52 protein-coding genes and 1 tRNA gene (2 of these 53 running past the window's edge) are annotated in these 57,671 nt (G+C 61.0%); 30 read left to right on the forward strand and 23 right to left on the reverse strand.

What is annotated here, in order from left to right; all coding sequences use genetic code 11:
* The 12 genes from NWV16_RS25900 to NWV16_RS25955 all read left to right on the forward strand — a co-directional run.
* On the forward strand, window positions 1–217 hold the end of the coding sequence (locus tag NWV16_RS25900) for a bifunctional diguanylate cyclase/phosphodiesterase (protein WP_260521250.1). Its footprint begins 3,530 nt before the window's first position; 217 of the gene's 3,747 nt are visible here — the last part of the coding sequence; its start codon lies off the left edge, out of view; it ends in the stop codon at window positions 215–217.
* A 15-nt stretch (window positions 218–232) separates the two neighbouring features.
* Window positions 233–309, forward strand: a tRNA-Ile gene (locus NWV16_RS25905).
* A 57-nt stretch (window positions 310–366) separates the two neighbouring features.
* The gene (locus NWV16_RS25910; RefSeq protein WP_065259123.1) at window positions 367–828 is read left to right on the forward strand and encodes an Lrp/AsnC family transcriptional regulator; all 462 of its coding nucleotides are present in this window, start codon (window positions 367–369) and stop codon (window positions 826–828) included.
* Window positions 829–974: 146 nt separating this feature from the next.
* Window positions 975–2,657: a flavin monoamine oxidase family protein gene (locus NWV16_RS25915; RefSeq protein WP_260521251.1), complete on the forward strand. Its 1,683-nt coding sequence runs from the start codon at window positions 975–977 to the stop codon at window positions 2,655–2,657.
* An 11-nt stretch (window positions 2,658–2,668) separates the two neighbouring features.
* On the forward strand, window positions 2,669–3,463 hold the full coding sequence (locus tag NWV16_RS25920) for a carbon-nitrogen hydrolase family protein (protein WP_260521252.1): 795 nt from the start codon (window positions 2,669–2,671) through the stop codon (window positions 3,461–3,463).
* 38 nt (window positions 3,464–3,501) lie between these two features.
* Complete coding sequence (pqqF, locus tag NWV16_RS25925; protein WP_260521253.1) at window positions 3,502–5,928, forward strand: pyrroloquinoline quinone biosynthesis protein PqqF; 2,427 nt, start codon at window positions 3,502–3,504, stop codon at window positions 5,926–5,928.
* 159 nt (window positions 5,929–6,087) lie between these two features.
* Window positions 6,088–6,162 (forward strand): pyrroloquinoline quinone precursor peptide PqqA, encoded by a 75-nt coding sequence (pqqA, locus tag NWV16_RS25930; RefSeq protein WP_003444522.1) that lies wholly within the window; start codon window positions 6,088–6,090, stop codon window positions 6,160–6,162.
* 81 nt (window positions 6,163–6,243) lie between these two features.
* Window positions 6,244–7,155 carry a pyrroloquinoline quinone biosynthesis protein PqqB gene (gene pqqB / locus NWV16_RS25935; RefSeq protein WP_260521254.1) on the forward strand — a complete coding sequence of 304 codons (912 nt, stop codon included), beginning with the start codon at window positions 6,244–6,246 and terminating at the stop codon, window positions 7,153–7,155.
* Between the two features lie 153 nt (window positions 7,156–7,308).
* On the forward strand, window positions 7,309–8,061 hold the full coding sequence (gene pqqC / locus NWV16_RS25940; protein WP_085697728.1) for a pyrroloquinoline-quinone synthase PqqC: 753 nt from the start codon (window positions 7,309–7,311) through the stop codon (window positions 8,059–8,061).
* The gene (gene pqqD / locus NWV16_RS25945; protein ID WP_065259118.1) at window positions 8,058–8,333 is read left to right on the forward strand and encodes a pyrroloquinoline quinone biosynthesis peptide chaperone PqqD; all 276 of its coding nucleotides are present in this window, start codon (window positions 8,058–8,060) and stop codon (window positions 8,331–8,333) included. Before pqqC ends, pqqD begins: the two co-directional genes overlap by 4 nt.
* Window positions 8,334–8,364: 31 nt before the next feature.
* Window positions 8,365–9,477 carry a pyrroloquinoline quinone biosynthesis protein PqqE gene (gene pqqE, locus NWV16_RS25950; protein WP_409519400.1) on the forward strand — a complete coding sequence of 371 codons (1,113 nt, stop codon included), beginning with the start codon at window positions 8,365–8,367 and terminating at the stop codon, window positions 9,475–9,477.
* Entirely contained in the window at window positions 9,443–11,251 is a 1,809-nt protein-coding gene (locus NWV16_RS25955; protein WP_260521256.1) for a S9 family peptidase, read from the forward strand. Before pqqE ends, NWV16_RS25955 begins: the two co-directional genes overlap by 35 nt.
* Before the next feature lie 3 nt (window positions 11,252–11,254).
* Here NWV16_RS25955 and NWV16_RS25960 read toward each other — a convergent pair whose 3' ends face one another.
* Entirely contained in the window at window positions 11,255–11,413 is a 159-nt protein-coding gene (locus NWV16_RS25960) for a YqaE/Pmp3 family membrane protein (RefSeq protein WP_065259115.1), read from the reverse strand.
* 206 nt (window positions 11,414–11,619) lie between these two features.
* On the reverse strand, window positions 11,620–12,903 hold the full coding sequence (locus NWV16_RS25965) for an aspartate aminotransferase family protein (protein WP_260521257.1): 1,284 nt from the start codon (window positions 12,901–12,903) through the stop codon (window positions 11,620–11,622).
* A gap of 169 nt (window positions 12,904–13,072) precedes the next feature.
* On the opposite strand from NWV16_RS25965, the gene NWV16_RS25970 reads away from it, so the two are divergent.
* Window positions 13,073–14,002 (forward strand): LysR family transcriptional regulator, encoded by a 930-nt coding sequence (locus tag NWV16_RS25970; RefSeq protein WP_260521258.1) that lies wholly within the window; start codon window positions 13,073–13,075, stop codon window positions 14,000–14,002.
* A 227-nt stretch (window positions 14,003–14,229) separates the two neighbouring features.
* On the opposite strand, the gene NWV16_RS25975 is transcribed toward NWV16_RS25970, so the two are convergent.
* The 10 genes from NWV16_RS25975 to bioB all read right to left on the reverse strand — a co-directional run bounded on the left by NWV16_RS25975 (window position 14,230) and on the right by bioB (window position 27,074).
* Complete coding sequence (locus tag NWV16_RS25975; protein ID WP_260521259.1) at window positions 14,230–16,008, reverse strand: acyl-CoA dehydrogenase C-terminal domain-containing protein; 1,779 nt, start codon at window positions 16,006–16,008, stop codon at window positions 14,230–14,232.
* A gap of 200 nt (window positions 16,009–16,208) precedes the next feature.
* Entirely contained in the window at window positions 16,209–17,498 is a 1,290-nt protein-coding gene (locus NWV16_RS25980) for a GGDEF domain-containing protein (protein ID WP_260521260.1), read from the reverse strand.
* Window positions 17,499–17,706: 208 nt separating this feature from the next.
* On the reverse strand, window positions 17,707–19,821 hold the full coding sequence (locus tag NWV16_RS25985; RefSeq protein WP_260521261.1) for a cytochrome-c peroxidase: 2,115 nt from the start codon (window positions 19,819–19,821) through the stop codon (window positions 17,707–17,709).
* Window positions 19,822–20,082: 261 nt separating this feature from the next.
* Window positions 20,083–21,888: a phenylacyl-CoA dehydrogenase gene (locus NWV16_RS25990; protein ID WP_260521262.1), complete on the reverse strand. Its 1,806-nt coding sequence runs from the start codon at window positions 21,886–21,888 to the stop codon at window positions 20,083–20,085.
* Window positions 21,889–22,163: 275 nt separating this feature from the next.
* Window positions 22,164–22,460, reverse strand: a complete 297-nt coding sequence (locus tag NWV16_RS25995; protein WP_065259109.1) for a pyrroloquinoline quinone biosynthesis protein PqqE — start codon at window positions 22,458–22,460, stop codon at window positions 22,164–22,166.
* A gap of 106 nt (window positions 22,461–22,566) precedes the next feature.
* Window positions 22,567–23,247 (reverse strand): dethiobiotin synthase, encoded by a 681-nt coding sequence (gene bioD, locus NWV16_RS26000; RefSeq protein WP_260521263.1) that lies wholly within the window; start codon window positions 23,245–23,247, stop codon window positions 22,567–22,569.
* Window positions 23,244–24,056 (reverse strand): malonyl-ACP O-methyltransferase BioC, encoded by an 813-nt coding sequence (gene bioC, locus NWV16_RS26005; RefSeq protein WP_260521264.1) that lies wholly within the window; start codon window positions 24,054–24,056, stop codon window positions 23,244–23,246. Before bioC ends, bioD begins: the two co-directional genes overlap by 4 nt.
* A complete protein-coding gene (locus tag NWV16_RS26010; RefSeq protein WP_260521265.1) occupies window positions 24,049–24,780 on the reverse strand; it encodes an alpha/beta fold hydrolase in 732 nt (243 codons plus the stop codon). Before NWV16_RS26010 ends, bioC begins: the two co-directional genes overlap by 8 nt.
* A complete protein-coding gene (gene bioF, locus NWV16_RS26015) occupies window positions 24,773–25,951 on the reverse strand; it encodes an 8-amino-7-oxononanoate synthase (RefSeq protein WP_260521266.1) in 1,179 nt (392 codons plus the stop codon). Before bioF ends, NWV16_RS26010 begins: the two co-directional genes overlap by 8 nt.
* A gap of 67 nt (window positions 25,952–26,018) precedes the next feature.
* On the reverse strand, window positions 26,019–27,074 hold the full coding sequence (gene bioB / locus NWV16_RS26020) for a biotin synthase BioB (RefSeq protein WP_260521267.1): 1,056 nt from the start codon (window positions 27,072–27,074) through the stop codon (window positions 26,019–26,021).
* 91 nt (window positions 27,075–27,165) lie between these two features.
* On the opposite strand from bioB, the gene NWV16_RS26025 reads away from it, so the two are divergent.
* The 5 genes from NWV16_RS26025 (at window position 27,166) to rarD (ending at window position 32,748) form a co-directional block, all read left to right on the forward strand.
* Window positions 27,166–27,906, forward strand: a complete 741-nt coding sequence (locus tag NWV16_RS26025; RefSeq protein ID WP_260521268.1) for a ComF family protein — start codon at window positions 27,166–27,168, stop codon at window positions 27,904–27,906.
* Between the two features lie 58 nt (window positions 27,907–27,964).
* Entirely contained in the window at window positions 27,965–28,729 is a 765-nt protein-coding gene (locus NWV16_RS26030; protein WP_260521269.1) for a TOBE domain-containing protein, read from the forward strand.
* 72 nt (window positions 28,730–28,801) lie between these two features.
* The gene (locus NWV16_RS26035) at window positions 28,802–30,703 is read left to right on the forward strand and encodes a PhoX family phosphatase (RefSeq protein WP_260521270.1); all 1,902 of its coding nucleotides are present in this window, start codon (window positions 28,802–28,804) and stop codon (window positions 30,701–30,703) included.
* Between the two features lie 116 nt (window positions 30,704–30,819).
* Window positions 30,820–31,794 carry a serine/threonine protein kinase gene (locus tag NWV16_RS26040; protein WP_260521271.1) on the forward strand — a complete coding sequence of 325 codons (975 nt, stop codon included), beginning with the start codon at window positions 30,820–30,822 and terminating at the stop codon, window positions 31,792–31,794.
* A 66-nt stretch (window positions 31,795–31,860) separates the two neighbouring features.
* On the forward strand, window positions 31,861–32,748 hold the full coding sequence (gene rarD, locus NWV16_RS26045) for an EamA family transporter RarD (RefSeq protein WP_260521272.1): 888 nt from the start codon (window positions 31,861–31,863) through the stop codon (window positions 32,746–32,748).
* A gap of 225 nt (window positions 32,749–32,973) precedes the next feature.
* Here rarD and NWV16_RS26050 read toward each other — a convergent pair whose 3' ends face one another.
* Window positions 32,974–33,492, reverse strand: a complete 519-nt coding sequence (locus NWV16_RS26050; RefSeq protein ID WP_260521273.1) for a glycine cleavage system protein R — start codon at window positions 33,490–33,492, stop codon at window positions 32,974–32,976.
* A 454-nt stretch (window positions 33,493–33,946) separates the two neighbouring features.
* Between NWV16_RS26050 and NWV16_RS26055 the strand changes: the two genes are divergently transcribed.
* A complete protein-coding gene (locus tag NWV16_RS26055; protein ID WP_260521274.1) occupies window positions 33,947–36,124 on the forward strand; it encodes a malate synthase G in 2,178 nt (725 codons plus the stop codon).
* 63 nt (window positions 36,125–36,187) lie between these two features.
* Here NWV16_RS26055 and NWV16_RS26060 read toward each other — a convergent pair whose 3' ends face one another.
* Window positions 36,188–36,652 carry a response regulator gene (locus tag NWV16_RS26060; protein WP_119427617.1) on the reverse strand — a complete coding sequence of 155 codons (465 nt, stop codon included), beginning with the start codon at window positions 36,650–36,652 and terminating at the stop codon, window positions 36,188–36,190.
* A gap of 259 nt (window positions 36,653–36,911) precedes the next feature.
* Between NWV16_RS26060 and NWV16_RS26065 the strand changes: the two genes are divergently transcribed.
* From NWV16_RS26065 to NWV16_RS26100, 8 genes are all read left to right on the forward strand, one after another.
* The gene (locus tag NWV16_RS26065) at window positions 36,912–38,846 is read left to right on the forward strand and encodes a putative nucleotidyltransferase substrate binding domain-containing protein (protein ID WP_312846914.1); all 1,935 of its coding nucleotides are present in this window, start codon (window positions 36,912–36,914) and stop codon (window positions 38,844–38,846) included.
* Window positions 38,843–39,550 carry a PolC-type DNA polymerase III gene (locus tag NWV16_RS26070; RefSeq protein ID WP_260521276.1) on the forward strand — a complete coding sequence of 236 codons (708 nt, stop codon included), beginning with the start codon at window positions 38,843–38,845 and terminating at the stop codon, window positions 39,548–39,550. The genes NWV16_RS26065 and NWV16_RS26070 overlap by 4 nt, the downstream gene beginning before the upstream one ends.
* Before the next feature lie 113 nt (window positions 39,551–39,663).
* Window positions 39,664–40,182 carry an RNA polymerase sigma factor gene (locus NWV16_RS26075; protein WP_260521277.1) on the forward strand — a complete coding sequence of 173 codons (519 nt, stop codon included), beginning with the start codon at window positions 39,664–39,666 and terminating at the stop codon, window positions 40,180–40,182.
* Window positions 40,179–41,150: a FecR domain-containing protein gene (locus NWV16_RS26080; RefSeq protein ID WP_260521278.1), complete on the forward strand. Its 972-nt coding sequence runs from the start codon at window positions 40,179–40,181 to the stop codon at window positions 41,148–41,150. The genes NWV16_RS26075 and NWV16_RS26080 overlap by 4 nt, the downstream gene beginning before the upstream one ends.
* A 154-nt stretch (window positions 41,151–41,304) precedes the next feature.
* On the forward strand, window positions 41,305–43,731 hold the full coding sequence (locus NWV16_RS26085; RefSeq protein ID WP_260521279.1) for a TonB-dependent siderophore receptor: 2,427 nt from the start codon (window positions 41,305–41,307) through the stop codon (window positions 43,729–43,731).
* 74 nt (window positions 43,732–43,805) lie between these two features.
* Window positions 43,806–44,936 (forward strand): PepSY domain-containing protein, encoded by a 1,131-nt coding sequence (locus tag NWV16_RS26090; RefSeq protein WP_260521280.1) that lies wholly within the window; start codon window positions 43,806–43,808, stop codon window positions 44,934–44,936.
* Entirely contained in the window at window positions 44,933–45,112 is a 180-nt protein-coding gene (locus NWV16_RS26095) for a hypothetical protein (protein WP_065259090.1), read from the forward strand. The genes NWV16_RS26090 and NWV16_RS26095 overlap by 4 nt, the downstream gene beginning before the upstream one ends.
* Window positions 45,113–45,274: 162 nt before the next feature.
* Window positions 45,275–45,904 carry a glutathione S-transferase gene (locus NWV16_RS26100; protein ID WP_260521281.1) on the forward strand — a complete coding sequence of 210 codons (630 nt, stop codon included), beginning with the start codon at window positions 45,275–45,277 and terminating at the stop codon, window positions 45,902–45,904.
* Between the two features lie 87 nt (window positions 45,905–45,991).
* Here NWV16_RS26100 and creD read toward each other — a convergent pair whose 3' ends face one another.
* The gene (gene creD / locus NWV16_RS26105; protein ID WP_260521282.1) at window positions 45,992–47,362 is read right to left on the reverse strand and encodes a cell envelope integrity protein CreD; all 1,371 of its coding nucleotides are present in this window, start codon (window positions 47,360–47,362) and stop codon (window positions 45,992–45,994) included.
* A gap of 165 nt (window positions 47,363–47,527) precedes the next feature.
* On the opposite strand from creD, the gene NWV16_RS26110 reads away from it, so the two are divergent.
* A complete protein-coding gene (locus NWV16_RS26110) occupies window positions 47,528–48,538 on the forward strand; it encodes an acyltransferase family protein (protein WP_260521283.1) in 1,011 nt (336 codons plus the stop codon).
* Between the two features lie 4 nt (window positions 48,539–48,542).
* On the opposite strand, the gene creC is transcribed toward NWV16_RS26110, so the two are convergent.
* From creC to NWV16_RS26125, 3 genes are all read right to left on the reverse strand, one after another.
* On the reverse strand, window positions 48,543–49,961 hold the full coding sequence (gene creC / locus NWV16_RS26115) for a two-component system sensor histidine kinase CreC (RefSeq protein ID WP_260521284.1): 1,419 nt from the start codon (window positions 49,959–49,961) through the stop codon (window positions 48,543–48,545).
* The gene (creB, locus tag NWV16_RS26120) at window positions 49,961–50,641 is read right to left on the reverse strand and encodes a two-component system response regulator CreB (RefSeq protein ID WP_260521285.1); all 681 of its coding nucleotides are present in this window, start codon (window positions 50,639–50,641) and stop codon (window positions 49,961–49,963) included. Before creB ends, creC begins: the two co-directional genes overlap by 1 nt.
* Before the next feature lie 68 nt (window positions 50,642–50,709).
* Complete coding sequence (locus NWV16_RS26125) at window positions 50,710–51,213, reverse strand: ATP-dependent zinc protease (protein ID WP_260521286.1); 504 nt, start codon at window positions 51,211–51,213, stop codon at window positions 50,710–50,712.
* Between the two features lie 172 nt (window positions 51,214–51,385).
* Between NWV16_RS26125 and NWV16_RS26130 the strand changes: the two genes are divergently transcribed.
* Complete coding sequence (locus NWV16_RS26130) at window positions 51,386–52,273, forward strand: acyltransferase (RefSeq protein ID WP_260521287.1); 888 nt, start codon at window positions 51,386–51,388, stop codon at window positions 52,271–52,273.
* Here NWV16_RS26130 and NWV16_RS26135 read toward each other — a convergent pair whose 3' ends face one another.
* A complete protein-coding gene (locus NWV16_RS26135; protein WP_065261891.1) occupies window positions 52,274–52,825 on the reverse strand; it encodes a DUF2780 domain-containing protein in 552 nt (183 codons plus the stop codon). It lies immediately after the preceding gene.
* Window positions 52,826–53,143: 318 nt separating this feature from the next.
* Between NWV16_RS26135 and NWV16_RS26140 the strand changes: the two genes are divergently transcribed.
* The gene (locus tag NWV16_RS26140) at window positions 53,144–53,530 is read left to right on the forward strand and encodes a hypothetical protein (protein ID WP_260521288.1); all 387 of its coding nucleotides are present in this window, start codon (window positions 53,144–53,146) and stop codon (window positions 53,528–53,530) included.
* A 78-nt stretch (window positions 53,531–53,608) separates the two neighbouring features.
* Here the strand turns inward: NWV16_RS26140 and fdhA are convergent, their stop codons facing one another.
* From fdhA to NWV16_RS26160, 4 genes are all read right to left on the reverse strand, one after another.
* Window positions 53,609–54,808: a formaldehyde dehydrogenase, glutathione-independent gene (fdhA, locus tag NWV16_RS26145; RefSeq protein WP_065261892.1), complete on the reverse strand. Its 1,200-nt coding sequence runs from the start codon at window positions 54,806–54,808 to the stop codon at window positions 53,609–53,611.
* Between the two features lie 200 nt (window positions 54,809–55,008).
* A complete protein-coding gene (gene purU, locus NWV16_RS26150) occupies window positions 55,009–55,866 on the reverse strand; it encodes a formyltetrahydrofolate deformylase (RefSeq protein WP_007959808.1) in 858 nt (285 codons plus the stop codon).
* A 54-nt stretch (window positions 55,867–55,920) separates the two neighbouring features.
* On the reverse strand, window positions 55,921–56,553 hold the full coding sequence (locus NWV16_RS26155) for a sarcosine oxidase subunit gamma (RefSeq protein ID WP_260521289.1): 633 nt from the start codon (window positions 56,551–56,553) through the stop codon (window positions 55,921–55,923).
* 130 nt (window positions 56,554–56,683) lie between these two features.
* Window positions 56,684–57,671 carry the 3' portion of a sarcosine oxidase subunit alpha gene (locus NWV16_RS26160; protein ID WP_260521290.1) on the reverse strand. 2,030 nt of this gene lie beyond the right edge of the window, so 988 of the gene's 3,018 nt are visible here — the last part of the coding sequence; the start codon falls outside the window, past its right edge; its stop codon occupies window positions 56,684–56,686.

Here is a 57,671-nt window from a genome sequence, read left to right on the forward strand (position 1 = left end):
CGCCATCATCGCCCTGGGCCGCAGCATGCAATTCACCGTGATCGCCGAAGGCGTGGAAACCCAGGCCCAGCAGCAATTCCTCGCCGCCGAAGGCTGTGAACAGATCCAGGGCTACATCGTCAGTCTGCCGTTGCCGCCAGAGGAATTCGCCGCAACGTTTCTTCGCATAGCCGTATCCGATTTTTCGGATAGCACAGCCGAGAAACCGTCGCTATAATCCGCGACCTACTGAGGGCCTATAGCTCAGTTGGTTAGAGCAGAGGACTCATAATCCTTTGGTCCACGGTTCGAGTCCGTGTGGGCCCACCAAACATGAAAAAAGCCGCACCTGTGTGCGGCTTTTTCGTATCTGCGTGGAGAAGTCTCTTGCCCGACATCCGCCCACCCGTGCTCGATGAAATCGACCGCCAGTTGATCGCCGCCCTGCAAATCAACGCTCGCGAGAGCGTGGCAATGCTGGCCAGGCAATTGGGGATCGCCCGCACGACCGTGACTTCGCGACTGGCGCGGCTGGAAAAGGCCAAAGTCATCACCGGCTATGGCGTACGTCTGGGCCAGCGCGTGGTGGATGGCGGGTTGCAGGCGTATGTCGGAATCAAGGTACAACCGCGCTCGGGCAAAGAAGTATTGCGACGGTTGAGCGCGATGGCTCAGGTTCAGCAATTGTGTGCCGTGAGTGGCGAATTTGATTACGTGGCGTGGCTGCGAACCGACTCGCCGGAACAGTTGGATCAATTGCTGGATCAGATCGGCAGCGTAGACGGTGTGGACAAGACCACGACCTCGATCATCCTCAGCAGCAAAATCGATCGCGGGCATCCAGTCTGACCAACTGATTCGTCAAATTGAAGCGCTAACGTTCAAAACGACGACATTTTGCGTCTTATTAACGTGTTCTACGCTCCCTAGAATGGCTGGCATCTTTTCCTATACTCGGACGCGCCTCCAGCGTCGGGTCGCCAGCAAGGTCAGCCATGAACAAGAACAATCGCCATCCTGCAGACGGTAAGAAACCGATCACCATTTTCGGCCCGGACTTTCCGTTCGCCTTCGACGACTGGATCGAACATCCAGCCGGCCTGGGCAGTATCCCCGAGCACAACCACGGTGCCGAAGTCGCTATCGTCGGTGCCGGCATCGCCGGTCTGGTGGCGGCTTACGAGTTGATGAAACTCGGTTTGAAGCCGGTCGTTTATGAGGCTTCGAAGCTCGGAGGCCGCTTGCGCTCGCAGGCCTTCAACGGCACCGACGGCATCGTCGCCGAGCTTGGCGGCATGCGTTTCCCGGTGTCTTCCACCGCGTTTTATCACTATGTCGACAAACTCGGTCTGGAAACCAGGCCCTTCCCCAACCCGCTGACCCCGGCTTCCGGCAGCACCGTGATCGACCTCGAAGGCAAAACCCATTACGCACGGAGCCTGAAGGATCTTCCCGCACTGTTCCAGGAAGTGGCTGACGCCTGGGCCGACGCACTCGAGGCGGGCTCGCAGTTCGCCGATATCCAACAAGCCATCCGCGACCGCGATGTGCCACGACTCAAGGAACTGTGGAACACCCTGGTGCCGCTATGGGACGACCGCACCTTCTACGACTTCGTCGCCACGTCGAAAGCCTTCGCCAAACTGTCGTTCCATCATCGCGAAGTGTTCGGTCAGGTCGGTTTCGGGACCGGCGGTTGGGACTCGGACTTCCCCAACTCGATGCTGGAAATCTTCCGCGTGGTGATGACCAACTGCGACGATCACCAGCACCTGGTGGTCGGCGGTGTGGAGCAAGTGCCGCAGGGCATCTGGCGTCATGCGCCGGAACGCTGCGTTCACTGGCCGCAAGGCACCAGTCTGAAATCCTTGCACCACGGTGCTCCGCGCTCCGGGGTGAAGAAAATCGCCCACGCGCCTGGCGGACGTTTCGCAGTCACCGACAACAATGGTGACACCCGCGAATACGCCGCCGTACTGACCACCTGCCAGAGCTGGCTGCTGACCACCCAGATCGAATGCGACGAAACCCTGTTCTCGCAGAAGATGTGGATGGCGCTGGATCGCACGCGCTACATGCAATCGTCGAAGACTTTCGTGATGGTCGACCGTCCGTTCTGGAAGGACAAGGATCCGGAAACCGGTCGCGATCTGATGAGCATGACCCTCACCGATCGCCTGACCCGCGGCACCTACCTGTTCGACAACGGCGACGACAAGCCGGGCGTGATCTGCCTGTCGTATTCGTGGATGAGCGATGCTCTGAAAATGCTCCCGCACCCGGTGGAAAAACGCGTGAAACTGGCGCTGGATGCGTTGAAGAAGATCTACCCGAAAGTCGACATCGCCGCGCGAATCATCGGCGATCCGATTACCGTATCCTGGGAAGCGGATCCGCATTTCCTCGGTGCATTCAAAGGTGCCCTGCCCGGCCATTACCGCTACAACCAGCGCATGTACGCACACTTCATGCAGGACGACATGCCGCCGGAGCAGCGCGGGATTTTCATCGCCGGCGACGACGTGTCGTGGACGCCGGCCTGGGTCGAAGGCGCGGTACAGACCTCGCTCAACGCGGTATGGGGAATCATGAAGCACTTCGGCGGGTCCACTCATAAAGAGAACCCCGGCCCGGGTGATGTGTTCAACGACATCGGCCCGATCGTCCTGCCTGAATAAGAGGAATCACGATGCGCGTAGCCCTTTACCAATGCCCACCGCTGCCACTGGAACCGCCCGCCAACCTCCAGCGCCTGCATCAACTGGCGATGGAGGCCAAAGGTGCCGACCTGCTGGTGGTACCGGAGATGTTTCTGACCGGCTACAACATCGGCAAGGAAGCGGTCGCGACATTGGCCGAGGTCTACAACGGTGAGTGGGCTCAGCAAGTCGGACGGATCGCCAAGGCGGCCGGGCTGGCGATCCTTTACGGCTACCCCGAGCGCACCGCCGAAGGGCAGATCTACAACGCCGTGCAGTTGATCGATTCGAACGGCGAACGCCTGTGCAACTATCGCAAGACGCACCTGTTCGGCGATCTCGACCGGTCGATGTTCAGCCCCGGCGATGGCGAGTTTCCCATCGTCGAGCTCAACGGCTGGAAGCTCGGCTTCCTGATTTGCTACGACCTGGAGTTCCCGGAAAACGCGCGGCGCCTGGCCCTTGAGGGTGCCGAATTGATTCTGGTGCCGACGGCGAACATGATTCCTTTCGATTTCATTGCCGACGTCTCGGTGCGATCCCGCGCCTTCGAAAACCAGTGCTACGTGGCTTACGCCAACTATTGCGGCCAGGAGGGCGACATCCATTATTGCGGGCAAAGCAGCATAGCCGCGCCGGATGGCAGTCGTATCGCTCAGGCCGGACTGGACGAAGCCTTGATCGTCGGTGAGCTGGATCGCCAGTTAATGGTCGATTCGCGCAATGCCAACCGTTACTTCCACGACCGCCGTCCCGAACTTTACGACGCGCTCAACAAGCGCTAATCCGCTAGCATGGGCACCTCACCGTTCTGGAAGTGCCCATGCCTGCGCCGACTCACCCCCGCCCCCATACTGAAACCCTGACCAATGGCCTGCGCGTGAACCTGCGTCACGTGCCCGGCCTGAAGCGCAGTGCCGCCGCACTGCGGGTGACTGCCGGCAGCCATGACGTGCCATTGGCGTGGCCGGGGCTGGCGCATTTCCTCGAGCATTTGCTGTTTCTCGGCACCGCGCGTTTTCCTGCACAGCAAGGGCTGATGGCCTACGTACAAGGTCACGGCGGCCAGGTGAATGCCAGCACTCGCGAGCGCACCACCGATTTCTTCTTTGAGTTGCCGCCAGCGTCCTTCAGCGGTGGGCTGGAGCGCCTGTCAGACATGCTCGCCCATCCGCGTATGAATCCGGACGATCAGTTGCGGGAACGGGAAGTATTGCAGGCGGAGTTTATTGCGTGGTCGCAGGATGCGGCGGCTCAGCAGAAAGAGGCGCTGTTCGAAGGATTGTCGGCAGCACATCCTTTGCGTGGCTTTCATGCCGGAAACCGCGACAGCCTGCCGGTAGAACGAGCGGAGTTCCAGCAGTCGTTGAAAGACTTCCATCACCGGTTTTACCGCACGGGACAGATGATCCTGAGCCTGGCCGGACCGCAGAGCATCGAAGAGCTGAGAGCCCTGGCCGAGCAGTTCGCCGCCACGTTGGCACCTGGGGATAAAACCGAACAGGCAGCCCCCGTTCGTTTGATGGACACTCCACACGCAACTTATCAACAGGTCGGCGAGCGGCGCGGCAATCTGCTGTTTGCATTGGAAGACTTGCCGGCGTCGTCCGCCGAAGCGCTGGCGTTCCTCTGCCACTGGCTGAACAGTGCCAAGCCCGGCGGATTGCTCGCTCATTTGCGGCAGCAAGGGCTTGCAGACAACTTGCACGCCTGCGTGCAGTACCAGTTCGCCGGGCAAGCATTGCTGCATCTTCAATTCACTGCAGTTGCCGGTTCTTTCGACCTCATTCGCGAGCAATCCCTGGACTGGTTGAGTTTCTTCGCCGCGCAGCGGGACTGGTCGACATTGCGTGAGGAATATTCGGCACTGCATCTACGCCGACAGCAAGTCAGCGGCGCACTGCAACTGGCGCAGCTCGACAGCGAGCAACTCGAAAGCGGCCTGTGCGATTCAGCCGTAGCCGCGCTCAAAGGGATTCTCGGCCAGATCGGCACTGTGGATAACTTCAGTCCCCATTGGCATCTGCCGACCGCCAATCCCTTCCTGCGCACAGCCGAACCGCTTGCCAACGCCGGCCTGATCCGTGGCCAGACCAGCGCTCACCGTGGCCTGCGCACGTTTGCTCAGGATCGCTCGCGTAGCCGCCGTGAGCGCTCGCCGATGCAATTCAGTCAGGCGCTGCCGGACAACAGGGACGAAGGCGCGGTGTACGTGCGCTGGCAGACTGAAGCAGCGGCCACCGCCGAGCTGCAGTCGAAATTGCAACACAGACTGCAGGAAGTGTCTGACGACGCCCGTCAAGCCGGGGTCGAGTTGTCGTTCTGCGCGACGGGTAATCAGTGGCTGCTGAGAGTGACCGGTCTGCAGGACACGCTGCCAGCTGTGCTGGAACATGCGCTTAAATCTCTGACACAAGTAGGCGCCAATTCAGCAAAGGAAGAGCCGCAGGCACCATTGATACCGATTCGTCAGCTACTCAAGGCACTGCCCGAACACTGCCTGCCAGCGATGAGCGAATCCGATGACGTCGCCAACCTGTGGACAACTTCCCGTTGGGACGGTCTGGCGCTGGGCCTCAACTCACAGACCCAAACCGCCATGGGCCTGGCCCTGAGTCGCATCCCCGGCACACCGGACAACCCATTACCCGCACCGTCGGCAATCAGCGCCGGTTACCTGTGGCACCGGATCGAAAGTGCGTCCAACGAACACGCCTTGCTACTGTTTTGCCCCACCGCCAGCCAGGAAGTCGCTGAAGAAGCCGCGTGCCGCCTTCTCGCACACCTGTGCCAAACGCCGTTCTACCAACGCCTGCGAGTCGAGCTGCAATTGGGTTATGCGGTTTTCAGCGGGTTGCGCCAGATCCATGGCCAAAGCGGAATGCTGTTCGGTGTGCAATCGCCAACGACCAGCGCAGCGCAATTGCTCGAGCACATTCAGCAGTTCCTCGATGACCTGCCAGCCCTGATCGAACAACTCGATGACGCCAGCCTCACCCAGCAACGCCAGACGCTTGCCGATCAGTTCGATGAAACCGCCCTGACTGGCAAAGAGGCGGCCGAGCTTCTGTGGCAGGCCCGTCTCTCCGGCCACTCGTCGGATTATCTGCTGCAATTGCGCAGCGCCATCACTCAACTGGATCGCCCGGCATTGCAAGCCGCCGCACAACGCCTGATCCGCGCCGAAGGCGGCTGGTACGGTCTGTCCAATGACCCAGCGCCAGGCGCACCATGGCGAGCGGCAAAATGATCATTACCAAGGCTGCAAGGAGCTTTCTCAAAGATTCACGGGCAATACCTTTGAAATTTTGAGTAACATAGCCACCTAACTATTTGGAACATCTCGGCGCTGCCGTGGACTATACCTATGGATAGCGCTATCTCACCCACCCGAAAAAGGAGTCACCCGATGGCCTGGACCAAACCTGCCTACACCGACCTGCGCATCGGCTTCGAAGTCACCATGTACTTCGCCAGCCGCTGAGTTCTGTCTCGTCAGAATTGCAGTGCAACGCCTCGGCTCGCCGGGGCGTTTTATTTTCAGCGTTGAAATGATGGAGCGTTCATGTTCGTCCAGATTCTGGGTTCGGCCGCCGGTGGCGGTTTTCCGCAGTGGAACTGCAACTGCGTCAATTGCGCCGGTTTTCGCGACGGCAGCCTGAATGCCAAGGCCCGTACCCAATCGTCCATCGCCCTTTCCGATGACGGCGTGAACTGGGTGCTGTGCAACGCCTCGCCGGACATCCGCGCGCAGCTCCAGAGCTTCGCCCCGATGCAGCCGGGTCGGGCCCTGCGTGATACCGGCATCAGTGCAATCATCCTGATGGACAGCCAGATCGACCACACCACCGGCCTGCTCAGTCTGCGCGAAGGCTGCCCGCATCAGGTCTGGTGCACGGACATGGTTCATGAGGACCTGAGCACCGGCTTCCCGCTGTTCACCATGCTCAAGCACTGGAACGGCGGGCTGGACTGGAACCGCATCGAACTCGACCAAAGCTTCACCGTCGCCGCCTGCCCGAACCTGCGTTTCACCCCGCTGCCGTTGCGCAGTGCCGCTCCGCCCTACTCGCCGCACCGCTTCGATCCGCATCCGGGCGACAACATCGGTCTGATCGTCGAAGACCTCGGCACCGGCGGCAAACTGTTCTATGCCCCGGGCCTGGGCAAGGTCGACGCACCGCTGCTGGATATCATGGCCGGCAGCGACTGCGTACTGGTGGACGGTACGCTGTGGGACGACGATGAAATGCAGCGCCGTGGCGTCGGCACCCGCACCGGCCGCGAAATGGGCCACCTCGCGCAAAATGGCCCCGGCGGCATGCTCGAAGTGCTGGAACAGCTTCCCGAGCAGCGCAAGGTGCTTATCCACATCAACAACACCAACCCGATTCTCGACGAAGACTCGCCGGAGCGCGCAGAACTGGTTCGGCGCAATGTAGAAGTGGCGTATGACGGCATGAGCATCGTGCTGTAGCTGAGGGCCTCATCGCTGGCAAGTCGAACAGCTCCCACAGGTATTGTGTACGCCACAGAACCTTGTGGGAGCTGCGGTTCGACGATTCGACTTGCCAGCGAAGGCGTCCTGACAGACACCAAAGAATCCAATGGTTGTTCCCGGAGAACAGACATGACTGACACTCCAATGTCCCCCGCCGAATTCGAAGCGGCCCTGCGTGCCAAGGGCGCCTATTACCACATTCATCACCCGTATCACGTGGCGATGTATGAAGGCCGGGCGACCCGCGAGCAGATCCAGGGCTGGGTTGCCAACCGCTTCTACTATCAGGTGAACATTCCCCTGAAAGATGCCGCGATCCTGGCCAACTGCCCGGATCGCGAGATCCGCCGCGAGTGGATCCAGCGCCTGCTCGACCACGACGGCGCCCCCGGCGAAGACGGCGGCATCGAGGCCTGGCTGCGTCTAGGCCAGGCCGTCGGCCTCGATCCGGATCAATTGCGCTCCCAGGAACTGGTACTGCCCGGCGTGCGTTTCGCCGTGGACGCCTACGTCAACTTCGCCCGCCGCGCCAGTTGGCAGGAAGCCGCCAGCAGCTCGCTGACCGAACTGTTCGCGCCACAGATCCACCAGTCGCGCCTCGACAGCTGGCCGCAGCATTACCCCTGGATCGACCCGGCCGGTTACGAGTACTTCCGAACCCGTCTCGGTCAGGCGCGGCGTGATGTCGAGCACGGTCTGGCGATCACGCTCGAACACTACAAGACCCGCGAAGGCCAGGAGCGCATGCTGGAAATTCTCCAGTTCAAACTGGACATCCTTTGGAGCATGCTCGATGCCATGAGCATGGCTTACGAACTGAACCGCCCGCCGTATCACAGCGTCACCGATCAACGGGTCTGGCATAAAGGAATCGCCTTATGAGTTTCGACCGCAGCAAGACCCCGAGCTGGCGCCCCGGCTACCGCTTCCAGTACGAACCGGCCCAGAAAGGCCACGTGCTGCTGTACCCGGAAGGCATGATCAAGCTCAACGAAAGTGCCGCGCTGATTGGCGGCCTGATCGACGGTGAACGGGATGTCGCGGCGATCATCGCCGAACTCGACAGACAGTTCCCCGGCGTGCCCGAGCTCGGTGACGACATCGAGCAATTCATGGAGGTTGCCCGTGCGCAGCACTGGATCGAACTTGCCTGAGTCATCGGCGCAAGTCCCGGCCAAACCGGAAATCGGCCTGCCGCTGTGGCTGCTCGCCGAGCTGACCTACCGTTGCCCGCTGCAATGCCCGTATTGTTCCAATCCACTGGATTTCGCCGAGCAGGGCAAAGAGCTGAGCACCGAACAGTGGATCAAGGTATTCCGCGAAGCCCGGGAGATGGGTGCGGCACAACTGGGCTTTTCCGGGGGTGAACCGCTGGTGCGTCAGGACCTCGCCGAACTGATCCGCGAAGCGCGTCAGCTGGGCTTTTACACCAACCTGATCACCTCCGGCATCGGCCTGACCGAGCAGAAGATCAGCGACTTCAAGAAGGCCGGTCTCGACCACATCCAGATCAGTTTCCAGGCCAGCGACGAGCAAGTGAACAACCTGCTCGCCGGCTCGAAAAAAGCCTTCGCGCAGAAACTGGAAATGGCTCGCGCCGTGAAGGCCCACGGCTATCCGATGGTGCTGAACTTCGTCACCCATCGGCACAACATCGACAGGATCGACCGCATCATCGAACTGTGCATCGCTCTGGAAGCGGACTTCGTCGAACTCGCCACCTGCCAGTTCTACGGCTGGGCGCAGCTCAATCGTGTCGGTCTGTTACCGACCAAAGAGCAACTGGTCCGCGCCGAACGCATCACCAACGAATACCGCGCCAAACTGGAAGCCGAAGGGCATCCGTGCAAGCTGATTTTCGTCACCCCGGACTATTACGAAGAGCGACCGAAAGCTTGCATGAATGGCTGGGGCAGTCTGTTTCTGACGGTCACGCCAGACGGCACCGCCCTGCCCTGTCACGGCGCCCGACAACTGCCGGTACAATTTCCCAATGTGCGCGACCACAGCATGCAGCACATCTGGTACGACTCGTTCGGCTTCAACCGCTTTCGTGGTTATGACTGGATGCCCGAGCCGTGCCGTTCCTGTGACGAGAAAGAACAGGACTTCGGCGGCTGCCGCTGTCAGGCGTTCATGCTCACCGGCGATGCCAGCAATGCCGACCCGGTGTGCAGCAAATCCGAACATCACGGCGTGATCCTCAAGGCCCGCGAAGAAGCCGAGCACGCCTCCCAGACCATCGAACAACTGGCCTTTCGCAATGAACGAAACTCGCGCCTCATCGCCAAAGGCTGAACCTTTCAGCGCCACTGCCGCCGTTACCGCCGGTGTGGATTTCGCCGAATTGCAGCTCGGCGCCACTGGTTTGTTCTGGAATGAATACCGCCCCGCCGATGCCGCGTGCCGGATCTGGCACTGGCGCGACGGCGTGGCGAAATGTCTGACGCCTGCGGGTTTCAGCGTGCGCAGCCGGGTGTACGAATATGGCGGCGGGGCGTTTTGTCTGACGCCCGATGGAGTGGTTTTCGTCAACGAGGCGGACCAGCAGTTGTACCGACAGACGCTGGACGGCGAACCCGTGGCATTGACGTCCGGGGAATGCCGATATGGTGATCTGCATTTTGCCAACGGGCAGGTGCTGGCTGTTGAAGAGAACGGTGATCGACATCGGCTGGTGGCTATCGATCTGGCGAGTGGCGAACGCCATAGGCTGGTTGAAGGCGCGGATTTTTACGCGTCGCCCATTATCAGCCCGGACGGCCAACGCCTTGCATGGATAGAGTGGAGCCGCCCGCATCAGCCGTGGACCTCCACCCGACTGATGCTCGCCGAACGCTCGGACAACGATTTTTTCGCCCCGCGTTGCGTGGCTGGTGAAGCACTTGAAGAGTCGATCCAACAACCGCGTTTCGATGCCAACGGCCGACTGGGCTGTCTGACCGATCGTGGTGGTTATTGGCAACCGTGGGTCGAGTCGACAGAAGGCTTGCAGCCGTTAGCCAGCGCCGAAGCCGATCATGCGCCAGCTCCATGGCAACTCGGCGGCTGCACCTGGCTGCCCGTCGACGAAGGCTTTTTGGCGAGTTGGAGCGAAGGCGGTTTTGGTCGTCTGGCGCTCAACGGTGAAGACTTCACTGGCGACTTCAGCCGCTTCCGTCATCTGGCTGTCGATGATCAGTTCATTTACTGCATCGCCGCCTCACCGATCAGCCCTTCAGCCGTGATCGCCATTGATCGCAAGTCGCGTGAAGTGAAATTGCTGGCCGGCGGCATTGCACCGCTGCCCGCCGACCGCATCAGCCGCCCGCAAACCCTTTGCTATCCGAGCGGTTCAGGTGAAGCGCACGGCTTCTTCTACCCGGCCACGAGTGGCGATGAGAAACCACCGCTGGTGGTGTTCATCCACGGCGGCCCGACATCGGCCTGTTACCCGATGCTCGACCCGCGTATCCAGTACTGGACGCAGCGCGGCTTCGCTGTTGCGGATCTCAACTACCGGGGCAGCAGCGGTTATGGCCGGGAATATCGACAAGCGCTGCATCTGAGCTGGGGCGCGGTGGATGTCGAGGATGCCTGTGCGGTCGTCGCTTACCTGAATGATCGCGGCATGATCGACGGCGAGCGTGCATTCATCCGAGGCGGCAGTGCCGGTGGCTACACGACGCTGTGCGCCCTGGCGTTCCATCAGGTGTTTCGCGCCGGCGCCAGCCTGTATGGCGTCAGCGATCCGGTGGCTCTGGGCCGGGCGACACACAAGTTCGAAGGCGACTACCTGGACTGGCTGATCGGCGATCCGGAGAAAGATGCCGGCCGTTACGCCGCGCGCACGCCGTTATCGCATGCCGACAACATTCGCGTACCGGTGATTTTCTTTCAGGGTGAACTGGACGCTGTTGTGGTGCCGCAACAGACCCGCGACATGGTTGCGGCCCTGGAGCACAACGGCATTGAGGTCGAAGCGCATTACTACGCCGACGAACGCCACGGCTTTCGCCGGGCCGCGAACCAGGCCCACGCGCTGGAGCAGGAGTGGCGTTTCTATCGGCGAGTGATGGGCCTGGCGGATTGAAACTCAGCGCTTGGCGATGATGTACACCGCATGCACGATCCCCGGGATATAGCCGCACAGCGTCAGCAGGATATTGAGCCAGAACGCACCGCCGAATCCGACCTGAAGAAACACGCCCAGCGGCGGCAAGATAATGGCGATGATGATGCGGATGAAGTCCATGGGGCAGCTCCTGATTGGGGGCTGGCTCGACTGAGCCATACAAGCTAATCGACCTGTGCCGTTTGTCAGGGTTCAGTGCAACCCGCGATATCGCCATTTGTTTGCCATTACCGGCGCACAAAAAAACGCCCCACGCCAAAAGAATCAGACGTGGGGCGTGCGTTATACCGCGAGACGGTTCTTGGATTCGGGTGGGAAACTTCAGCTCAAACGGCAATCCCTTTGCGGCATTGCAATTGCGCAGTGCGTACCCGGGAGAATGCGCGGGCCAGGCGCAGGAGCATTTCGTCGATGTTGGCCTTGCTGACGGTGAGCGCCGGGGTGAAGCGCAGGCAGTTGGCTTGTGGGGCGTTGAGCAGCAAGCCTTCGTGGAGCGCGGCTTTGACCACGGCCTCTGCGGAGTCTTCCGACAGGGTCAGTCCCCAGAACAGCCCTTGCCCGCGCAACTCGCCATGTTCATAACGATGGGCCAGACGGGCGAGCCCTTCGCGAAGATGCTGGCCGTTGTCCCGGATCTGTTCGAGGAAGGCGCCGTCCTGCACGCTGTCGAGCACCACCAGGCCGGCGGCTGTCATCAGTGCGTTGCCGTGATGAGTACCGCCCAGCTCGCCGGAGTCGAAACAGCAAGCCTTGCCTCGCGCCAGCAATGCAGCCAATGGAACGCCACCACCAAGGCCCTTGCCGAGCACGACGATATCGGCGCGCACGCCGTAGGACTGTTCGGCGAGCAATGTGCCACAGCGGCCAATGCCGGTCTGTACTTCGTCGAGGATCAGCAGAATTCCCAGTTCACGGCACAGGCGTTCGACACCCTTGAGGTAATGTTCGGTCGCCGGAATGACACCGGCATCGCTCTGGATCGGTTCGAGCATGATCGCCACGGTCTGCGCATCGACGGCAGCATGCAGCGCCGGCAGATCATTGAACGGCACCAGATCGAAGCCCGGCAACAGCGGCGCGAAGCGGTTGTGCAGGTTGCAGCTGTCCGACGCCGAGATCGTCGCCAGACTACGCCCGTGACAGCCTTGTCTGGCGACAATGATCCGCGAGGCGCCGCCGCGATGCAGTTGACCCCATTTACGCGCCAGTTTGATCGCGGCTTCACAAGCTTCGCTGCCACTGTTGAGCAGATACGCCTGATCGCTGGAAGTGCTGGCACACAAACGCTCGGCGAGGCTGAGCATGCCGCGGTTGTGCAGATTGAAGCCGGGATTGATCAGGGCCTGCGCCTGGCTGGCGATGGCTTTGACCAGCGCCGAAGGGCTGTGGCCCAGGCTGTTGGCGCCGCCGGCCTGGGAAAAGTCCAGGTAGGCACGGTCATTGCTGTCCCAAAGCCAGGAACCCTGGCCGCGAACGAAAACCTGCTGTGGGCGCTCGACGCTGGGCATCAGGCGCCCGGCATTGAGGCCATCGGCGGCATCCGATACATGGGTTTCAAAAGTCAGGTCATCGAGGCTCGGCGCCTGGCGCCGCAAGCTGAACAGATTCATTGAAAAAAACCTCGATTGAGGTTTTTTGAACTGCCTATGTAAACACTTTCGAAGCAAACGCTGGTCATTGCGCTTTCCGGCCCTGCAAGCCTTGTGAATGCGGTTAGACTAGGCGTCTTCAAGGCGCCGAGCCATTTCGATTTCCCAGCATTTTCGATAAGTATCACTTATGGATTTCAAACAACTGCGTTATTTCGTCGCGGTCTACGAAGAAGGCCATGTGGGGCGTGCCGCCGAACGCTTGTCGATCTCTCAACCGGCGTTGTCCCAGCAGATCCGCCATCTGGAACAGAACCTCGACGTCACCCTGTTCGAGCGCAGCAGCAAACGCCTGCTGCCGACCCTCGCCGCCCATACGCTGTACAACCACGCGCTGCCACTGCTTGATGGCATGCAACGTGCGCGCGAGGCGCTGGGCAACTTCAAGGGACAGGCGCTGCGTACGCTGGCGATCGGTGTGCTGCAAACCGTGCACACCAGCCTGGTGCCGCAAATGCTGGAACGGGTGCGCAAGGCCCAGCCGCATTTGGTGGTGCAGATTTATGAACTGACGGGACTGGAGATCGAGCGACGCCTGCTCAATGGTTCGCTGGACATCGGCATCAGCTATCTGCCGCCACGCCAGCCGGGTCTGCACGGCGTGATGCTGTACGAAGATGAATTGACGCTGGTCATTCCGGCGGATCATTCGCTGCGGGAATTCAAGAAGGTCTCGATGAGTCAGGCTGCCGAATTGCCCATGCTGCTTTTGGGAGAAGAATTCCAGATCCGTCAGATCTGGCAGGCGCAACTGGCCAGCCTCGGGCGACGCCCGCAGGTGCAGGCGGAGCTGAACAATATGGTGGGGATTCTCGACAGCCTGCCCCACACACGGCTGGCGACGGTGCTGCCCGGGCGCTCACAAAAGGAATACGACGATCAGGATTTGCTGTGGAAACCGATCAGCGAACCACGAGTACCGCTGAAGGTGGGTCTGGTGTGCCGTGATGTGCAACGCCAACAGGCGTCATTGGCGTTGCTCAGGACCTTGCTGGAAGAAGTGATGCAGCGCGAGGACAAACCTCTCAAAGGCTCGCCGGCTCTGGATTCCTTGGGCTGAAAATTTTCTGCGGGCATAAGAAAACCCCGCCGAAGCGGGGCTTTGCAGACTGTTTCCCTGACATCCATTTCACTCCGCCACCCTGGCAGAATCCTTACGTGTCCGTGTTATTGCTTTGCGCTTCCTGCGCTACGTCCATGGAAAGTAGATTAGCTCTGGATCCAATCTGCGCCTATGGGAGAACAGCAGCACGTCATGTAAGAGATCGCTTACATGGCGTCACGTCCTCAAAACTGTGAGGCATCCAGCAGGTACAGCGACTCGCTGCCCGCCTTCACCGATGCGCTCAACGAGTGAATACGCGGCAGCAGACGGGCAAAGTAAAACCGCGCGGTGCCGAGTTTGCTCGCATAAAAATCGTCCTGCGCTTCCTTGCCCAACGATGCCTTGGCCATCAGCGCCCACATGTACGCGTAGGCGGTATAACCGAAGGCCTGCAGGTATTCGACCGACGCTGCGCCGATTTCGTTCGGGTTGGTTTTCGCCCGGTCCAGCAGCCACGAAGTCAGTTCGTCGAGGGTATCGACGGCATCGCTCAGCGGCTTGATGAATTCACCGAGGTCGGCACTGGCGGTTGCGGTGAAATGACGGATTTCGTCGGCGAACAGTTTGTAGAACGCACCACCGCTGCCAACGATCTTGCGACCGACCAGATCCAGCGCCTGAATGCCGTTGGTGCCTTCGTAGATCTGGGTGATGCGCACATCACGCACCAGTTGCTCCTGACCCCACTCGCGAATATAGCCGTGACCACCGAATATTTGCTGGCCGTGGACAGTGGTTTCCAGACCCAGGTCGGTCAGAAACGCCTTGGCCACTGGCGTCAGCAGCGCCACCAGATCTTCGGCGCGTTTGCGGGTGACTGCGTCCTCGCTGAACTTGGCGGTATCCAGTTGCATCGCCACGTAGGTGGAGAACGCACGGCCGCCTTCGTTCGAGGCTTTCATGGTCAGCAGCATGCGACGCACGTCCGGATGGACGATGATCGGGTCGGCCACTTTGTCCTTGTTCTGCGCGCCGGTCGGCGCACGGCTCTGCAAGCGATCGCGGGCGTATTCAATGGCGTTCTGATAAGAGCGCTCACCGGACGCCAGGCCCTGTATGCCGACGCCCAGACGCTCGTAATTCATCATGGTGAACATCGCGGCCAGGCCTTTGTTCGGCTCGCCGACGAGATAACCCACGGCGTCGTCGAAGTTCATCACGCACGTAGCCGAGGCCTGGATGCCCATCTTGTGTTCGATCGAACCGCAATTGGCCGGGTTGCGCGCACCCAGGCTGCCATCGGCATTGACCAGGAACTTCGGCACCAGAAACAGTGAAATGCCTTTCGGCCCCGCCGGTGCGTCCGGCAGCTTGGCCAGCACCAGGTGGATGATGTTTTCGGTCAGATCGTGTTCACCGCCAGTGATGAAGATTTTCGTGCCGCTGATCTTGTAGGAACCGTCGGCCTGAGGCTCGGCCTTGGTGCGGATGATGCCCAGATCGGTGCCCGCATGCGGCTCGGTCAGGCACATGGAACCGGCCCAGATGCCGGCGTACATGTTCGGCAGATAAGCGGCTTTCAGCTCTTCGCTGGCGTGGGCGTTGATCGACAAACACGCGCCGGCGGTCAGCATCGGGTACAGACCAAAGGACAGGCTGGCGGAGTTGACCATCTCTTCGACCTGAGCCGACACAGCCTTGGGCATGCCCATGCCGCCGTAGGCCGGATCACCGCCGACGCCGACCCAGCCGCCTTCGGCATAAGTCCGATAGGCCTGTGGGAAACCGGCCGGTGTGGTAACCGCACCGTCGGCCCAGCGGCAGCCTTCTTCGTCGGCCGCGCGGCTCAGGGGCGCGATGCTTTTGCTGGTGACCTTGCCGGCCTCTTCAAGAATGGCTTCGACGGTTTCGGCATCGACAGTCTCGGCCAGTGCCGGCAGTTCGGCCCAGAGCTTGGCGACTTCGAACACTTCATTGAGGACGAAGCGCATATCGCGCAGCGGCGCTTTATAGTCAGCCATGGCAAACCTCGCAAAGATCAAAACAGGTGATTCGTGGAAGGAAGTTTTCGTTGAGTCGGAGTGTAACCCAACAACTTTTGCGACACATAGGGTCAAGCCATGACTTGTTTGTTATTTTTGGTCACCGAACTGGCCAATAAGAAGCCCGCAATCAGCGGGCTCTTTTGTTTAACAATGCCGGACGTTGAACGCGCCTTCGCTCAACTCGCTGCGCTGTCCATACGTACCGCGCCACGGCGGTTCTGACCGAAGGCCATCACACAGTTCCGTCCCGCGCCCTTGGCAGCGTAGAGCGCCTGGTCGGCGGACTTGAGCACGTCTTCCGGCGTGCGCTGCTCCACTCTTTCGGCGACACCGATACTGACCGTGACCGATACGCTGGACGCACCGGAGCCGCCACGACGCTGGCGCCCCTGTTGATCGTCCTGCGGACGGCTTTCCTGATTGCGCAGCTGGATGTTGTAGGACGCAATCGATTCCCGGATGACCTCCAGGTGCGGCATGCACTCCTCGAGTGTCTTGCCCGCGAACACCAGGGCAAACTCTTCACCGCCGTAGCGATATGCCCGGCCGCCGCCACTGACTTTCGACAGTTTACTGGCAACCAGCCGCAATACCTGGTCACCCACGTCGTGACCATGGGTGTCGTTGAATTTCTTGAAGTGATCGACATCGCTCATCGCCAGCACATAGTTGCGCCCCAGACGCTGCATGCGCTCGTTGAGTGCGCGACGCCCCGGAAGTCCGGTGAGCTCGTCGCGAAAAGCCATTTGATAGGCTTCATGCGCCACCGCAGCGGCAATCATCAGCATCACCTGGCTGCACATGATGTTCAGCGTGAACGGCAGAATGAAGGTTTTCGGCAGCATCCAGAACACCCCGAGCAACCCCACCAGTTGCGCCGCATGCAGCGGACGCGGATGGCGCCAATATTGCCAGGCCAGTAGCAGGAACGCCGAAAGAAATACCGGGTAGCACATCTGGATCAGACTCATCCAGGCCCCGTGCAAAGCCGGCCAGCGGATCTCCGAAAGCCACATCAACAGGGCCTGGGGATAACTTTGCTCGAGTCCCAGCGCCACGCTGCCGAAAGCCAGCAGCACGGCGAAACGCGCCACCATGTCCTGGAACAGATGCGTGCGCTCCTGCCACGCAGCGAACAGACCGAACAGCAACGGCAGCAGCAGGCAGACCAGATGGAACACCACGGCGGCGTCTTCACGCACCTTGCCGTTGTCGCGGTAATAGTCGGTCTGGGTGTCGAGCAGAAAGTAGGCGATGTACACCGTGACCATCAGAAACAGTTCACGCTGGCGTCGATAGACCGCGCAATACGAACCGCCCAGCAACAGCACCAGGGTCGGCAGCACGTTGAACAGTGAGGTGAAGAACACATTGAGGTCTTTGACGTACGCGGCCGCCAGCCCCGCAAGCAACAACAGCAGTGAAGGTAAAAAGTGACTGAAACGTACAGCGGAAGAACGCGGCAAGGGTAAAGCTCCGACCGTCTTGGCAAAGAGATGGCATTGTGCCTGCAATATGGCCAGTTAAGCACACACAATGTGATCCAGATCACAGGCTGTCTCTTTAACGGCCGAAATCGTCGGTTGCTGAGGGATTCAGTAAGGTTTTTTGCGGAATGGCCGCTAGACGGCCACCATGGCCATCATTCTTGATGGCCATGGTCTGTTTTTCTGTTCAGAGATCGTTGTAGAACGGCTGTAATGGCCCTTCGGACGCCGGCCTGCCTTCAGCACCGTAAGGCTTGAGATTGAGCGATGCGTCCATCGCCTGACGGGTGGTGACTTTCGGACTGGCCGGGCGCTGGGTCACGGCATTTTCATCGCCGATATGGCCTTGCGGGATCACCAGCGACGGATGATCGAACGGTGCTCGCTCCCAGGCCACGCGCGGATCGGTCAAGCCGACTTCCATGAATTTCACCAGCGCGTCGATTTCATCGGGCGTCAGGTTCAGTGCCGTCATGTCCGGGTCGAGGTTGGAAGTGTTGTGCTGGTTCACCGCCGGATGCTCGAAGCCGCTGGTGTTGTTGGCGTCTTCCCCGCGCCGATCCCCGCCACGGTTGTAGAACTCCATTACCTGTTTGAGCGTCGAGCGGCTGCCGTTGTGGAAGTATGGCCCGGTCAGCGCGATGTTGCGCAGAGTAGGCGTCTTGAACGCGCCGTCGACCGAATCGCGGAAACCGACATTCGGCTTGAGCGTGGCATCGCATGGAATGGCCGCGCTCAACGGCGCCTCGAACGTGCAGACATCGACGTCCAGCGGATCGACCGATTTTCCGCCCTGCAACACCGTGTTGTACTGCCGAGTGAACGACCACGGGTTGCCCCACGCATCCGCGCCGCCGAGGGCCAGGTCTTCCGAGGTCGGACGCACGCCGGTGTTGTAGAAGCCGTTGTCGTAGAGGGTGGTCAGGTTGTCGGCCATCACCATCCGTTCGATGCGTTCGCGCGGATGCATCAGCAGGCGGCTGGCGGCGTTGGTCAGCTCCGGACCGCCGTGGCAATTGACGCATTTACCCTTGCCGAGAAACAGATTCATGCCCTCGATCTGTTGCGCGTTCATCGCGGTGTGATCGCCTTGCAGGTAGGCGTCGATCGGCGCCTGATCGGACACCAGCGTCGCCTCATACATCTGGATCGCCAGGCCGAAGAACAGCGGGAAGTTGGCCTCCATCTGCGTGTACGGCGCACCGCCCACCAGAACGTTTTGCGTGGCGTTCCACAGCCGGGGCTGGAAGGCGTTCTTGATCAGCTCGCGATAGGTCGGCCGTCGTGCGCCCGATACTGGAGCCAGTACCGAATCGGTGGATGAGATCCGTTGCTGCTTGAGCATCAACGTGTCGAGCATCCTGCGGCCGATGTCGGCAAAGGTGCGACCGCCGCAGGACATTTCCACCGGGCTACCGGGCGGGCCGACCGCTTGCGAGGCGGCTGACGCATCGTTGAGCGCCAGCCGCACTTTGGTCGCGATTGTGCTGCGCTCGCTGGTCACGTAGATCCCGGCATCCGGATCGCGATTGCCGAACGGCGAGAAGCCGTTGAACACGTTGTTGGCCCGACCGTCCCAGAAGTTGCGCACGTTGAACGCGGCATTGATCACCGACGGCGCATTGCGCCCGGTGCTGCGGCGAACGTTGATGCCACCGACCTGGAAAATACCGTCCGGCTGCTGAGTACATTTGTCGAAACGCGCCTGATTGGGTTTGACGAAGTTGGCATCGAACACGCCTTGCGAGCCGACCACATCGTCCGTCGAGTACACGATGGGCGAGTTACGCTCCAGCGGATTGCTCAGCACGTGAGTCGGGAAGTCGGTTTTCTTCAGCGTGTAGTTCGGGCCACCCTTGCCGCCGGACAACGTTGCGTAGGACGCCACGTCACCCGGAATATCCGAGGCCACAAACGGCTTGTTGAAGATCGACGCGACGTTGGCGTTGGTGTGTGCCTGGCCGGGGTTGAGCTGGTTGGTGATGCGGTGATCGACGCCGGCGTGGTAGTGGCAGGAGGCGCAGGCGGTGGCGCCATCGCTGCCGATCTCCATGTCCCAGAACAGCGCCTTGCCCAGCAAGATCGCGGCCTGGCGATTGAGCACGTAGTCGGTCATCAGGTCGACCTTGCGCCCGCCCTCGGTCCCGGACGGATCGGGGGGCACCATCCCGCGCAACGATTGCAGCGAGGGAACCTCCGGCACGGGAGGATCGACTTCGGCGGGGTCGGCGGCCCATGCGCTGTGGACTGCCAGCGCGACGGGTAACCAGAAGGTCAAACGAGCAAGTCGACTGATGTTCATAGGCTTCACCCTGACTGTTGTTGTTAAGTACCGGGCGTCTTGCTTCTTTGAGCAGGCAGTTCTGAAAAGCACCGGTAAATCGGGCGGTGCAATTAATTGGCCACTCTTCTGGAAACATTTTGAATCAATAAGCGCAAGGGTTCGGCCGAGCAGCGCCCTTATCCATGCTGGGGAATGAGCCCCGGAATTGGGGAAATCCGGGTATAAAAAAAACCGCTGCCCCCGAAGGAGCAGCGGTTTTTTGAAGGACTGCGTTAAGGCTTAGTAGCCCAGTGCGAAGTCTTCTTCTTTCATGTCCATCAGGTTGTTGGCGCCCGACAGCATGGTGGCCACGTGCGTACGGGTACGCGGCAGGATGCGCTGGAAGTAGAAGCGCGCGGTTTGCAGCTTGGCGGTGTAGAACGCCTCGTCGGTGGTACCTGCGGCCAATTTTTCGGCAGCCAGACGTGCCATGTCGGCCCAGAAGTAAGCCAGGCAGGCGTAACCGGAGTACATCAGGTAGTCCACGGAGGCCGCGCCGACTTCTTCACGATCTTTCATGGCGGCCATACCGACCTTCATAGTCAGTTCGCCCCACTCTTTGTTCAGTGCAGCCAACGGTGCGACGAATTCCTTGACGGCTTCGTTGCCTTCGTTGTTCTGGCAGAACTTGTGGACGATCTTGGTGAAGCCTTTGAGAGCCTCGCCCTGGGTCATCAACACTTTCCGGCCCAGCAGGTCGAGTGCCTGAATGCCGGTGGTGCCTTCGTACAGCATCGAGATGCGGCTGTCGCGAACGTTCTGCTCCATGCCCCACTCGGCGATGAAGCCGTGGCCGCCGTAGATCTGCACGCCATGGTTGGCGGACTCGAAACCGACCTCGGTCATGAACGCCTTGGCAATCGGCGTCATGAAGGCCAGCAGTGCGTCGGCTTTCTTCTTCTCTTCCTCGTCCACACCGTATTTGACGATGTCCACCTGTTTGGCAGTGAAGTACACCATCGCACGGTTGCCTTCGGCGAATGCCTTCATGGTCAACAGCATGCGGCGTACGTCAGGGTGCACGATGATCGGGTCAGCGGCCTTGTCCGGCGCTTTCGGGCCGGTCAGGGAACGCATTTGCAGACGGTCGCGGGCGTATTTCAGACCGCCCTGGAAGCCGATTTCGGCGTGGGCCAGACCTTGCAGCGCGGTACCCAGACGTGCGGTGTTCATAAAGGTGAACATGCAGTTCAGGCCTTTGTTCGCCGGGCCGATCAGGAAACCGGTCGCGCCATCGAAGTTCATCACGCAGGTGGCGTTGCCGTGGATGCCCATCTTGTGTTCGATGGAGCCGCAGCTCACTGCGTTGCGAGTACCGATGGTGCCGTCGGCGTTCGGCAGGAACTTCGGAACGATGAACAGGGAAATGCCTTTGGTGCCGGCCGGTGCATCCGGCAGACGGGCCAGTACGATGTGGACAATGTTGTCGGCCATGTCGTGTTCACCGGCCGAGATGAAGATCTTGGTGCCGGAGACTTTGTAGGAGCCGTCGGCCTGAGGTTCGGCCTTGGTGCGCAGCATGCCCAGGTCGGTGCCGCAGTGAGGTTCGGTCAGGCACATGGTGCCGGTCCATTCGCCGGACACCAGCTTGGTCAGATAGGCTTCTTGCTGCTCTGGAGTGCCGTGCTCGGAAATGGTGTTCATCGCGCCGTGCGACAGGCCCGGGTACATGCCCCACGACCAGTTGGCTTCACCGACCATTTCGCTGACAGCCAGGCCCAGCGACTCAGGCAGACCCTGACCGCCGTGCTCGACGTCGTGAGCCAGGCTTGGCCAGCCGCCTTCCACGAATTGCTTGTAAGCCTCTTTGAAGCCGGTCGGGGTTTTCACGCCGGACTCGCTCCAGGTGCAACCTTCAAGATCGCCCACGCGGTTCAGCGGCGCCAGCACCTGCTCACAGAACTTGGCGCCCTCTTCGAGAATGGCGTCAACCATGTCCGGCGTTGCGTCTGCGCAGGCTGGAAGGCTCTGATAGTGCGCTTCATAGCCGAGCAGTTCGTCACGTACGAAGCGAATATCACGCAAGGGGGCCTTGTAGTCAGGCATAGCGATAAACCTCTGCTGATGTAACCGGGAATGAACGACCGCATTGATTTGTTGTGACGGTCAAACAGTTGTTTGAAACATACGTTTACGCCGAAATCTTGTCAAGCGCCGTTCTTTTGCCGTTCGTCATCACATTTTCCGAATGCCGGGTACAGCAGTGCGACATGCGCCCGACAAAGCCATGTGCAATGAAAAAAGATTAGTTGAGGGAGAAGGACTTACAACGAAAAACGCCGCGAACAGTCGCGGCGTCCGGCAACGCGAATATCGGATAATCAGGCAAACGTATCGATGATCGTACCGAGCATTTCATCGGACGCCTTGGCGACTTTCGCGCCCAGCTCCACTTGAAATTTGCCCTGGGCCATCTCGGCCATGGCGCTGTTCGGGTCCATTTGCTGACTGCGATCGATACTGCGCAGGCGGTCAACCTGGGCTTCGGAGGACTGGCTGGTGACCGAGCGCTCGATGGTGCTGTTGGCGATCTGGCTGGCCGCCTGATCGACGCGGTTCTGCCCGGTCTGAATGGTGCTCAGACCTGCATAAAAAGCTGTGTTTCCAGAGATTTCCATGGGAGCGCTCATCCTTGGGAAGGATCAATGGGTGTCATTGAACCAGAGACGTCAGAAAAACACCCGTCAAAAACACTAATGGCACAGTGCCTTGTCATAGCCAGAATCAGTCAAGCAGATCCAGTTGCAAATGCTCGGCGACAGACTCGGCGCTGACCGCCTTGAGCTTGGGCACACGCCCCAGACACGGCGCCGGAATGCGCTCGGCCAGCGTCGCGAGGTTTTCCTCCAGCCGCGAAGTCTTCGGATCAATGATGTTCGCCACCCAACCGGCCAGTTGCAGCCCGTCACGGGCAATCGCTTCAGCGGTCAGCAATGCATGGCTGATACATCCAAGACGCACACCCACCACCAGAATCACCGGCAGCTTCAGCGCAATGGCCAAGTCCGACAGATTATCCTGATCCGCCAACGGCACCCGCCAGCCACCCGCGCCTTCAATCAACGTGAAGTCGGCGTTCATGGCCAGGATCTCGCGCATCGGCGCCAGCAACGATTGCACGGTCAGCGCCACGCCTGCCTCGCGGGCCGCCAGATGCGGCGCGATGGCCGGTTCGAACGCCACAGGATTGACCTGTTGATAAGTCAACGGAACGGAACACTCGGCCTGCAATGCCAAGGCATCGGAATTGCGCAAACCCTTGGGCGTCACGATGCAACCGGATGCCACCGGTTTACCCGCTGCCGTACTCAATCCCATCGACCTGGCGGCATGCAGCAGCCCGGCGGCTACGGTGGTCTTGCCGACATCGGTGTCGGTTCCGGTAATGAAATAGGCTGCGCTCATAAGGGTTTCTCCAACACGGCGTAGACCACCTGATAAGTCGCCGGCAAACCGCGAGGCTGACGAAACTGTTCGTACGCTTCGACCAGCCCCAGAATCCGCGCCCGCCCGGTCAGACCGCCCGGACGACCAGGATTCAGGTTATGCGCACCCAGCGCCTTGAGCTCATGGGTCAGACTGCGCACATCCGGGTAATGCAGCACATGCGGCCGGTTCTCCAGGCTGACCGTGCACAAACCACTGGCCGTGCACAATTGTTCGTAGCGGGCGAACTCGCGGAAGCGGTTGACATGCACCAGGCCATCGACCTGCCGCCAACTGTCGCGCAGTTCGTACAGCGTTCCTGCACAAAGACTAGCAAACGCGAAAATCCCCCCCGGCCTGAGCACCCGGAAAGCCTCGCCGAGCACCGATTCGAAGTCCGCACACCACTGCACCGCCAGACTGGAGAAAATCAGATCGCAGGTCGACTCCTGCAACGGCAAGCGTTCGGCATCACCCGCGATAAAATGCATGGCACCGCCCAAAGGCCGGGCGTGTTCGAGCATGCCCTCGGCGATATCCAGCGCCAATCCTTCACTATCGGCAAAACGTTCGGCCAATGAACGGGTGAAATAGCCGGTGCCACAGCCCAGATCCAGCCAGCGTCGTGGCAGAAAACCCGTCGGCAGACGGTTCAACAACTGCGTACCGACATCGCGCTGCAACTCGGCCACACTGTCGTAACTGGCCGCGGCGCGGGAAAAGGAAGCCGCTACCTGGCGCTTGTCAGGCAAGCCGCCGGGCAGGGCCGCAAAAGACAAATCAGTCATCACCGCACTCATGTAAAAATGCCTGGATCGCCCCCGCGACACCGTGGGGATCCTCCAGAAGAAACCCGTGGCTGGCCCGTTCGATCAGACCGACTTCGACATCCGCCAGCAACGCGAACACTTGCCCCGCTGCCTCTGCCGGCACCAACCCGTCGAGCCCTGCGAACAGATGAAATTGCGGGCCACGAAATGCCTGCAAGGCGTCACGGGTATCGAGTTGTGCCAGCAGTTCCAGGCCTGCCATCAGCGCTGCCGGAGAAGTACTCGGCGCACCGCCCAGCAACAGTCGCGACAACCCGCGAGAGTCCTGTCCACCCTGAGCGCACAGGAGCGAAAAACGCTTGAGGGTCTGACGCGGATCAGCACTACAGCCCGCCAGAAACGCATCAAATGTTTCCCCCGGCATCGCGCTCGGCCACTGTTCATGAGCAACGAAAGAAGGATTGCTCGCCAGCGTCAGCAAGCCGCAGCAATGTTCACCACGCCGCGCCGCCAGTTCAGAAGCCAGCATTCCGCCCAGCGACCAGCCACCCAGCCAGACGTCCTGGGGAATACGCTCATCCAGTTCGTCGAGCCAGTGCGCAGGATCGCTGGACTCCAGTTCCGGCAACGGTTCGACTTCCACCGTCAGGTGTTCGTCGAGCCCTCGCAGCGCCGCCGCCAACGGTTCCAGGGGGGAAACACCAAGCCCCCAGCCGGGGAGAAGAAACAGTCGATCACGCATGGCTTGGCTCCGACTTCAGCTGGGCAAAGCAATCGGCCAGTCCTTCCAACAATAGTTGCACCTGCGCTTCGCTGTGGGCGGCGGTCAGGGTGACCCGCAGCCGCGCACTGCCGACAGGCACGGTCGGCGGACGGATCGCAGAGACCATCAGCCCCCGCTCACGCAGCATTTGCGACAGAAGCACGGCCCGACCGGCATCACCGATCAGGATCGGCTGGATCGGCGTGAAGCTGTCCATCAGCTCCAGACCGATCTGTTCGGCACCGTGACGGAACTGGCGGATCAGCGTTTGCAGATGCTCGCGGCGCCAGTGTTCGCTGCGCAGCAGCTCCAGACTTTTCAGCGTCGCGCAGGCCAGCGCCGGCGGCTGGCTGGTGGTGTAAATGTAGGGGCGGGCAAACTGGATCAGGCTTTCGATCAACTCTTCACTGCCGGCCACGAACGCGCCCGCCGTGCCGAACGCTTTGCCGAGCGTGCCGACCAGCACCGGCACGTCCTCCTGGCTCAGACCGAAATGCTCGACGATCCCGCCACCGTTCGCGCCCAGAGGGCCGAAACCATGGGCGTCATCGACCATCAGCCACGCACCCTTGGCCTTGGTTTCCCGGACCAGCGCCGGCAGATCGGCCAGATCGCCGTCCATGCTGAACACGCCGTCGGTGACCACCAGCGTATTGCCGGTGGCCTTCTCCAGACGCTTGGCCAGGCTGCCGGCGTCGTTGTGCAGATAGCGATTGAAGCGTGCGCCGGACAACAATCCGGCATCCAGCAGCGACGCATGATTGAGCCGGTCTTCCAGTACCGTATCGCCCTGCCCGACCAGCGCCGTGACCGCGCCGAGGTTGGCCATGTAACCGGTAGTGAACAACAGCGCACGCGGGCGGCCGGTGAGGTCGGCCAGGGCCTCTTCGAGTTCGTGATGCGGGCCGCTGTGACCGATCACCAGATGCGACGCTCCGCCACCAACGCCCCAGCGTTCGGCACCGGCACGCCAGGCTTCGATCACTTGCGGATGATTGGCCAGGCCAAGGTAATCGTTGTTACAGAACGCCAGCAGCGGCTGGCCGTCGACCACCACTTGCGGCCCTTGCGGGCTTTCAAGCAGCGGTCGCCGGCGATAGAGATTTTCGGCACGACGGGCAGCAAGGCGTGCGGCGAGATCGAAAGACATGCAAGCCTCACGGTGGCCAATGAATCAGCAGGCGCCGCCCGAAGCAGCACCTGAGAAGAACGGGCGATCAGACCGCCGCGTTGTAAAACTGCTCGCTGCTCTTCTGTTCCACCAGCGCCTGCTCGATGGCGGCCTGATGCACTTCGTCGGCATGCTCTTCACGGGCTTCCGGCTGAATGCCCAGACGTGCGAACAACTGCATGTCCTTGTCGGCCTGCGGGTTGGCGGTGGTCAGCAGTTTGTCGCCGTAGAAAATCGAGTTGGCGCCGGCGAAGAACGCCAGGGCCTGCATCTGCTCGTTCATCGCTTCGCGGCCGGCGGACAGGCGCACGTGGGATTGCGGCATCAGGATCCGCGCCACGGCGAGCATGCGGATGAAGTCGAACGGATCGACGTCGTCAGCGTTTTCCAGCGGTGTGCCGGCGACTTTCACCAGCATGTTGATCGGCACCGACTCCGGATGCTCCGGCAGGTTGGCCAGCTGGATCAGGAGGTTCGCGCGGTCATCGAGAGACTCGCCCATGCCGAGGATGCCGCCGGAGCAGATTTTCATGCCGGCATCGCGCACGTAGGCCAGGGTCTGCAGACGCTCGCTGTAGGTGCGGGTGGTGATGATGCTGCCGTAGAACTCCGGCGAAGTGTCGAGGTTGTGGTTGTAGTAGTCGAGGCCGGCCCTGGCCAAAGCTTCGGTTTGTTCCTGATCGAGACGACCGAGGGTCATGCAGGTTTCAAGGCCCATGGCCTTCACGCCTTCGACCATTTTCAACACGTAAGGCATGTCCTTGGCCGAAGGGTGCTTCCACGCAGCGCCCATGCAGAACCGGGTCGAGCCAATGGCCTTGGCGCGGGCAGCCTCTTCAAGGACTTTCTGCACTTCCATCAGCTTTTCTTTTTCCAGGCCGGTGTTGTAGTGACCCGACTGTGGACAATATTTGCAATCTTCCGGGCAGGCGCCGGTCTTGATCGACAACAGGGTGGAAACCTGGACGCGGTTGGCATCGAAATGCGCGCGGTGCACCGTCTGCGCCTGGAACAGCAAGTCGTTGAACGGCTGAACGAAGAGTGCTTTGACTTCGGCCAAAGTCCAGTCGTGACGCAGGGAGGCAGTGGTGCTGGCGCTCATGGGTGGTTCCTTGGTTATGCTTGGCTTGCGCCTGGGGAAACGGAATACCCACAGGCACGACACGGATGTTCGGCATATTTAAGGAAGAGTCATGCACTGTCAACCACATCAAGAAATGCAGGTTTACATCTGGTTAAATAACAACCAATCCTGTTTGCTTTGCGATGAGCCGGCGGAAACTGATACCCCCCTCTGCACCGCATGCGAAACCGACTTGCCCTGGCTGGGAGATCAATGCATGACTTGCGCATTGCCGTTGCCCGCAGCAGGCCTGACCTGCGGCGACTGCCTGAGGAATCCGCCCGCCTTCGAACAGGTCGTGGTGCCCTGGTCTTACGGGTTTCCGGTGGACAGCCTGATCACCCGCTTCAAACACAACGCCAAATGGCCCTTTGGCAACCTGATGGGCGAGGTTCTCGCCCAGTTTCTGCAACATCGCTTCGACGAAGACCTCCCGCGCCCGGATGCCTTGGTGCCGGTGCCATTGGCGGACAAGCGTCTGCGGCAACGCGGCTTCAATCAGGCGGCCATGCTTGCGCGGTGGCTCGGCAAGCGACTGGATGTGCCCTGTGAAGAACATATCCTGCGACGTATCCAGGACACCGACGCCCAGCAGGCACTGGATGCCAAGGCGCGCAAGCGCAATCTGCGCAACGCCTTCAATCTGCTGCCGCAGGCCAACGTGCGCGGCCGGCATCTGGCATTGGTCGATGATGTACTGACCACTGGTGCCACGGCTCAGGCACTGGCGCGGCTGCTGGTGGACGCAGGCGCCACGCGGGTCGACGTGTATTGCCTGGCCCGCACACCGAAACCGGGCGACGCGGCTTGACTCGCACGCGCCAAGCGGCCAACTTCCTCCTCCATCAGCCCAGCACAAAGCACCCGACATGTCCCTGCCCAGCCTGTTGTCCCAGCACATCGTCCGCCGCCCGCAACGCATCGCGTTGCTGCAACACATCGCCGAACAGGGCTCGATAACCCGCGCCGCCAAAAGCGCGGGCCTGAGTTACAAGGCGGCATGGGACGCCATCGATGAGTTGAACAATCTGGCGCAAAAGCCCTTGGTGGAGCGGGTTGTCGGCGGCAAGGGGGGCGGTGGCGCCCGACTGTCCAGCGAAGGCGAGCGGGTGCTGCGTCTTTACCAGAAGTTGCAGGCCTTGCAGGCGCAGGTGCTGGAAGCTGCCGAAGACGCCAGCGATCTGGATCTGCTCGGGCGTTTGATGCTCAGGACCAGCGCTCGCAATCAGTTGCACGGCAAAGTCCTCGGCATCGAATCTCAGGGCCGCAATGACCTGATCCGTCTCGAACTGGCAGAAGGCCTGTGCATCGACGCGCAGATCACCCACGACAGCACCGTGCATCTGGAACTGCAAACCGGCACCGAAGTGGTGGCATTGATCAAGGCTGGCTGGCTCGAACTGTTGAGCAACGGGCAATCTGCAACATCTGGTCACAATCTTCTCGAAGGCACTCTCGAAGCGATTCTCGATGCCGAGGACGGCCCCAGCGAAGTGCGCATCGCCCTGCCCAATGGCCAGACACTCTGCGCCCTGGCTGAGCCGCTGCACTTGCGCACCCGCCAACTGAGCGTCGAACAACCGGTGCGGGTGCAATTTGCGCCGTCCAATGTACTGATCGGCACACCGCTCTAACCGCAAGCCCTGCAACAAAAGCTTCATCGCCTCTCATTAAGGTGGCTGCCAAAACCAAGCAGGGAGCCTGAAGTGAGCCTATTAGAAGAAAACCAATCCACTGACCTGGAAAAAATGGTCGGCATGAGCCGTCGCGGTTTCATCGGTGCCGGCGCACTGTGCGGTGCGGCGATGTTTCTCGGTGGCAGCCTGTTGAGCCGTAGCGCGCTGGCCACCGGGATCAGCGCCGGCAACAGCCGCCTGCTCGGCTTTGACAGCATTCCGGCTGCCACCACCGACGTCATCAGCCTGCCCAAGGGCTACAAGTCGTCGGTGCTGATCAGTTGGGGCCAGCCCCTGCACAAGAATGGTCCGGCCTTCGACCCGAGCGGCAACGGCACCGCGGCTGCACAGGAAGTACAGTTCGGCGACAACAACGACGGCATGAGCCTGTTCGCCTTCCCGGACGACAAGAATCGCGCCCTGATGGCGATCAACAACGAATACACCAACTACCGCTACCTCTACCCCCATGGCGGTCTGCCGCAGTCGGCGGAAGACGTGCGCAAGGCCCTGGCCTGCGAGGGCGTGTCGGTGATCGAAGTGGCGCGCAGGAACGGCCAGTGGCAGTTCGTCCAGGGCTCACGTTACAACCGGCGCATTCACGGCAACTCGCCGCTGCGCATCAGCGGTCCGGCGGCCGGCCATGAACGGATGAAAACCAGTGCCGACAAGCATGGCAGGAAAGTCCTCGGCACCTTCCAGAACTGCGCCAACGGCAAGACACCGTGGGGCACTTACCTGACCTGTGAAGAAAACTTCACCGACTGCTTCGGCAGCAGCAACGCCCAGCAACAGTTCGACCCGGCGCAGAAACGCTACGGCGTGACAGCCGCCAGCCGCGAGATCAACTGGCATCCGTTCGATCCGCGCTTCGACATGGCGAAGAACCCGAACGAGCTGAACCGTCACGGCTGGGTCGTGGAAATCGACCCGTTCGATCCGCAGTCGACCCCGGTCAAACGTACCGCCCTCGGTCGCTTCAAACACGAAAACGCCGCCCTGGCCGAGACCGACGATGGTCGCGCCGTGGTGTACATGGGCGACGACGAACGCGGCGAGTTCATCTACAAATTCGTCAGCCGCGACCGCATCAATCACCGCAACGCCAAAGCCAACCGCGACATCCTCGATCACGGCACCCTGTACGTGGCGAAGTTCGACGCGGGCGACGGCAACCCCGACCATCCGAAAGGCCAGGGCCAGTGGATCGAACTGACCCACGGCAAGAACGGCATCGACGCCAGCAGCGGTTTTGCCGATCAGGCTGAAGTGCTGATCCACGCACGCCTGGCAGCCAGCGTAGTCGGCGCCACACGCATGGACCGTCCGGAGTGGATCGTGGTCAGCCCGAAAGACGGCCAGGTCTATTGCACCCTGACCAACAACGCCAAACGCGGCGAAGACGGGCAACCGGTGGGCGGTCCGAACCCCCGCGAGAAGAACGTCTACGGGCAGATCCTGCGCTGGCGTACCGACCGCGATGATCACGGCTCCAGAACCTTTGCCTGGGATCTGTTCGTGGTCGCCGGCAACCCGAGCGTGCACGCCGGAACGCCAAAGGGCGGCTCGTCGAACATCACCCCGCAAAACATGTTCAACAGCCCGGACGGCCTCGGTTTCGACAAGGCGGGCCGACTGTGGATTCTCACCGACGGTGATTCGAGCAACGCCGGGGACTTTGCCGGGATGGGCAACAACCAGATGCTCTGCGCCGACCCCGGGACCGGAGAGATTCGCCGGTTCATGGTCGGGCCGATCGGTTGTGAAGTCACCGGGATCGCCTTCTCGCCAGACCAGAAAACCCTGTTTGTCGGGATTCAGCATCCGGGTGAAAACGGCGGTTCGACCTTCCCCGAGCACTTGCCGAACGGCAAGCCGCGCTCTTCGGTGATGGCGATTACCCGCGAGGACGGCGGGATCATCGGCGCCTGATGCCGCTACGCTCTGATCGTTCCCGTGCACTGCACGGGAACGATCCCCCTCAAGACAGCCCGTCTGCGCTAACATGCCTGGCCGGACGCGGCAGCCTGCCGCGCGCAGGAGTCAGCATGGCCCACCCGTTTGAAACCCTCACCCCAGACCTCGTGCTCGATGCCGTCGAAAGCATCGGTTTTCTCAGCGACGCGCGCATCCTGCCGCTCAACAGTTACGAAAACCGCGTCTATCAGATCGGCATCGAAGACGCCGAACCGCTGATCGCCAAGTTCTATCGCCCGCAGCGCTGGAGCAACGAAGCCATTCTCGAAGAACACCGGTTCACCTTCGAACTGGCCAACGTCGAGATTCCGGTGGTGGCGCCACTTGTCCACAACGGCCAGACCCTGCACGAACACGCCGGTTTTCGTTTCACCCTGTTTCCCCGACGTGGTGGCCGGGCGCCGGAGCCCGGCAATCTCGATCAGTTGTATCGTCTCGGCCAGTTGCTCGGGCGCATGCATGCGGTCGGCGAAACCAGGCCTTTCGAACATCGCGAAGCGCTGACCGTGAAGAACTTCGGCCATGACTCGCTGCGCACTTTGCTGGAAGGCGACTTCATCCCCAAAAGCCTGTTGCCGGCCTATGAGTCCGTCGCCCGCGATTTGCTCAAGCGGGTGGAAGACATCTACGCCGCCACGCCGCACCGGAACATCCGCATGCACGGCGACTGCCACCCCGGCAACATGATGTGCCGCGACGAGATGTTCCACATCGTTGACCTCGACGACTGTCGCATGGGCCCGGCGGTGCAGGACATCTGGATGATGCTCGCCGGCGACCGTCAGGAATGTCTCGTACAGCTGTCGGAATTGATGGACGGTTACAACGAATTCCATGATTTCGATCCGCGCGAACTGGCGCTGATCGAACCGCTGCGCGCGCTGCGCCTGATGCATTACAGCGCCTGGCTGGCCCGACGCTGGGACGATCCGGCGTTCCCCCACAGTTTTCCGTGGTTCGGCAGCGAGCGTTATTGGGGCGATCAGGTGCTGGCGTTGCGTGAACAGCTGGCGGCGTTGAATGAAGAGCCGTTGAAGCTTTTCTGACACGACACGTCTATACAACTGCCCGTACAATCACCGCTTTGTCAGTTGCCTGAGCAAGGACTCTGCATGCAAGCCGCCAACCCGCGTCGCGGGTACATTCTGGGCCTGAGTGCCTACATCATCTGGGGCCTTTTCCCGCTTTACTTCAAAGCCATCGCTGAAGTGCCGGCGGTGGAGATCATCATTCACCGCGTGCTGTGGTCTGCGCTGTTCGGCGGGCTGTTGCTGCTGGTCTGGAAACATCCGGGCTGGTGGCAGCAACTGCGCGACAATCCGAAACGCCTGGCGATTCTTGCACTCAGCGGCACGTTGATCGCGGCCAACTGGCTGACTTACGTGTGGTCGGTGAACAATGGCCGGATGCTTGAAGCGAGTCTGGGTTACTACATCAACCCGTTGGTTAACGTGCTGCTGGGCATGCTGATCCTCGGCGAGCGTCTGCGGCGGATGCAGTGGATCGCCGTCGGCCTGGCTGCCGTGGGCGTGGCGCAGCAGGTGTGGCAGGTCGGCAGTCTGCCGTGGGTGTCGCTGGTGCTGGCGCTGACTTTCGGTTTCTACGGACTGATCCGCAAACAGGCGCCGGTCAAGGCGTTGCCGGGGCTGGTGGTGGAAACCTGGATGCTGGTGCCGATTGCCCTCGCGTGGCTGCTGCTGAATCCGACCGCTACCAGCGCCCAGGCCACCTTCTGGACCACCTCCGAAGCCTGGTGGCTGGTGGCGGCCGGACCGGTGACGCTCATTCCGCTGGTCTGCTTCAACGCGGCCGCACGACACCTGCCTTACACCACCCTCGGTTTCCTCCAGTATCTGGCGCCGACCCTGGTGCTGCTGCAAGCCGTGTTGCTGTTCGGCGAGCACTTGTCGTCCAGCACGCTGATTGCGTTCATGTTTATCTGGGCCGGTCTGGCGGTGTACAGCGTCGATGCGTGGATAAGTCTGCGCCGGCGCAGTTGATCAAAAAACAAACACCCCTCCAAAGGCCACGGTTCTCGTGGCCTGCACCGTTCCTTCCCAAGGTTATCCACAGCGTGATCCCCGCCGTTTGTGCGCAAGTCACTGAATGCTGGCGGTTTTTTGATCAATCTTGGCAAAACCACGGCGGACGTGGCCTGGAAGGCAGTCTCTACAGGTTATCCACAAGCGGATGCACGTTATCACTGGATAACCTGCCACGACATTTCATTCCTCTGCACGCAAACTCAATTCCACCATCAAGTCATCAGCCAGGGTCTCCAGACGTGATTTCAACACGTCCAGCGACAAGGTGAGCGGCAAGGCCAGAATCGCCTCGGCATGAAACAACGGCTCGCTGCTCATCGGCGCCGGACGTACTTCGGTCACCAGTCGTTCGAGGTTCACGCCCTGTTCGCTCAGTAATCGGGTGATGTCACGCACGATGCCCGGACGATCATTCCCCACCAGCTCCATGGTGATCGGCTTCCAGGTGCACGCCTGTTCGATTCCGCTTTCGGCCACCAGCACACGAATGCCCTGTGCCGACAGCGCCTGTAAGGCATCGACTAATTCATCGTAAGCCTCCGCTGGCACCCCGACTCGCAGAATCCCGGCGAACTGCCCGGCCATCCGTGACATGCGGCTTTCCAGCCAGTTGCCGCCGTGCTCGGCAATGCATTGGGCGATGCGCTCGACCTGTCCGGGCTTGTCCGGCGCGAAGACGGTGAGTACGAGGTGATCCATGGCGCAGCCCTCTTCTCATGACGCTTGTAGTGGAAAACCAAGTATAGGCAAGGGTTCGAGCGGCGCCTCAGACGCTCGAAATCACAAATCGTGTACAACTTTTTATATTTAACTGGAACAATCCATTGGTTTTTTGAGAACATCCCGTTCCGCGCCGTGACCGCAATGCGTCATGGGGTCGCAGAACGACGTAATTAGTCTGATTTTCACAACCGCAAGTCATCATGTAGTATGCCGCAGCGCGCACTACATAACGTTGGATCGATGTCTGCCCAAGGCACGTTCGCAACCCTGAAAGCCCTGTCAGCAAGGCCCCCAAGCCGTTGATTGGTCCCAGCCCAGCCGCCAGCGATGGCATGTACTGGTCGAGGGGTTTGTGGTTTAAATGGCCAGAGGCTTCATTGTTAAATTGAAGAGCTGAAAAGCGAAATAGCTGAGCAGAGTGAGGCAAGCAATGACTGAACACGTTCAAGTCGGTGGCCTGCAGGTCGCCAAAGTCCTGTTCGACTTCGTAAACAACGAAGCCATTCCCGGTACCGGCCTCACCGCCGACAAATTCTGGGAAGGTGCCGACAAGGTCATTCACGACCTGGCGCCGAAGAACAAAGCCCTACTCGCCAAACGCGACGACTTCCAGGCCCGTATTGACGGCTGGCACCAGAGCCGTGCCGGTCAGCCGCACGACGCCGTGGCCTACAAAGCCTTCCTGCAAGAGATCGGTTATCTGCTGCCAGAAGCGGCTGATTTCCAGGCAACGACGCAAAACGTCGATGACGAAATCGCCCGTACCGCCGGCCCGCAACTCGTGGTTCCGGTGATGAACGCCCGCTTCGCCCTCAACGCCTCGAACGCCCGCTGGGGCTCGCTGTACGACGCCCTGTACGGCACCGACGCCATCAGCGAAGCCGGCGGCGCGGAAAAAGGCAAAGGCTACAACAAGGTGCGCGGCGACAAAGTCATCGCCTTCGCCCGTGCCTTCCTCGACGAAGCAGCGCCACTGGCGGCCGGCTCCCACGTCGACTCCACCGGTTACAAGATCGCTGACGGCAAACTGGTCGTCACCCTCAAGGGCGGCAGCAACAGCGGCCTGCGCAACGACGCACAACTGATCGGCTTCCAGGGCGACGCATCGGCACCGATCGCGATCCTGCTGAAGAACAACGGTCTGCATTTCGAAATCCAGATCGACGCCAGCACCCCGGTCGGCCAGACCGACGCCGCCGGCGTCAAAGACATCCTGATGGAAGCGGCACTGACCACCATCATGGACTGCGAAGACTCCGTCGCCGCCGTCGATGCCGACGACAAGGTGGTGATCTACCGCAACTGGCTGGGCCTGATGAAGGGCGACCTGGCGGAATCCGTGACCAAGGGCGGTCAGACCTTCACCCGCACCATGAACCCGGATCGCACCTACACCAGAGTCGACGGCAGCGAACTGACGCTGCACGGCCGCTCGCTGCTGTTCGTGCGCAACGTCGGTCACCTGATGACCATCGACGCGATCCTCGACAAACACGGCAATGAAGTACCGGAAGGCATCCTCGACGGTCTGGTGACTTGCCTGGCGGCGATGCACAACCTGAATGGCAACACCTCGCGCAAGAACACCCGCACCGGTTCGGTCTACATCGTCAAACCGAAGATGCACGGCCCGGAAGAAGCGGCGTTCACCAACGAGCTGTTCGGTCGTATCGAAGACGTGCTGGGCCTCAAGCGCAACACCTTGAAAGTCGGGATCATGGACGAGGAACGCCGCACCACGGTCAACCTCAAGGCTTGCATCCAGGCGGCCAGCGAGCGCGTGGTGTTCATCAATACCGGTTTCCTCGACCGCACCGGCGACGAAATCCACACATCCATGGAAGCCGGCCCGATGGTGCGCAAGGCTGACATGAAGGCCGAGAAATGGATCGGTGCCTACGAAAACTGGAACGTCGATATCGGTCTGAGCACCGGCCTGCAGGGTCGTGCGCAAATCGGTAAAGGCATGTGGGCGATGCCCGACCTGATGGCAGCGATGCTCGAACAGAAAATCGCTCACCCGCTGGCCGGCGCCAACACGGCCTGGGTTCCGTCGCCGACCGCCGCCGCGCTGCACGCGCTGCACTACCACAAGGTCGACGTGTTCGCCCGTCAGGCCGAACTGGCCAAACGTGCCCGTGCTTCGGTCGATGACATCCTGACCATCCCGCTGGCGGTCAACCCGGACTGGACGCCGGAGCAAATCAGGAACGAACTGGACAACAACGCCCAAGGCATTCTCGGTTACGTGGTGCGCTGGATCGATCAGGGCGTGGGTTGCTCGAAAGTGCCGGACATCAACGACGTCGGCCTGATGGAAGACCGTGCAACGCTGCGCATTTCCAGTCAGCACATCGCCAACTGGCTGCGCCACGGCATCGTGACCGAAGCGCAAGTGATGGAAAGCCTCAAGCGCATGGCGCCGGTGGTGGACCGTCAGAACGCCAACGATCCGCTGTACCGTCCGCTGGCGCCGGACTTCGACAGCAACATCGCCTTCCAGGCGGCGGTCGAACTGGTAATCGAAGGCACCAAACAGCCGAACGGTTACACCGAGCCGGTCCTGCACCGTCGTCGGCGCGAGTTCAAGGCCGCCAACGGCCTGTAACCTGCGCGGACGCCGGACATGAAAAAGCCCTGATCTTCAATCAGGGCTTTTTCGTTCGGGCCGCTATACCCAGGGCTCGATCCCCAATTCATGTTTGACCAGCCCAAGCAACTTCGCCGTATCAATCGGCTTGAGCAGAAAATCCACCACGCTGAGGTGCATTGCCGCGATGGCATCCTTCACCGATGCATCGCCGGAGACAATGATGATCGGCAGTGCGGCGCGTTCAGATTCCCGCACCCGCCGGATCAATTCCAGCCCTCCCACATTTCCCATGCGCAGGTCAGTGATCACCAGCCCGATCCGTCGCCGGTTATCCGTATCGGGCATCAACATCCTCAGCGCTTCTTCGCCGCTGGCGGCCGTTACGCAGTCAATGCCGTCCAGACCGAGAATATCCGCCAGCAGTTCTCGAGCGTCCTTGTCGTCATCGACGATCAAAACCCGCTGAGGAGGCAATTCGGGCTCGAACATCAGCTCCCGCAGCGCCTCCTGTTCGGCGTCGCTCAAAATATCGTGGTCGGACATGGCGTTCTCTACATTCTCGAAATCGATCCTCTGGCACAGTGGTCAGACATCGCCGGGCAGAGCTTCAATGTGCACTTCGTCGGAAACTTTTCCAATAGGTGAACCGAAGAAATTCCGAGTATTTCTGTAGGGTATGTCCGAAACCGCCCGACGGTCGTGAAAACCTAGACTTACGTCCAATGGGCACCCCGCGCCGGGGAGCCGACCATGGCTGCAACGATCCGATAACAACAATTCGAAAAAGACTGCGGTAATGGTTATGAGTAAAGCGGACGCCTTCACCCAGGCAGGGAAAACCGCGGTGTTGCAGAACATTCAGGGCACATTGCAATTCCTTCAGCGCTTCCCCCCTTTCAATCAGATGGAACACGCCCACCTCGCCTATCTGGTGGAACAATGCCAACTGCGCTTTTACGGTCAGGGCGAAAGCATCATCAAGCCCGCCGACGGGCCGGTCGAACACTTCTATATCGTCAAGCAGGGCCGGGTGGTCGGCGAGCGTCCGCACACGGCCAAGGGCGGCACCGAAACCACGTTTGAAATCACCACCGGCGAGTGTTTTCCCCTCGCCGCGCTGCTCGGCGAGCGGGCGACTCGCACCGAACACCTCGCCGGCGAAGACACCTTCTGCCTGCAACTGAACAAACCGGCGTTCATCAAGCTGTTCGCCCTCTCCAATACTTTCCGCGATTTCGCCCTGCGCGGGGTGAGCAGCCTGCTCGACCAGGTCAACCAGCAGGTCCAGCAAAAAGCCGTGGAAACCCTCGGCACCCAGTATTCGCTCAATACCCGTCTCGGCGAATTGGCCATGCGTCATCCAGTCACCTGCAGCCCGACCACTGCGCTACGCGAAGCGGTGAAGCTGATGCACGAGCAACAGGTCGGCAGCATCGTCGCGGTGGATGAGCACAAGGCGCCGCTGGGGATTTTCACCCTGCGCGACCTGCGTCATGTGGTGGCTGAAGGCATTGGTGATTTCAGCGACCCCATCGAACGCCACATGACACCCTCGCCGTTCTATCTGTCGCCGGATCACAGCGCCTTCGACGCGGCGATTGCGATGACCGAGCGACACATCGCCCACGTCTGCCTGGTCAAGGATCAGCGATTGTGCGGCGTGGTTTCCGAACGGGATCTGTTTTCGCTGCAGCGGGTCGATCTGGTGCACCTGGCGCGCACCATCCGCAGCGCCCAGCGAGTTGAACAACTGGTGAATCTGCGTGGCGAGATCGGCCAACTGGTGGAGCGCATGCTGGCTCACGGTGCGTCCTCGACCCAGATCACTCACATCATCACCCTGCTCAACGATCACACCGTATGCCGGGTGATCGAGCTGACCCTCGCCGATAAAGGTGACCCCGGTGTGCCGTTCAGTTGGCTGTGCTTCGGCAGCGAAGGCCGGCGCGAGCAGACCCTGCACACCGATCAGGACAACGGCATTCTGTTCGAAGCCCGGGATGCCGCGCATGCGGCGGAGATTCGCGGCAAGTTGCTGCCCATTGCGCAACAGATCAATAACAGTCTGGCGCAATGCGGCTTCACCCTGTGCAAGGGCAACGTCATGGCCGGCAATCCGCAATTGTGTCTGTCCCGCGCCGAATGGGCCCGGCGCTTTGCCGCGTTCATCCGCGAAGCGACGCCGGAGAACCTGCTGGGCTCCAGCATCTATTTCGATCTGCGGGTGGTCTGGGGCGACGAGCAGGGCTGCGCGCAGCTGCGTCGGGGCATTCTGGATCAGGTCGGCGACAATCGACTGTTCCAGCGAATGATGGCCGAGAACGCCCTGCGCAACCGTCCGCCAGTGGGGCGATTCCGTGAGTTTGTGCTGACGAAAAAGAACGGCGAGAAAGCCACGCTGGACCTGAAGATCCAAGGGCTGACGCCATTTGTCGATGGCGCACGCCTGCTGGCGCTGGCCAACGGCATCGACGCCAACAATACCCTCGAACGCTTTCGCCAACTGGTGAACAAAGACGTCATCGACCGGCTGGATGGCGCGGCATACGAAGAGGCCTACCACTTCATCCAGCAGACCCGCCTGCAACAGCATCAGTTACAGACGCGGGAAAACCTGCCGTACTCCAACCGGGTCGATCCCGACAGCCTCAATCATCTGGACCGGCGCATCTTGCGCGAATCCCTGCGCCAGGCCCAACGCCTGCAAAGCAGCCTGACCTTGCGGTATCAGCTATGAACCTGTTCTCGTGGCTGCGTCCGGCCAGCCCGGTCCTGGCGGACGATCTGCAACGACGGCTGGAGAAACTGCCGGTGATCCGCGACCTGAGCGAGTGCAGTCTGCGCGAGCAACGCTGGGTGGTGCTGGACCTGGAAACCACCGGGCTCAATCTGAACAAGGATCGGGTGCTGTCGATTGGCGCGGTGGTGATCGAGGACGGCGCCATCGACTTCGGCCAGCAGTTCGAACGGACCCTGCAATGTCGTGAACTCAAGGTCAGCCCCAGCGTTTTGATCCACGGTCTGGGGCCGAATGCGATTGCCGCCGGCAGCGAACCGGCCGAGGCGCTGGTCGACCTGCTGGAATTCATGGGGAACAGTCCGGTACTGGCATTTCATGCACCCTTCGATCAACACATGTTGGGCCGGGCCATGAAAGAACACCTGGGGCACAAGCTGCAGCAGGTATTTCTCGATGTGGCCGACATCGCGCCGCTGGTTTGTCCGCAGGCGCACATCCGCGAAGCCGGTCTGGACGATTGGATCAACTGGTTCAGGCTCGATGTGTTCGAGCGTCACCATGCCAGCGCCGACGCACTGGCAACCGCGGAACTGGCGTTGATTCTGTTCAGCCGCGCGCGTCAGCAACAGATTCACAGCCCGCTGAATCTGCAGCAACGCCTGAGTCAGTGGAAGCGCCGTCAGCAGACACATTCGTTCTGAGGTCCAGGGTTGTCGCCCCGAGAACCCGACCGGTGGCCAATTGCTAACCATTCCCACCTCTGCCACAATCGCGAACAATTCTCGTTGGTTAACATTTCCCAGTCGGTGCCTTCGTGTCGTCAGCCCAAAGCCCTCACAGTGAGCTCGTCGGTGCGTTGTATCGCGACCATCGCAGCTGGCTGCTGGCCTGGCTGCGGCGCAACGTGGCCTGCCCGCAACGTGCAGAAGACCTGAGCCAGGACACCTTCGTCCGTCTGCTCGGCCGTGATGAACTGTTGACGCCCCGCGAACCCCGGGCGTTTCTGGTGGCGATCGCCAAAGGCCTGTTGTTCGACTACTTCCGTCGTGCCGCGCTGGAGCAGGCCTATCTCGCCGAACTGATGTTGATTCCCGAAGGCGAACAGCCGTCGGTGGAAGAGCAGCAACTGATTCTTGAAGACCTCAAAGCCATCGATCGCCTGCTCGGCCAATTGTCGACCAAGGCCCGCGCCGCATTCCTCTATAACCGTCTGGACGGTCTGACCCATGCCGAGATCGCCGACAGACTCGGCGTGTCGGTGCCGCGTGTACGCCAGTATCTGGCTCAGGGCATCCGCCAGTGCTACATCGCCCTGTACGGTGAGCCGACGTGAACCCGGCCAGTTCCAGACCCGTCCCGGCCCATGTGCTGGATGCCGCGATCGCGTGGCAGTTGACCCTCGATTCCAGCAGCCCGCTGGAGCGCGAAGAGTTCGCCAAGTGGCACGCCGCCCACGAAGAGCACGCCCGGGCCTGGCGCCAGTTGGGCATGCTCGATCAGCGTTTCAGTGTGGCCAACGGCCCTGCCCGCGCTGCGTTGCTGCAATCGCGCGAAGGTATCCGGCGGCGTGTGCGCAAACTGGGCAGCGGTCTGGCCAGCGTTGTCGCGGTGATCGGTCTGTCGCTGTTTGCCGCAGAACACTACCTGCCACTGGATTACTGGCTCGCCGACCAGCGCACCGCCACCGGCGAACAACGCACCGTGCGGCTGGCGGACGGTACCGTGATCAATCTCAACACCCACAGCGCCATGGACGTGCGCTTTGATGACAAACAGCGGCTGGTGGTGTTGCAGGACGGCGAAATCCTCATCGAAACCGGCCATGGCGATGCGCGACCGTTTATCGTCGAAACCCGCGAAGGCCGCATGCGTGCGCTGGGCACGCGGTTTCTGGTCAAGCGCGAAGAACAGGGCACGCGCCTGAGCGTGTTGCAGTCGGCCGTCGCTGCACATGCGCAAACCGACCCGCAGGAGCAGATCCTGCGCGAAGGCCAGCAAGTGTTGATTCGCGACAACGGGCTGGACGCGGTTGCGACGCTCGGCCCCGGCGCCGATGCCTGGACTCGCGGCATGCTGGTGGTGGACAACGCGCGCCTGGCCGATCTGGTGCACGAACTCGGCCGCTATCGTCGCGGCCATCTGGGCGTCGCGCCGGACGTCGCCGATTTGCGCATCACCGGCAGTTTCCCGCTGCACGATACCGACAAGGCCCTGAACGCCCTGTTACCGACCCTGCCGGTGCAGATCGAACAGCACACCCCCTGGTGGGTCACCGTGGCCAAGGCTGAGCCGAAGCCCTGATAAAAATCCCGTTCCCCCCTGAAAACGGACTTTCAGCTGACTTCAGCCACCATGCCGTCCGTTAATCGAAATTATTTTCATCCAGCCCTATCACTTTTCGAATCTCGTCCGGCACACAGGCAATTGAGAAATATTTCCATTCAGGAGCCGCCGTATGTCCCGTTCGCTAGACACCTTGTTGCGCCCCAGTTTGCTGGCGGTCGCCATTGCCCTCTGCACACCGCTGTCCAGCAGCCCGTCGATCGCGGCTGAACAGGCATCGAGCGTTCGCGCCTACAACCTGCCGGCCGCACCACTGGCGACCACCCTCAATCAGATCGCCAGCCAGGGCGGCCTTGCGCTGTCGCTGAGCCCGGCACTGGCCGCAGGCAAGACCTCGGCCCCGGTCAATGGCCAATATGATGCGGCGGGGGCCCTGCGCGCAGCTCTCCTGGGCACCGGTCTGCAACTGCAACAGAGCAGCGCCGGAACCTACACGCTGGTTGCCGTGCCGGATGGCGTGATGGCGTTGCCGGAAACGTCCGTGATCAGTGTGGAAAACATGGAAAGCGCCTGGGGCCCGGTCGAGGGCTACACCGCCACCCGCACCGCCGCCGGCACCAAGACCGATACCGCACTGGTCGAAGCACCGCGCTCGATCTCCGTCGCCACTCGCCAGCAGATGGACGACCGCAGCGTCCACAGCCTCGATGACGCCGTGCGCTACATGCCGGGTATCACCGCCAGCAGCTATGGCAGCGACACCCGTTCCGACTGGCTGCGGGTGCGTGGTTTCGAACCGACCCAGTTCCTCGACGGCCTGCCACTGCCCAAAGGCGTGTACGCCAACCCGAAACAGGAAACCTGGAACCTCGACCGCCTCGCCCTTCTGCGCGGCCCGGCCTCGTCGGTTTACGGCCAGACCCCGCCGGGCGGTCTGCTGGACATGGTCAGCCGCCGTCCGAGCGATGTGCAGAGCAGCGAGATCCAGTTGCAGTACGGCAGCGACAATCACCGTCAGATCAACTTCGCCAGCACGGGCAAGATCGACGACGCCGGGCAATTTCTCTACGGCCTCAGCGGTGTGGTGCGCGACAGCGGCACGCAGATCGACCATGTCGATAACAAGCGCTACAACATCGCGCCGAGCCTGACCTGGAACATCGACGACGACACCAGATTCACCCTGCTGACCCAGTTCACCCGCGACGATACCGGCATCACCAGCCAGTTCCTGCCGGTGCAGGGCACCAAGATCGACATGCCGTTCGGCAAGGTGTCCCATCACAAGAACCTTGGCGATCCGGACTGGGAATACTACGACCGCACTTACTACGCATTGGGTTATGCCTTCGAACATCGCCTGAACGATGTGTGGCAGTTCAAGCAGAACCTGCGCTACACCAAGTCGGACCTGTCGTTCCAGAGCCTGACTCCGGGTTCGTATCCGTACACCCAGGTGGACGACGCCGGCAATGTCGGTCGTACCAGCACCAGTGTCGAAGAGGACATCAGCCAGTTCGCCGTGGACAACAACTTCCAGGCCGACTTCGCCACCGGTGACATTCGCCACACCCTGTTGCTGGGTCTGGATCACCAGCGCAGCAACACCAACTACACCTCGATCTTCGGTGACGGCCTGACCACCAACGTGCTCAAGCCGATCTATGGTCAGCCGATCGTGCGTCCGGCGCGCTCCACCGCGTTCTACGACTACGACCAGAAGACTTACCAGACCGGTCTTTACGTGCAGGACCAGATGGCCCTCGACCAGTGGCGCCTGACCCTCGGTGGCCGTGAAGACTGGGTGCACACCGGCACGAAGTTCATCAACAAGGGCGATGCGACCAACACCGACCGCGACAAGGCCTTCAGCGGCAACGCCGCACTGAGCTACGTGTTCGACTCGGGCTTCGTGCCGTACCTTTCCTACGCCGAGTCCTTCCAGCCCACCAGTGGCGCCGACGCCTCCTCCACGGAATCGCTCAAGCCGACCGAAGGCAAACAGTGGGAACTGGGGATCAAGTACCAGCCACCGGGCAGCAAAACCCTGCTCAGCGCTGCGGTGTATGACCTGACCCAGAAAAACGTCTCGGTGAGTTCCTTCGTCAATGGTGTATCGATCACCAGCCAGACCGGCGAAGTGAAGGTCAAGGGTCTGGAACTGGAAGCCACCTCCGACGTCACCGACAACCTGAAAGTCATCGCCGCCTACACCCTGGCCAAGTCCGAAGTGCAGAACGGCGTCGACAAGGGCAACCGCCTGCAACTGATGCCGAACCAGCAGGCCTCGCTGTGGACCGACTACACCTGGCACAGCGGCGTGCTCGATGGTTTCGGTATTGGCGGGGGCGTGCGCTACACCGGCAACACCTACGGCGACAAGGCCAACACCTGGCTGGGCAAGGCGGACGCCTACACCGTGTTCGATGCCAGCGTGCATTACGATCTCGGTCGTCTGGACAACAGCCTCAAAGGCGCATCGGTGGCAGTCAACGCCACCAACCTGTTCGACAAGGACTACATTTCCACCTGCGACAGCTTCTACTGCTATTACGGCGACCAGCGCAGCGTCGTCGCCAGTGCCACCTACAAGTGGTAAACGCGTGAGCTGAAACAGGCCCTGCAACCAGGCCGTCCCTCGTGGACGGCTTTGGTGCTTTTGAAGGTCATGAAATGAAAAGTAAAACAATCCGTCGCTGGTCGTTCATCCACACCTGGACCAGCCTGATCTGCACCGTGTTTTTGCTGCTGCTGGCCCTGACCGGACTGCCGCTGATCTTTCATCATGAGATCGAGCATCTGCTCGGTGACGCCCCCGAAGTGCGGGAGATGCCGGCCGACACGCCGCACCTCGACCTGGCGCAACTGGTGCAGGCCGCCGAGGCCCATCGCCCCGGCGAAGTCGTGCAGTACTTCGGTTTCGAAGACGACGAGCCCAACGCCGTGCTGACAATCATGGCGAAGACCCCCGGCACCGAGCCGAATTCCTCGCACACCTTCATGCTCGACGCCCGCACCGGCGAAGTCCTGGAAACGCCCGCGGCGAACGGTGGACTGATGCTGTTCATTCTGCGTCTGCACGTCGACCTGTTCGCAGGCCTGCCGGGCAAGTTGCTGCTGGCGTTCATGGGTGTGCTGTTCGTGGTGGCGATCGTCTCCGGGACGGTGTTGTACTTGCCGTTCATGCGTCGCCTGGATTTCGGCACCGTGCGCCAGGACAAATCCACCCGACTGCGCTGGCTCGACCTGCACAATCTGATCGGCGTGGTGACCCTGACCTGGGCGCTGGTGGTCGGCGTCACCGGGGTCATCAGCGCCTGTGCCGACCTGATCATCGCGGCCTGGCGCAACGACTCGCTCAACGCCATGATCGCGCCCTACCGCGATGCCCCGCCGCTGATTCACCTCGCCCCTGCCACCCGCCTGCTGGACATCGCCGGCGAAGTCGCACCGGGGATGAAACCGGACTTCATCGCTTTCCCCGGCACGCGGTTTTCCAGCGAGCACCATTACTCGGTGTTCATGAAGGGCGGCACCCACCTGACTTCGCATCTGCTGACGCCGGTGCTGATCGACGCCAGCACCCTGCAGGTCACGGCGGTGGCCGAACGACCGTGGTACATGGACGCCATGGGCATGTCGCAACCGCTGCACTTTGGCGACTACGGCGGCATGCCGATGAAGATCCTCTGGGCCACCCTCGATGTGCTGACCATCATCGTTCTCGGCAGCGGCGTGTACTTGTGGCTGGTACGGCGCAAGGCGGCAAAACCGGTGGCGGAAACGGCGGAGGCTTCGGCATGAAACCGCGTCAGTCGAACTTCTGGAAAGTCTTCAGCACACCGCTGGTGATCGCGTTGCTCAGCGCGGCGGGGCTGTTCGCCGCACTGCTGGGCGACGGAATCTGGGACGGCTTGAGCTGGATCGGTCTGGGTGTGCCGGCCGCCCTAGCCCTGCGCGGCCTGCTGTGGCGAAGCTGAAAAACCCGTGGGAGCGAGCCTGCTCGCGATAGCGTCTGTTCATTCACAATCCAGGCGACTGACAGTCCGCTATCGCGAGCAAGCTCGCTCCCACAAAAGGCTTGAGCCAAGGCGCTGACAGGCTATGCTGCCCGTTCATTGCCCTTGACCGAGACCCTGCCGATGTCCGCTCCCAGCATGACCCTGTTCCACAACACCCTGTCCCCGTTCGTGCGCAAAGTCATGGTGCTGCTGCACGAGACCGGCCAGCAGGATCGCGTCGCCCTGCAGGAATGCGTCCTGACACCGGTCAGCCCCGATGCTGCGCTGAACGACGACAACCCGCTGGGCAAGATCCCGGCCCTGCGTCTGGCCGACGGCAATGTCATTCATGACAGCCGGGTGATCCTCGACTACCTCGACCACCAGCACGTCGGCAATCCACTGATCCCTCGCGACGGCTCGGCCCGCTGGCGGCGCCTGACCCTGGCCTCGATGGCCGACGGGATCATGGACGCCTCCGTCCTGGTGCGTTACGAGCAAGTGCTGCGCGCCCCGGAGAAGCATTGGGACGAATGGCTCGAAGCCCAGCGCAACAAGATTCGCCGCACCCTGGCGCTGCTGGAGCGCGACGCCATTGCCGAGTTGACCAGCCATTTCGACATCGCCGCGATCAGCGTGGCCTGTGCGTTGGGCTATCTGGATCTGCGCTTTGCGGATTTCGGCTGGCGTGAGGCCAACCCGCAACTGGCCCACTGGTACTTCGAGGTGAGCCAGCGGCCGTCGATGATTGCGACGATGCCAAAGGTCTGAAGCCCGGCGCGGGAGGCAATGACGCACATATCAGCGTCATCAATACCTCGGCCTCCCGCTGTTCCTCACGCAACCCTACGAACCGGCTCATTGCACCGCTCCGAGATCGAACTCCAGCGGTCTGGCCGGTTTCTGCCCGACGCCGTACCAGTCCAGGTTACGGGTCAGCACCATGAACACGCCCAGCAGGCCGAACAGCAAAAGCGAGCCCATCAGCAGCGCATAGTCCTCGGCGCTCAGCAAGCCATACAGCAGGCCATACAGCGCCGCCAGCCCTGCCGAAAAACTCAGGCCGTGGCGCACGCTGCGCAGCACGTGGCAGACATAAAAACCGATCAGCAACACACAACCACTGGCCGACAGCAGATACGCCAGGGCAAACCCCAGGTGTTCCGACAACGACAGCAGCAACAGATAGAAGAACGCCAGCGCCACCCCCACCAGCGCGTACTGCACCGGGTGCACCGCCAGGCTTTTCAATATCTCGAACAAAAAGAAACCGGCGAACGTCAGGACGATGAACAACAGCGCATATTTGATCGCCCGGTCACTCTTCAGGTACTGATCCACCGGATCGATGAAACTCACCCCGAAGCTGCGGCTGTTGAACGCCTCGCAGTCGTCTCCCGAAGCGCAACGATTCATGGCCTCTTGCAGGTTGGTAGAGAAGAACGAGGTCTGCCAGTCGGCACTGAAGCCTTGATCGCTGACTTCACGCCTGGCCGGCAGGAAGTTGCCGATGAAGCTTGGGTGCGGCCAGTTGGCTGCCAGGTTCACGCGGCTGGTCTTGCCCACCGGCAGCACCTGCAACGAGCCGGTGCCCTGCAAGCGCAGGTCGAAACCGAAGGCCAGTTCCGTGGTCTTGCTGGTGTCCAGCGCCGGCAGCGTCACTCGCACACCCTCGCCCAGCCAGCCAACCTGAGTGCCGGGCAGGAAGTCCAGACGCTGCGCGCCCAGCTCCAGCTTCAGGGCATTTTCGATCCCGCGAATATCGCTGATGCCGACCGCCAGGAACGGCGCATCGAAGGTGTAATCGGCAAAGTCTTCCTTGATCCCCAACTGTGCCGGCAGCGCGAAGTGCCCGCTGATGCGATTGTCGGCATGGAACAGCCGCGCTTCGTAAATGCCCCGGGCGCGCAGCTCGGTCTGTACCTGGCCGTCGAGCTCAAAACGCTCCGGCAGGAAATACAGACGCCCACGCTCTTCGCCGATTTCCTGGTAACGCTCGCCGCTCTTCTCTTTGGTTTTCCAGGTGCGCACCACTTTGCGATACGGCACCACCATCACCGGCCCGCTGATCTGCTGGCAGTAGCTGGAACTTCTGGCGATCTCGTCGAGGACGCCGTCACGCCGTTGCTGGCGATCATCGATAACGCCATCGATCATCAGCAGCGGGATCAACAGTAACAGGATCAACAGGGCAATGGCCCCGAGCTTGAATGTCAGATTTCGGTTCATCAGAACGCTCCCTTGTTGGAATGGGGCGAGTCTGCAAAGGCTGTATGGGTTTGTGATGGCGGTTTTGTGGGCTTTGTGTGGAAATACCTGTAAAACGCTGTTCCCGTCATTCAATACAGGACCATTGCGAACCGTGCGGGCCGGTTTCGAATAAGGATTATTCAGTTGAGAAACAACTCATTCGACTTGATCAGGCATTTTGCGGCACTGATGGTGCTGGTCAGTCACCACTTCGCGCTTTCAGGTCTGGAAGAGCCCGGCATCGCCGGTTACAACTCATTGGGGGGTATCGCCGTCATCGCCTTCTTCTCGATCTCCGGCCTGCTGATCACCCATAGTTTCCTCAATGCCAGCAGCGTCACCGACTATCTGACCAAGCGTGTCGCGCGGATTTTCCCTGCGCTGATCGCTTGCGCATTCATCATGACGTTTGTGGCGGGCGGGATATTGGCCGACGGCTATGTCACCGGTCCTGCGGCGCTGATCGACTTCCTGCGCATCTCGTTGTTCGGTCGCGCGGCAATCGATGAAATCACCAACGGCTTTATCTTCAGCGAGTCTTTCAATGGCAGTCTGTGGACGCTGAAGATCGAATTCGCCTTTTACCTGCTGGTGGCGGCCGCGTTGAGTCTGTACCGCCGGGCGGCGATGGTCGGTGCAACGCTGGTGGCGTTCTGTATTGCGACCTATGTGCTGGGCAATGGCCCCGCCTCGGCGCTGGCTCAGAAACTGGCGGTGTATGGCTATGCCGGTATCGCCTTTTTCGCCGGGTCGCTCCTGGCTTTCTACAAGCAATACCTGGTCGCCAGACATCGATTGGCAATAACGCTGACGGCCTGCCTCGGCCTGATTGCGCTTGCAACGGGAACGCCGATGGCCGGCGTCGTCGTCACGCTGTGCATTTGCCTGGCGACACTGAGTCTGGGTCTGCTGTATGTCGACGGTACCCTTCGGGGCCGGTTCGATCTGTCTTACGGCATCTATCTGTACGCGTTTCCCGTGCAGCAATTGGTGATCAACAAGACCTCGCTGCCATTCGTGCCGTCCATGATCGTGTCGGCGCTGATCGTGATCGTGCTGGCCGCCGCTTCCTGGATCTGCATTGAACGACCGGCGCTGCAATGGGCGCATCGCAAAAGCAAGGCCCGTCTCAGCGAGACGGCGACCCTGTCCTGAGTGATCACGGCAGGTGCAATCGCACCTGCACGCCACCTTCGAGGTTGTCGATGCGCAGAGAGCCGCCATGCAGCTTGGCCACTTCCTCGACGAAGTTCAGCCCGAGCCCGGTGCTTTTGCGTCCACTCTCGGGGCGCGGCAGCGAGTAGAAGCGCTCGGTCAGGCGCGCCAATGCGTAATCGGGAATCGGCTCGGCCTCATTGAACAGGCGGAACTCGATCTGCTCGCCAATTCGTTCGGCTTCAAATCGCAGCAGCCCCCGTGACGGAGTGAAATCCAGCGCATTCTCCAGCAGATTGCCCAGAGCCTGACGCAACAGAAACGGCTCACCGATCAGCGTCAACTCCGCCGCGACAGTGCACTCGACTCGCAGCTGTTTACTTTCAATGCGCGCAGCCTGCGCGTGCAACACTTCATCCACCAGCGCCGCAAGCGGCACGGCGACACGCTCTTCCAGCGTCTGGCGCTGCTCAACCTGAGCCAGATCGAGCAGCCGCTCGATTAACTGCTGCATGCGCGCACTTTCGCTGTCGATGTTGCCGATGAAACGCCGGCGTTGCGCCAACGGCATTTCGCTTTGCAATAGCTCGGCCGCACCGCGAATCGCCGCCAGCGGACTCTTCAATTCATGGGTCAAGGTGTGGACGTAACGTTCGACGTAAGCCTTGCCTTCAAGCTGGGTACGCATTTGTTCCACGGCGCTTGCCAGTTGTTTCAGCTCGCCACCGCGATAATGCGGTACTTCCACCCGCCGTCCCTCGCTGACCGCCTGGGCATAACCGGTCAAACGGTGCAGCGCGCGGCTCAGCCACCACGACAGCAATGCCCCGAACAACAGGCCCAGCGCAATCAGCCCGGCGCCATAAGCCAGCAACCGGCGCTCGGTCCGGTCGACATAGGGCTGCAATGAACTGTTGGGCTTGGCCACCGTGACCACACCGATGATCCGGCCATCGTCGCGGATCGGCGCGCCGACGTGCATGACCGAAGAGGTCGGATCATCCGGATCGCTGCGACTGGAGCGGGCGCCGTACTCACCACGCAGGGTCAGGTAGACATCGTTCCAGCGCGAGTAATCCTGACCGACCGCCAGACCGCTGGAATCCAGCACCACGATGCCCTTGGCGTCGGTGACGTAAATGCGGTGGTTGACCTGGTTTTTCGGCAGGCCCCAGATCGTCGCTTTCGGCTGGCGCTCGCCGTAGGCCCGGAGCAGCTCGGGCCAGCGATTCTGGCTGAGGGTGCCGGCCTTGAAATCATCCTTGAGGATTTCCGCCATCAGGTTGGCGGTGTCGACCAGGGTTTCTTCGGTGGACTGACGCACGCCGGGACGGATTTCCTCCATCACGGTATTGAGCACGAAATATCCGGTCAGACCGATGAACAGCACATAGACCAGAAAAATTCGCAGCCCGAGCGGCATCAGCTGTGCCCCGGGCTGTAGCTGTAACCGAGGCCGCGATGAGTCTGGATCGGCTCGGCCTCGGCGCGCACCAGACGCAGCTTGGCGCGCACGCTTTTGATATGACTGTCGATGCTGCGCTCGTACCCGGCGTCAGCCGCCACGCCCAGCGCATCGAGCAATTGCTCGCGACTGAATACCCGTTCCGGCTGTTCGAGCAGGCATTGCAGCAGGCGGAATTCATGCCGGGTCAGGCTCAGGGGCTGTCCACGATAGCTGATCTTCACCCGCTCGAGATCGATGCTGAACATCCCCGACCATGCGTCGACCGGCGCACGGGGCGCCATGCGCTTGAGGATCGCCCGAACCCGCGCTGCCACTTCCCGTGGGCTGAACGGCTTGACCACATAGTCGTCGGCACCGATTTCCAGGCCCACCACCCGATCGATTTCAGCATCCCGGGCACTGAGGAACAGCACCGGCACTTCGCTGAACCGACGCAGCTGCTTGCAGGTTTCGAAACCGCTGATATCCGGCAGGCCGATGTCGAGGATGATCAGATCGGCCGGTGTCTGGCGCTGATAGTCCAGCGCTGCCGCGCCGAGGCTCAGCCAGGTCGTGGTGAAGCCCTCGCCCTGCAAGGCAAAAATCAGCGTATCGGCAATCGCCGCTTCGTCTTCGACAATCAGGATATGAGGCATGGCGTCCAAGCCTGTGGAATGAGTGCGCGAACGGTGCCCCAAGCCTGACGTTACGTCAATGAGACCACTTAGCAGTCCGGCTTGTCGGCGGTGAAACGCCGGGCCGGGTTTACCGCTGCGCCAAACTCGCGCAAGGCCTTGGCACCGATCAGCAATGGATAATTGAAATGGCTGCGGTCGGTCAGGTTGACCTCCACGGTACGCTTGACGTTGCCCAGGCACAGCTCCAGATCGACCACGGGACGCTTGGCCACTTCGCTGCTTTCGCCCTCGTCCTCTTCATCCGAGCGACTCTTGATCTTGCTGATCCGCGCGATCTTGTGTTCGTACACCTGGTTACTCGCGTCTTTGGTGGCGAGACGGAAGCGAACCCAGTCTTCGCCGTCACGAGTAAAGGTTTCGATATCCCTGGCCGACAGCGACGCGGTCAGCGCGCCAGTGTCCATTTTCGCCTTGAGCACCTGGCCGCCGATTTCCGGCAGCGCGATGTATTCGTAGCGCCCGTACAGGGTCGGCTCGGCCGCCAGCACCGGCAGGGCGACGAGGGAAAGCAATGCAAGGAGAGATTTCACGTAAAGGGCTTCCTTGGGAAATGGGGGCTCTGAAGCGAGATTTTAGACCGCTGTCCGCCTGATCGTTCCCGCAAGGCTAACGCGCCAAAGGTGAAACATTCGTCACCGCCGATTTGGCCTGTCGCCCGAAGCCACTTATCATGGCGCGCCCATCCGCTTTCAAGAGTTGCTTATGCGCCGCCTGCTCACCGGCTGTCTCGTCACCCTGCTGCTGTTGCTCAACACCCTGGTGCTGTTCGGCCCGTTGATGGTGTTCGCCCTGCTCAAGCTGATCCTGCCGGGACGCTTTCGCGACTACGCCTCGTGGGCGGTGATGTGGATCGCCGAAACCTGGGCGGAAATCGACAAGCTGATTTTCCGTCTGTGCATACCCACGCAATGGGACATCCGTGGTGGCGATGACCTGCGCGGTGACACGTCCTATCTGGTGATCAGCAACCATCAGTCCTGGGTCGATATCCCGGCCCTGATCCAGACCCTCAACCGGCGCACCCCCTTCTTCAAATTCTTCCTCAAAAAGGAATTGATCTGGGTACCGTTCCTGGGCCTGGCCTGGTGGGCGCTGGATTACCCGTTCATGAAGCGCTACACCAAGGCGTTTCTGGCGAAAAACCCGGAGCTGGCCGGCAAGGATCTGGAAATCACCAAAGCGGCGTGCGAGCTGTTCAAGCGTCAGCCGGTGACCGTGGTGAATTATCTGGAAGGCACCCGCTATACCGCCGCCAAAAGCACCCAGCAGCAGTCACCGTTCAATCACCTGCTCAAGCCCAAGGCTGGCGGTGTGGCGTTCGTGCTGGCAGCAATGGGCGAACAGCTGGACGCGATTCTGGATGTGACCGTGGTTTATCCACAGCCGAGGATTCCGGGTTTCTGGGACCTGATCAGCGGCAACGTGCCACGGGTGATCATCGACATCCGCACCCGTGAGCTGGACCCGTCGCTGTGGCAGGGCGACTACGAGAACGATCCGCTGTTTCGCGAGAAAATCCAGAGCTGGGTCAACCAGCTCTGGAACGAGAAGGACCGGCGCATTGCCGAGCTGCGCAACGAGCGCCGCTGATCAGTTGCCGGTGCCCCAGATGCTGCCCAGGCTTTGCAGCAACGAGCCGCCGACACCCTGCTGACCGAGATATTGCAGAAGAATCGGGGCAAACTGGCCAACCATGCTGCTGTCCATGCCCAACGCCCCGAAAGCGTTGTTCAGGTCATTGGTGTCCTTGACGTTGCCCAGGGCATTTTCCAGTCCGGCGGACTTGCCGGACGAACCCAGCAATCCGCTCAGCGCCGCCAGGTTGCCACCGCCGCCGGAGAGTTTGTCGATACCCGGCACCTCCTTGGCCAATTGCGAATAATCCGTGTTGCTGAGCTGGTTTTTCGCCAGTCCCAGCATGGCACTGGTGCCGCCGACCGCTTGCTGCGGCGTGACGTTCAGCGCACTCAACGCACTCAACAGACCGGCGGTTTCCGAAGTCGGCGCAGCAGCGGCGGCCTTGTCTCCGCCCTGCATGCCCGATACCGCACCGGCCACGTCATTCAGACTGAAACCGGCAAACACCGGCCCTGCCGCCAGGGTCAGGAGCGATGCCAGGGCAAAACCGCGTGAAATCTTCATTCAGACATCCTCTTGTGGCGTGAAACCCTTCAGCGACGAAGGGGAAAACTGCCGGTTTGACCGAGTATCGGTCGGCATGTTCCGAGCGCAGCGCATGCATTTTGAACGCGACCACGTACAGAAAAAGTGAAACACAGCAGACCCGCTGATGAACGGCACGGGCGCCATGGCTGCATTCGTCTGTGAAGTGACCGAAACCGACGAGTACAACCGGTCCTTTATTCCAAAACGGGCTTAATGACTGTCAGATCTGACAGTACCTGCCAAAACGACAATCTCTGAACATGAATACTCCAACCCTGTAACGGAGTACGACCCATGCTCAAGTATCTGATTGCCGGTTCAGTCATCGCCCTGACGCTTGGCGGCGCAGCCCACGCGGACTGCCTGGAGGCGACGTCATTCAAAAAAACGGGTGACGGCAAGTTCGAAGCAACGAGCCCCTATGGCGAGGTTGAAGTCGATGTCGATCCCGGCACTGCCAGTGAGAGCGATGTCCGGGCGCTGCCATTCACAGCCGCACGAGCAAAAGAAACGACGACCAACGCGGCCCGCGTCATCTGCCAATATGAAAGCAAGGGGTCGGAAGTCGGCGCCTCACTGGTCTTGAAAAAGGGCTCGCCGATCAGCCTGACCGGAAAAGGCTGGAGTAATGATGATTGCGCGACCCAGGGCGGTGACGTTCAAACGTGCGCTTTCCATTAATCGAAAGCCTCTCTGGCGGCACACGCCAACGCAAAGAAAAAAGGCGACCTGACGGTCGCCCTTTTTCCTGGTTACAACTTACGCCGCACTGAACAACTTGTGCGGATCAATCACAAACTTCTTCGGCACGCCGGCATCGAACTCACCGTAGCCTTCCGGCGCCTGGTCGAGGCTGATGACCTGCACGCCCACCACTTCGGCGATGTTGATGCGGTCCCACATGATGGCCTGCATCAGTTGGCGGTTGTACTTCATCACCGGGGTCTGCCCGGTGTGGAAGCTGTGGGATTTGGCCCAGCCCAGACCAAAGCGGATGCTCAGGCTGCCCGTCTTGGCAGCGGCATCGACAGCGCCCGGATCCTCGGTCACGTACAGCCCCGGAATACCGATCTTGCCGGCGACGCGCACCACCCCCATCAACGAGTTGAGCACCGTGGCCGGGGCTTCGTGCTTGACGCCGTCGTGACCATGGCCGCGGGCTTCGAAGCCCACGCAGTCCACCGCACAATCCACTTCAGGCTCGCCCAGCAATGCGGCGATCTGTTCGTGCAGCGGGGTGTCTTTCGACAGGTCGACGATTTCGAAACCCTGTGCCTTGGCGTGGGCCAGACGGATGGTGTTGACGTCGCCGACGATCACCACCGCCGCGCCGAGCAAACGGGCGGATGCCGCAGCGGCCAGACCGACCGGGCCGGCGCCGGCAATGTAAACGGTGCTGCCCGGACCGACGCCCGCAGTGACGGCGCCGTGGTAGCCGGTCGGCAGGATGTCGGAAAGGCAGGTCAGGTCGCGGATTTTCTCCATGGCCTTGTCGCGGTCCGGCAGTTTCAGCAGGTTGAAGTCGGCGTACGGCACCAGCACGTATTCAGCCTGGCCGCCGGTCCAGTCGCCCATGTCGACGTAACCGTAGGCACCGCCGGCGCGAGCCGGGTTGACGGTCAGGCAGACGCCGGTGTGTTGCTCCTTGCAGGAACGGCAGCGTCCGCAAGCCACGTTGAACGGCACGGACACCAGATCGCCGATTTTCAGGCTTTCGACGTCGCTGCCCTTCTCGATCACTTCACCGGTGATCTCATGCCCCAGTACCAGACCGACCTGGGCGGTGGTACGACCGCGCACCATGTGCTGGTCGGAGCCGCAAATGTTGGTTGAAACCACGCGCAGGATGACACCGTGCTCGATCTTCCTGCCACGCGGATCCTGCATTTTCGGATAGTCGATTTTCTGCACTTCGACCTTGCCAGCGCCGAGATACACCACACCACGATTGCCAGACATGCTTTCACCTCGCTGTTGTTTTTATGGAACCGCGCCGCCCAGGCAGGCAGCGCGTTAAGTGCTCGGGTACAGATGCTGATTCTTGTGTTGCCTGTTATGGCCTCATCGCTGGCAAGCCAGCTCCCACAGTGATCGGGTTGAAATCAAGATTTGTGAACGACACAAAACCCTGTGGGAGCTGGCTTGCCAGCGATGGCAATCTAAAGAACGACCGTACGATTGGCGTTCAAAAACACCCTTCTCTCAATGTGATAACCCACCGCCCGAGCCAGGGTCAGGCCTTCGATGTCGCGGCCCTTGGCAATCAGGTCTTCCGGGTAATGACTGTGATCCACCGCCTCGACGCCCTGGGCGATGATCGGCCCCTCGTCCAGGTCGTTGTTGATGTAGTGCGCCGTGGCGCCCACCAGCTTCACGCCCTTGTTGTAGGCCTGGTGATACGGCTTGGCGCCCTTGAAGCCTGGCAGCAGCGAGTGATGAATATTGATCGCCTTGCCATCGAGCTTGCGGCACAGCTCCGGCGACAGCACCTGCATGTAGCGGGCGAGGATCACCAGTTCGGCGCCGGCCTCCTCGATCACCTGCCACACCTGCCGTTCCTGGGCCGGTTTGTCGTTGGGGTCGAGGGGGAAATGGTAGTAGGGAATCTGGTGCCAGTCGGCCAGTGGCTTGAGGTCCGGGTGGTTGGACACCACCGCCGCCACATCCATCGACAACTGACCGATGCGCTGGCGGTAGAGCAAGTCATTGAGGCAGTGATCGGCCTTGGACACCATGATCACCACTTTCGGCCGGTAATTTGGCGCGGTCAGCTCGAAGATCATGCCGAACGCCTGCCCACGCTCGGCGAGGCCGGCACGGAAGGATTGCTCGTCAAAACCGTCGGGCTGGCGGAATTCCACCCGAATGAAGAAACGGCCCGAGAGCCGGTCGTCGAACGAGTGGTGCTCGGTGACGTAGCAGCCCTGCTCGAACAGAAAACGCGTCACCGCGTCCACGGTGCCGAGCACGCTGGGGCAGTCGGCGGTCAGAATCCATGTATCCGGGGCGCGGCTCATAGCGGGTGACTCCTGAAACATTGGTAGGAGATGCCCTCCCACAAGGGGAAAGTGTCAGGCTTGAACGGCCAGGCCGTATTCGGCGGACGCATCCTGCAACCACAACCACCAGTAATCCGAGAAGCTGCGACGGATCAGCAGCTCCCAGGTGTCTTCGGCGGTGTGGCGAATCATCAGCTGCGACTTGGCGAACACCGTGCCCACGGCCTTGCCGACCGGGAAGTTGTTCGGGTGTACGTCGTAGCTGGTGGATTTCATCAGCACCTGACGCACGTTCGGGCCGCTCAGTTCGAGAATCTGCTGGCCGCCGCTGACGTTGACGATCGCGATGTGCAGGTCGCCCAGCGCTTCACGCAGTTTCTGCTCGGCAGCGAACTCTTCACCGCCCGGCACGATCAGCAGCCATTCGTCCGGGCCCATCCATTGCAGGCTGGTTTCGCCTTTGACGATCACGCTCAAGGCACCCGGCAATTCGATGCCCAGCGCCTTGTGCACACCGGCGGCGAACGCGGCGTCGTGGCCGTCGCCACGCAGGGTCAGATGGCCGAGGAGTTTCTTTTCACGCACGATCACGCCGGCATTCTTGCGGCCCTTGCCGACCAGGCTGGCGAGGTCGGCGTGATGCAGCGACGACTCGGCCTTGGCCCCGGTGGTCGGGCGTTGTTGGTAAACGTTGGCTGCGGTCATAAAGCACCCTTCCTGAATTCGTAATCCCTGTGGGAGCTGGCTTGCCAGCGATGGGAGCGGCGCGTTTTTGCTTGATACACCGCATCGTCGTTCATCGCGGGCAAGCCACGCTCCCACAGGTACTGTGGTGTTAGATGTTCTGGCGATCACCCTTCGGATCGAAGAACACCGAAGAAACGATTTCCGCCTCGATCACGCTGCCATCCGCCAGCGGCGCGAACACCCGCTCGCCCATGCGCTTCAGACCGCCCTTCACCACGCCCAGGGCGAACGAATAGCCGAGGGAGTTGTGCGCGTAGCTGGAGGTCACGTGGCCGACCATGGTCATCGGGATCGCCTGCTTGGTGTTGAACACCAGTTGCGCACCTTCCGGCAGCCATTTGGTCGGATCGATCGGCTTCAGGCCCACCAGTTGTTTGCGCTGGTCACGCACGCAGTCTTCACGGTTCATGCCGCGCTGGCCGATCCACGAGAACGGTTTGGTGCGACCGACACACCAGCCCATGTTCAGGTCGTCCGGGGTCATCGAGCCGTCGGTGTCCTGGCCGACGATGATGAAACCCTTCTCGGCCCGCAGCACGTGCATGGTTTCAGTGCCGTACGGGGTCAGGTTGTACTGCTTGCCGGCTTCGACGATTTTTTCCAGCACGCCCATCGCGTAGTCGGCCTGGACGTTGACTTCGTACGACAGCTCGCCGGTGAACGAGATACGGAACACCCGCGCCGGCACACCGCCGACCAGACCTTCTTTCCAGGTCATGAACGGGAACGCTTCGTTACCCAGATCGATGTCGGTCACGGCGCTGAGCAGCTTGCGGCTGTTCGGGCCGGACAGGGTCATGGTCGCCCAGTGGTCGGTGACGGAGGTGAAGTACACCTTCAGCTCCGGCCATTCGGTCTGGTGATACAGCTCCAGCCATTGCAGTACGCGAGCCGCGCCGCCGGTGGTGGTGGTCATGACGAAATGGTTGTCCGCCAGACACGCCGTCACACCGTCGTCGAAGACCATGCCGTCTTCCTTGCACATCAGACCGTAACGGGCCTTGCCCACGTCGAGCTTGGTCCAGGCGTTGGTGTACACGCGGTTGAGGAATTCGCGAGCGTCCGGGCCCTGGATG

Source organism: Pseudomonas sp. BW7P1 (genome assembly GCF_024981055.1).
GTDB classification, from domain to species: Bacteria; Pseudomonadota; Gammaproteobacteria; order Pseudomonadales; family Pseudomonadaceae; genus Aquipseudomonas; species Aquipseudomonas bananamidigenes.

What these genes read in the sequence shown, in the direction of transcription:
- creC (WP_260521284.1), bottom strand. Translation starts at nt 49,961, where the DNA reads ATGCCGCTCGGGCTGCGAATTTTTCTGGTCTATGTGCTGTTCATCGGT.
- NWV16_RS26055 (WP_260521274.1), top strand. Translation starts at nt 33,947, where the DNA reads ATGACTGAACACGTTCAAGTCGGTGGCCTGCAGGTCGCCAAAGTCCTG.
- rarD (WP_260521272.1), top strand. Translation starts at nt 31,861, where the DNA reads ATGCAAGCCGCCAACCCGCGTCGCGGGTACATTCTGGGCCTGAGTGCC.
- bioB (WP_260521267.1), bottom strand. Translation starts at nt 27,074, where the DNA reads ATGAGCGCCAGCACCACTGCCTCCCTGCGTCACGACTGGACTTTGGCC.
- NWV16_RS26025 (WP_260521268.1), top strand. Translation starts at nt 27,166, where the DNA reads ATGCACTGTCAACCACATCAAGAAATGCAGGTTTACATCTGGTTAAAT.
- NWV16_RS25975 (WP_260521259.1), bottom strand. Translation starts at nt 16,008, where the DNA reads ATGGCTGACTATAAAGCGCCGCTGCGCGATATGCGCTTCGTCCTCAAT.
- creD (WP_260521282.1), bottom strand. Translation starts at nt 47,362, where the DNA reads ATGAACCGAAATCTGACATTCAAGCTCGGGGCCATTGCCCTGTTGATC.
- NWV16_RS26135 (WP_065261891.1), bottom strand. Translation starts at nt 52,825, where the DNA reads ATGAAGATTTCACGCGGTTTTGCCCTGGCATCGCTCCTGACCCTGGCG.
- NWV16_RS25955 (WP_260521256.1), top strand. Translation starts at nt 9,443, where the DNA reads ATGAACGAAACTCGCGCCTCATCGCCAAAGGCTGAACCTTTCAGCGCC.
- NWV16_RS25920 (WP_260521252.1), top strand. Translation starts at nt 2,669, where the DNA reads ATGCGCGTAGCCCTTTACCAATGCCCACCGCTGCCACTGGAACCGCCC.
- bioD (WP_260521263.1), bottom strand. Translation starts at nt 23,247, where the DNA reads ATGAGCGCAGCCTATTTCATTACCGGAACCGACACCGATGTCGGCAAG.
- NWV16_RS26140 (WP_260521288.1), top strand. Translation starts at nt 53,144, where the DNA reads ATGCTCAAGTATCTGATTGCCGGTTCAGTCATCGCCCTGACGCTTGGC.
- fdhA (WP_065261892.1), bottom strand. Translation starts at nt 54,808, where the DNA reads ATGTCTGGCAATCGTGGTGTGGTGTATCTCGGCGCTGGCAAGGTCGAA.
- NWV16_RS26090 (WP_260521280.1), top strand. Translation starts at nt 43,806, where the DNA reads ATGAAAAGTAAAACAATCCGTCGCTGGTCGTTCATCCACACCTGGACC.
- pqqB (WP_260521254.1), top strand. Translation starts at nt 6,244, where the DNA reads ATGTTCGTCCAGATTCTGGGTTCGGCCGCCGGTGGCGGTTTTCCGCAG.
- NWV16_RS26095 (WP_065259090.1), top strand. Translation starts at nt 44,933, where the DNA reads ATGAAACCGCGTCAGTCGAACTTCTGGAAAGTCTTCAGCACACCGCTG.
- NWV16_RS26060 (WP_119427617.1), bottom strand. Translation starts at nt 36,652, where the DNA reads ATGTCCGACCACGATATTTTGAGCGACGCCGAACAGGAGGCGCTGCGG.
- NWV16_RS26040 (WP_260521271.1), top strand. Translation starts at nt 30,820, where the DNA reads ATGGCCCACCCGTTTGAAACCCTCACCCCAGACCTCGTGCTCGATGCC.
- NWV16_RS25960 (WP_065259115.1), bottom strand. Translation starts at nt 11,413, where the DNA reads ATGGACTTCATCCGCATCATCATCGCCATTATCTTGCCGCCGCTGGGC.
- NWV16_RS26065 (WP_312846914.1), top strand. Translation starts at nt 36,912, where the DNA reads ATGAGTAAAGCGGACGCCTTCACCCAGGCAGGGAAAACCGCGGTGTTG.
- NWV16_RS25970 (WP_260521258.1), top strand. Translation starts at nt 13,073, where the DNA reads ATGGATTTCAAACAACTGCGTTATTTCGTCGCGGTCTACGAAGAAGGC.
- NWV16_RS26070 (WP_260521276.1), top strand. Translation starts at nt 38,843, where the DNA reads ATGAACCTGTTCTCGTGGCTGCGTCCGGCCAGCCCGGTCCTGGCGGAC.
- NWV16_RS25985 (WP_260521261.1), bottom strand. Translation starts at nt 19,821, where the DNA reads ATGAACATCAGTCGACTTGCTCGTTTGACCTTCTGGTTACCCGTCGCG.
- NWV16_RS26130 (WP_260521287.1), top strand. Translation starts at nt 51,386, where the DNA reads ATGCGCCGCCTGCTCACCGGCTGTCTCGTCACCCTGCTGCTGTTGCTC.
- pqqC (WP_085697728.1), top strand. Translation starts at nt 7,309, where the DNA reads ATGACTGACACTCCAATGTCCCCCGCCGAATTCGAAGCGGCCCTGCGT.
- NWV16_RS26010 (WP_260521265.1), bottom strand. Translation starts at nt 24,780, where the DNA reads ATGCGTGATCGACTGTTTCTTCTCCCCGGCTGGGGGCTTGGTGTTTCC.
- creB (WP_260521285.1), bottom strand. Translation starts at nt 50,641, where the DNA reads ATGCCTCATATCCTGATTGTCGAAGACGAAGCGGCGATTGCCGATACG.
- NWV16_RS26085 (WP_260521279.1), top strand. Translation starts at nt 41,305, where the DNA reads ATGTCCCGTTCGCTAGACACCTTGTTGCGCCCCAGTTTGCTGGCGGTC.
- NWV16_RS25915 (WP_260521251.1), top strand. Translation starts at nt 975, where the DNA reads ATGAACAAGAACAATCGCCATCCTGCAGACGGTAAGAAACCGATCACC.
- NWV16_RS25965 (WP_260521257.1), bottom strand. Translation starts at nt 12,903, where the DNA reads ATGAATCTGTTCAGCTTGCGGCGCCAGGCGCCGAGCCTCGATGACCTG.
- NWV16_RS25990 (WP_260521262.1), bottom strand. Translation starts at nt 21,888, where the DNA reads ATGCCTGACTACAAGGCCCCCTTGCGTGATATTCGCTTCGTACGTGAC.
- NWV16_RS26100 (WP_260521281.1), top strand. Translation starts at nt 45,275, where the DNA reads ATGTCCGCTCCCAGCATGACCCTGTTCCACAACACCCTGTCCCCGTTC.
- bioF (WP_260521266.1), bottom strand. Translation starts at nt 25,951, where the DNA reads ATGTCTTTCGATCTCGCCGCACGCCTTGCTGCCCGTCGTGCCGAAAAT.
- NWV16_RS26030 (WP_260521269.1), top strand. Translation starts at nt 27,965, where the DNA reads ATGTCCCTGCCCAGCCTGTTGTCCCAGCACATCGTCCGCCGCCCGCAA.
- NWV16_RS26050 (WP_260521273.1), bottom strand. Translation starts at nt 33,492, where the DNA reads ATGGATCACCTCGTACTCACCGTCTTCGCGCCGGACAAGCCCGGACAG.
- purU (WP_007959808.1), bottom strand. Translation starts at nt 55,866, where the DNA reads ATGAGCCGCGCCCCGGATACATGGATTCTGACCGCCGACTGCCCCAGC.
- NWV16_RS25995 (WP_065259109.1), bottom strand. Translation starts at nt 22,460, where the DNA reads ATGGAAATCTCTGGAAACACAGCTTTTTATGCAGGTCTGAGCACCATT.
- pqqD (WP_065259118.1), top strand. Translation starts at nt 8,058, where the DNA reads ATGAGTTTCGACCGCAGCAAGACCCCGAGCTGGCGCCCCGGCTACCGC.
- pqqF (WP_260521253.1), top strand. Translation starts at nt 3,502, where the DNA reads ATGCCTGCGCCGACTCACCCCCGCCCCCATACTGAAACCCTGACCAAT.
- NWV16_RS26155 (WP_260521289.1), bottom strand. Translation starts at nt 56,553, where the DNA reads ATGACCGCAGCCAACGTTTACCAACAACGCCCGACCACCGGGGCCAAG.
- bioC (WP_260521264.1), bottom strand. Translation starts at nt 24,056, where the DNA reads ATGACTGATTTGTCTTTTGCGGCCCTGCCCGGCGGCTTGCCTGACAAG.